The 55,979-nt window shown below is 70.8% G+C and carries 53 protein-coding genes and 3 pseudogenes (1 of these 56 running past the window's edge); 20 read left to right on the top strand and 36 right to left on the bottom strand.

What is annotated here, in order from left to right:
- Together ACF1B9_RS21385 and ACF1B9_RS21380 are read right to left on the bottom strand one after the other, a co-directional pair.
- Positions 1-420 carry the 5' portion of a DUF5753 domain-containing protein gene (locus ACF1B9_RS21385; RefSeq protein ID WP_391743181.1) on the bottom strand. The gene continues 228 nt to the left of window position 1, outside the view, so 420 of the gene's 648 nt are visible here — the first part of the coding sequence; its start codon is at positions 418-420; its stop codon lies beyond the left edge, outside the window.
- Between the two features lie 9 nt (positions 421-429).
- Positions 430-615 (bottom strand): annotated as a pseudogene (locus tag ACF1B9_RS21380) (helix-turn-helix domain-containing protein); the annotation flags it as partial.
- Positions 616-1,032: 417 nt separating this feature from the next.
- On the opposite strand from ACF1B9_RS21380, the gene ACF1B9_RS21375 reads away from it, so the two are divergent.
- Genes ACF1B9_RS21375 through ACF1B9_RS21365 form a run of 3 tightly spaced genes read left to right on the top strand, consistent with a single transcriptional unit; the run spans position 1,033 to position 2,022 of the window.
- Positions 1,033-1,197, top strand: a complete 165-nt coding sequence (locus tag ACF1B9_RS21375; protein ID WP_391743106.1) for a hypothetical protein — start codon at positions 1,033-1,035, stop codon at positions 1,195-1,197.
- Positions 1,194-1,481 (top strand): hypothetical protein, encoded by a 288-nt coding sequence (locus tag ACF1B9_RS21370; RefSeq protein WP_391743107.1) that lies wholly within the window; start codon positions 1,194-1,196, stop codon positions 1,479-1,481. Before ACF1B9_RS21375 ends, ACF1B9_RS21370 begins: the two co-directional genes overlap by 4 nt.
- A 13-nt stretch (positions 1,482-1,494) precedes the next feature.
- The gene (locus tag ACF1B9_RS21365) at positions 1,495-2,022 is read left to right on the top strand and encodes an ATP-binding protein (RefSeq protein WP_391743108.1); all 528 of its coding nucleotides are present in this window, start codon (positions 1,495-1,497) and stop codon (positions 2,020-2,022) included.
- A 32-nt stretch (positions 2,023-2,054) separates the two neighbouring features.
- On the opposite strand, the gene ACF1B9_RS21360 is transcribed toward ACF1B9_RS21365, so the two are convergent.
- Together ACF1B9_RS21360 and ACF1B9_RS21355 are read right to left on the bottom strand one after the other, a co-directional pair.
- Positions 2,055-2,429: a VOC family protein gene (locus ACF1B9_RS21360; RefSeq protein ID WP_391743109.1), complete on the bottom strand. Its 375-nt coding sequence runs from the start codon at positions 2,427-2,429 to the stop codon at positions 2,055-2,057.
- Positions 2,429-3,226: a trans-aconitate 2-methyltransferase gene (locus tag ACF1B9_RS21355; protein ID WP_391743182.1), complete on the bottom strand. Its 798-nt coding sequence runs from the start codon at positions 3,224-3,226 to the stop codon at positions 2,429-2,431. Before ACF1B9_RS21355 ends, ACF1B9_RS21360 begins: the two co-directional genes overlap by 1 nt.
- An 87-nt stretch (positions 3,227-3,313) precedes the next feature.
- Here ACF1B9_RS21355 and ACF1B9_RS21350 point away from each other — a divergent pair, with 87 nt between their 5' ends.
- Positions 3,314-3,811, top strand: coding sequence for a MarR family winged helix-turn-helix transcriptional regulator (locus ACF1B9_RS21350; protein ID WP_391743183.1), 498 nt, complete (start codon positions 3,314-3,316; stop codon positions 3,809-3,811).
- On the opposite strand, the pseudogene ACF1B9_RS21345 reads toward ACF1B9_RS21350, so the two are convergent.
- The 9 genes and pseudogenes from ACF1B9_RS21345 to ACF1B9_RS21305 form a co-directional block, all read right to left on the bottom strand.
- Positions 3,773-4,602: pseudogene (locus tag ACF1B9_RS21345) on the bottom strand (LuxR C-terminal-related transcriptional regulator); the annotation flags it as partial. The gene ACF1B9_RS21350 and the pseudogene ACF1B9_RS21345 overlap by 39 nt on opposite strands.
- Before the next feature lie 317 nt (positions 4,603-4,919).
- On the bottom strand, positions 4,920-6,086 hold the full coding sequence (galK, locus tag ACF1B9_RS21340) for a galactokinase (protein WP_391743110.1): 1,167 nt from the start codon (positions 6,084-6,086) through the stop codon (positions 4,920-4,922).
- A complete protein-coding gene (gene galE, locus ACF1B9_RS21335) occupies positions 6,083-7,063 on the bottom strand; it encodes a UDP-glucose 4-epimerase GalE (RefSeq protein ID WP_391743111.1) in 981 nt (326 codons plus the stop codon). Before galE ends, galK begins: the two co-directional genes overlap by 4 nt.
- On the bottom strand, positions 7,060-8,103 hold the full coding sequence (gene galT / locus ACF1B9_RS21330; RefSeq protein WP_391743112.1) for a galactose-1-phosphate uridylyltransferase: 1,044 nt from the start codon (positions 8,101-8,103) through the stop codon (positions 7,060-7,062). The genes galE and galT overlap by 4 nt, the downstream gene beginning before the upstream one ends.
- A 391-nt stretch (positions 8,104-8,494) precedes the next feature.
- Complete coding sequence (locus tag ACF1B9_RS21325) at positions 8,495-9,190, bottom strand: LuxR C-terminal-related transcriptional regulator (protein WP_391743113.1); 696 nt, start codon at positions 9,188-9,190, stop codon at positions 8,495-8,497.
- Positions 9,191-9,405: 215 nt separating this feature from the next.
- On the bottom strand, positions 9,406-11,346 hold the full coding sequence (locus tag ACF1B9_RS21320; RefSeq protein WP_391743114.1) for a PQQ-binding-like beta-propeller repeat protein: 1,941 nt from the start codon (positions 11,344-11,346) through the stop codon (positions 9,406-9,408).
- A gap of 130 nt (positions 11,347-11,476) precedes the next feature.
- Positions 11,477-13,327 carry a PQQ-binding-like beta-propeller repeat protein gene (locus tag ACF1B9_RS21315; RefSeq protein WP_391743116.1) on the bottom strand — a complete coding sequence of 617 codons (1,851 nt, stop codon included), beginning with the start codon at positions 13,325-13,327 and terminating at the stop codon, positions 11,477-11,479.
- 246 nt (positions 13,328-13,573) lie between these two features.
- The gene (locus ACF1B9_RS21310; protein ID WP_391743118.1) at positions 13,574-15,316 is read right to left on the bottom strand and encodes a PQQ-binding-like beta-propeller repeat protein; all 1,743 of its coding nucleotides are present in this window, start codon (positions 15,314-15,316) and stop codon (positions 13,574-13,576) included.
- 141 nt (positions 15,317-15,457) lie between these two features.
- Positions 15,458-17,275 carry an ABC-F family ATP-binding cassette domain-containing protein gene (locus tag ACF1B9_RS21305; protein WP_391743119.1) on the bottom strand — a complete coding sequence of 606 codons (1,818 nt, stop codon included), beginning with the start codon at positions 17,273-17,275 and terminating at the stop codon, positions 15,458-15,460.
- Between the two features lie 114 nt (positions 17,276-17,389).
- On the opposite strand from ACF1B9_RS21305, the pseudogene ACF1B9_RS21300 reads away from it, so the two are divergent.
- Positions 17,390-17,527 (top strand): annotated as a pseudogene (locus ACF1B9_RS21300) (Txe/YoeB family addiction module toxin); the annotation flags it as partial.
- Between the two features lie 17 nt (positions 17,528-17,544).
- Here ACF1B9_RS21300 and ACF1B9_RS21295 read toward each other — a convergent pair.
- The 6 genes from ACF1B9_RS21295 to rsmI form a co-directional block, all read right to left on the bottom strand.
- Positions 17,545-18,438 carry a 4-(cytidine 5'-diphospho)-2-C-methyl-D-erythritol kinase gene (locus ACF1B9_RS21295; protein WP_391743121.1) on the bottom strand — a complete coding sequence of 298 codons (894 nt, stop codon included), beginning with the start codon at positions 18,436-18,438 and terminating at the stop codon, positions 17,545-17,547.
- Positions 18,435-19,343 (bottom strand): 16S rRNA (adenine(1518)-N(6)/adenine(1519)-N(6))-dimethyltransferase RsmA, encoded by a 909-nt coding sequence (rsmA, locus tag ACF1B9_RS21290; protein WP_391743122.1) that lies wholly within the window; start codon positions 19,341-19,343, stop codon positions 18,435-18,437. The genes ACF1B9_RS21295 and rsmA overlap by 4 nt, the downstream gene beginning before the upstream one ends.
- Before the next feature lie 157 nt (positions 19,344-19,500).
- Complete coding sequence (locus ACF1B9_RS21285; protein ID WP_391743124.1) at positions 19,501-20,025, bottom strand: ubiquitin-like domain-containing protein; 525 nt, start codon at positions 20,023-20,025, stop codon at positions 19,501-19,503.
- 112 nt (positions 20,026-20,137) lie between these two features.
- Positions 20,138-21,004 (bottom strand): TatD family hydrolase, encoded by an 867-nt coding sequence (locus tag ACF1B9_RS21280; protein WP_391743125.1) that lies wholly within the window; start codon positions 21,002-21,004, stop codon positions 20,138-20,140.
- Between the two features lie 83 nt (positions 21,005-21,087).
- Positions 21,088-21,462 carry a hypothetical protein gene (locus tag ACF1B9_RS21275; protein WP_391743126.1) on the bottom strand — a complete coding sequence of 125 codons (375 nt, stop codon included), beginning with the start codon at positions 21,460-21,462 and terminating at the stop codon, positions 21,088-21,090.
- A 159-nt stretch (positions 21,463-21,621) separates the two neighbouring features.
- Complete coding sequence (rsmI, locus tag ACF1B9_RS21270) at positions 21,622-22,518, bottom strand: 16S rRNA (cytidine(1402)-2'-O)-methyltransferase (RefSeq protein ID WP_391743127.1); 897 nt, start codon at positions 22,516-22,518, stop codon at positions 21,622-21,624.
- A gap of 53 nt (positions 22,519-22,571) precedes the next feature.
- Here rsmI and ACF1B9_RS21265 point away from each other — a divergent pair, with 53 nt between their 5' ends.
- Positions 22,572-24,338: a dolichyl-phosphate-mannose--protein mannosyltransferase gene (locus ACF1B9_RS21265; protein ID WP_391743129.1), complete on the top strand. Its 1,767-nt coding sequence runs from the start codon at positions 22,572-22,574 to the stop codon at positions 24,336-24,338.
- Between the two features lie 136 nt (positions 24,339-24,474).
- On the opposite strand, the gene ACF1B9_RS21260 is transcribed toward ACF1B9_RS21265, so the two are convergent.
- A complete protein-coding gene (locus tag ACF1B9_RS21260; protein WP_391795931.1) occupies positions 24,475-26,001 on the bottom strand; it encodes an alpha/beta hydrolase in 1,527 nt (508 codons plus the stop codon).
- Between the two features lie 193 nt (positions 26,002-26,194).
- On the bottom strand, positions 26,195-26,365 hold the full coding sequence (locus ACF1B9_RS21255) for a hypothetical protein (RefSeq protein WP_391795930.1): 171 nt from the start codon (positions 26,363-26,365) through the stop codon (positions 26,195-26,197).
- A gap of 696 nt (positions 26,366-27,061) precedes the next feature.
- Here ACF1B9_RS21255 and ACF1B9_RS21250 point away from each other — a divergent pair.
- The 3 genes from ACF1B9_RS21250 (at position 27,062) to ACF1B9_RS21240 (ending at position 30,188) form a co-directional block, all read left to right on the top strand.
- Positions 27,062-28,696, top strand: a complete 1,635-nt coding sequence (locus ACF1B9_RS21250) for a penicillin-binding transpeptidase domain-containing protein (protein WP_391743134.1) — start codon at positions 27,062-27,064, stop codon at positions 28,694-28,696.
- 146 nt (positions 28,697-28,842) lie between these two features.
- Positions 28,843-29,340 (top strand): YbaK/EbsC family protein, encoded by a 498-nt coding sequence (locus ACF1B9_RS21245; protein ID WP_391743135.1) that lies wholly within the window; start codon positions 28,843-28,845, stop codon positions 29,338-29,340.
- Entirely contained in the window at positions 29,337-30,188 is an 852-nt protein-coding gene (locus ACF1B9_RS21240; protein ID WP_391743136.1) for an EamA family transporter, read from the top strand. The genes ACF1B9_RS21245 and ACF1B9_RS21240 overlap by 4 nt, the downstream gene beginning before the upstream one ends.
- Positions 30,189-30,218: 30 nt before the next feature.
- Here ACF1B9_RS21240 and ACF1B9_RS21235 read toward each other — a convergent pair whose 3' ends face one another.
- Both ACF1B9_RS21235 and ACF1B9_RS21230 read right to left on the bottom strand, forming a co-directional pair.
- Entirely contained in the window at positions 30,219-30,647 is a 429-nt protein-coding gene (locus ACF1B9_RS21235) for a hypothetical protein (protein WP_391795929.1), read from the bottom strand.
- A complete protein-coding gene (locus ACF1B9_RS21230) occupies positions 30,644-30,883 on the bottom strand; it encodes a hypothetical protein (RefSeq protein ID WP_391743184.1) in 240 nt (79 codons plus the stop codon). The genes ACF1B9_RS21235 and ACF1B9_RS21230 overlap by 4 nt, the downstream gene beginning before the upstream one ends.
- Before the next feature lie 95 nt (positions 30,884-30,978).
- Here ACF1B9_RS21230 and ACF1B9_RS21225 point away from each other — a divergent pair, with 95 nt between their 5' ends.
- A complete protein-coding gene (locus ACF1B9_RS21225) occupies positions 30,979-31,824 on the top strand; it encodes a Scr1 family TA system antitoxin-like transcriptional regulator (RefSeq protein ID WP_391743138.1) in 846 nt (281 codons plus the stop codon).
- Positions 31,825-31,836: 12 nt separating this feature from the next.
- Positions 31,837-32,043, top strand: a complete 207-nt coding sequence (locus tag ACF1B9_RS21220; protein ID WP_391743139.1) for a DUF397 domain-containing protein — start codon at positions 31,837-31,839, stop codon at positions 32,041-32,043.
- Positions 32,044-32,139: 96 nt separating this feature from the next.
- On the opposite strand, the gene ACF1B9_RS21215 is transcribed toward ACF1B9_RS21220, so the two are convergent.
- Positions 32,140-33,687 carry an MFS transporter gene (locus ACF1B9_RS21215; protein WP_391743186.1) on the bottom strand — a complete coding sequence of 516 codons (1,548 nt, stop codon included), beginning with the start codon at positions 33,685-33,687 and terminating at the stop codon, positions 32,140-32,142.
- Between the two features lie 292 nt (positions 33,688-33,979).
- Here ACF1B9_RS21215 and ACF1B9_RS21210 point away from each other — a divergent pair, with 292 nt between their 5' ends.
- Positions 33,980-34,972, top strand: a complete 993-nt coding sequence (locus ACF1B9_RS21210; RefSeq protein WP_391743140.1) for an Lrp/AsnC family transcriptional regulator — start codon at positions 33,980-33,982, stop codon at positions 34,970-34,972.
- Between the two features lie 32 nt (positions 34,973-35,004).
- Here ACF1B9_RS21210 and ACF1B9_RS21205 read toward each other — a convergent pair whose 3' ends face one another.
- The 5 genes from ACF1B9_RS21205 to ACF1B9_RS21185 form a co-directional block, all read right to left on the bottom strand.
- Positions 35,005-35,805: an SDR family NAD(P)-dependent oxidoreductase gene (locus tag ACF1B9_RS21205; protein WP_391743142.1), complete on the bottom strand. Its 801-nt coding sequence runs from the start codon at positions 35,803-35,805 to the stop codon at positions 35,005-35,007.
- The gene (locus ACF1B9_RS21200) at positions 35,802-36,965 is read right to left on the bottom strand and encodes a serine hydrolase domain-containing protein (protein ID WP_391743187.1); all 1,164 of its coding nucleotides are present in this window, start codon (positions 36,963-36,965) and stop codon (positions 35,802-35,804) included. The genes ACF1B9_RS21205 and ACF1B9_RS21200 overlap by 4 nt, the downstream gene beginning before the upstream one ends.
- Positions 36,966-37,062: 97 nt before the next feature.
- Positions 37,063-37,836 carry an energy-coupling factor ABC transporter ATP-binding protein gene (locus ACF1B9_RS21195; RefSeq protein ID WP_391743143.1) on the bottom strand — a complete coding sequence of 258 codons (774 nt, stop codon included), beginning with the start codon at positions 37,834-37,836 and terminating at the stop codon, positions 37,063-37,065.
- A complete protein-coding gene (cbiQ, locus tag ACF1B9_RS21190; protein WP_391743144.1) occupies positions 37,833-38,594 on the bottom strand; it encodes a cobalt ECF transporter T component CbiQ in 762 nt (253 codons plus the stop codon). Before cbiQ ends, ACF1B9_RS21195 begins: the two co-directional genes overlap by 4 nt.
- Before the next feature lies 1 nt (position 38,595).
- The gene (locus tag ACF1B9_RS21185; RefSeq protein WP_391743145.1) at positions 38,596-39,654 is read right to left on the bottom strand and encodes an energy-coupling factor ABC transporter permease; all 1,059 of its coding nucleotides are present in this window, start codon (positions 39,652-39,654) and stop codon (positions 38,596-38,598) included.
- Positions 39,655-39,834: 180 nt separating this feature from the next.
- On the opposite strand from ACF1B9_RS21185, the gene ACF1B9_RS21180 reads away from it, so the two are divergent.
- The gene (locus ACF1B9_RS21180) at positions 39,835-40,200 is read left to right on the top strand and encodes an SsgA family sporulation/cell division regulator (RefSeq protein ID WP_391743146.1); all 366 of its coding nucleotides are present in this window, start codon (positions 39,835-39,837) and stop codon (positions 40,198-40,200) included.
- 257 nt (positions 40,201-40,457) lie between these two features.
- Here ACF1B9_RS21180 and ACF1B9_RS21175 read toward each other — a convergent pair whose 3' ends face one another.
- Together ACF1B9_RS21175 and ACF1B9_RS21170 are read right to left on the bottom strand one after the other, a co-directional pair.
- Positions 40,458-42,704 (bottom strand): MMPL family transporter, encoded by a 2,247-nt coding sequence (locus ACF1B9_RS21175; RefSeq protein WP_391743147.1) that lies wholly within the window; start codon positions 42,702-42,704, stop codon positions 40,458-40,460.
- Positions 42,705-42,858: 154 nt separating this feature from the next.
- Entirely contained in the window at positions 42,859-43,431 is a 573-nt protein-coding gene (locus ACF1B9_RS21170; RefSeq protein ID WP_391743148.1) for a TetR/AcrR family transcriptional regulator, read from the bottom strand.
- A gap of 178 nt (positions 43,432-43,609) precedes the next feature.
- Between ACF1B9_RS21170 and ACF1B9_RS21165 the strand changes: the two genes are divergently transcribed.
- From ACF1B9_RS21165 to ACF1B9_RS21155, 3 genes are all read left to right on the top strand, one after another.
- Entirely contained in the window at positions 43,610-46,900 is a 3,291-nt protein-coding gene (locus ACF1B9_RS21165) for a S41 family peptidase (RefSeq protein ID WP_391743149.1), read from the top strand.
- 166 nt (positions 46,901-47,066) lie between these two features.
- On the top strand, positions 47,067-48,227 hold the full coding sequence (locus ACF1B9_RS21160; RefSeq protein WP_391743188.1) for an NAD(P)/FAD-dependent oxidoreductase: 1,161 nt from the start codon (positions 47,067-47,069) through the stop codon (positions 48,225-48,227).
- Between the two features lie 41 nt (positions 48,228-48,268).
- Complete coding sequence (locus ACF1B9_RS21155; RefSeq protein ID WP_391743151.1) at positions 48,269-49,177, top strand: RNA polymerase sigma-70 factor; 909 nt, start codon at positions 48,269-48,271, stop codon at positions 49,175-49,177.
- A gap of 15 nt (positions 49,178-49,192) precedes the next feature.
- Here the strand turns inward: ACF1B9_RS21155 and ACF1B9_RS21150 are convergent, their stop codons facing one another.
- Positions 49,193-49,672: an ATP-binding protein gene (locus ACF1B9_RS21150; protein WP_391743152.1), complete on the bottom strand. Its 480-nt coding sequence runs from the start codon at positions 49,670-49,672 to the stop codon at positions 49,193-49,195.
- Positions 49,669-49,890, bottom strand: coding sequence for a hypothetical protein (locus tag ACF1B9_RS21145; protein WP_391743153.1), 222 nt, complete (start codon positions 49,888-49,890; stop codon positions 49,669-49,671). Before ACF1B9_RS21145 ends, ACF1B9_RS21150 begins: the two co-directional genes overlap by 4 nt.
- Before the next feature lie 117 nt (positions 49,891-50,007).
- Here ACF1B9_RS21145 and ACF1B9_RS21140 point away from each other — a divergent pair, with 117 nt between their 5' ends.
- The 3 genes from ACF1B9_RS21140 (at position 50,008) to ACF1B9_RS21130 (ending at position 52,234) form a co-directional block, all read left to right on the top strand.
- Positions 50,008-50,859 carry a helix-turn-helix domain-containing protein gene (locus tag ACF1B9_RS21140; RefSeq protein ID WP_391743154.1) on the top strand — a complete coding sequence of 284 codons (852 nt, stop codon included), beginning with the start codon at positions 50,008-50,010 and terminating at the stop codon, positions 50,857-50,859.
- The gene (locus tag ACF1B9_RS21135) at positions 50,840-51,112 is read left to right on the top strand and encodes a DUF397 domain-containing protein (protein WP_391743156.1); all 273 of its coding nucleotides are present in this window, start codon (positions 50,840-50,842) and stop codon (positions 51,110-51,112) included. Before ACF1B9_RS21140 ends, ACF1B9_RS21135 begins: the two co-directional genes overlap by 20 nt.
- A gap of 90 nt (positions 51,113-51,202) precedes the next feature.
- Positions 51,203-52,234, top strand: a complete 1,032-nt coding sequence (locus tag ACF1B9_RS21130; protein WP_391743158.1) for a threonine/serine dehydratase — start codon at positions 51,203-51,205, stop codon at positions 52,232-52,234.
- A gap of 64 nt (positions 52,235-52,298) precedes the next feature.
- Here ACF1B9_RS21130 and ACF1B9_RS21125 read toward each other — a convergent pair whose 3' ends face one another.
- From ACF1B9_RS21125 to ACF1B9_RS21115, 3 genes are all read right to left on the bottom strand, one after another.
- The gene (locus ACF1B9_RS21125; RefSeq protein ID WP_391743159.1) at positions 52,299-52,730 is read right to left on the bottom strand and encodes a PLAT/LH2 domain-containing protein; all 432 of its coding nucleotides are present in this window, start codon (positions 52,728-52,730) and stop codon (positions 52,299-52,301) included.
- A 431-nt stretch (positions 52,731-53,161) separates the two neighbouring features.
- The gene (locus ACF1B9_RS21120; protein ID WP_391743160.1) at positions 53,162-53,962 is read right to left on the bottom strand and encodes a hypothetical protein; all 801 of its coding nucleotides are present in this window, start codon (positions 53,960-53,962) and stop codon (positions 53,162-53,164) included.
- Between the two features lie 251 nt (positions 53,963-54,213).
- Positions 54,214-55,068, bottom strand: coding sequence for a class I SAM-dependent methyltransferase (locus ACF1B9_RS21115; protein WP_391743161.1), 855 nt, complete (start codon positions 55,066-55,068; stop codon positions 54,214-54,216).
- 61 nt (positions 55,069-55,129) lie between these two features.
- On the opposite strand from ACF1B9_RS21115, the gene ACF1B9_RS21110 reads away from it, so the two are divergent.
- Positions 55,130-55,765, top strand: coding sequence for a TetR/AcrR family transcriptional regulator (locus tag ACF1B9_RS21110; protein WP_391743163.1), 636 nt, complete (start codon positions 55,130-55,132; stop codon positions 55,763-55,765).
- The last annotated feature ends 214 nt before the right edge of the window (positions 55,766-55,979 follow it).

The following is a 55,979-nucleotide window of genomic DNA, read 5'->3' as shown; positions in this document are numbered from 1 at the left end:
GGCGTGAGCCCCCGCGGCAAACCTGAGCACCTGGATGTCCACATTGGGACGCTGGCTCATGGCACACAAGTGGTCGATCTGGGAAGACATCACGTCCGGGCCCCCGACAGAACGGCGGAGAACAGCGTCGTCGAGGACGACCCACAGGTGGAGGGCAGGCCAGCGCTCCAAGATTGCCTGTCGCTTGATTCGTGCGTCGACCTTGCTCTCGATCACTTCAGCCTCTGCCCGGACGTCCTGCGCCCGGTGGAGTGCGAGCGCATAGTCAGGCGTCTGGAGCAGCCCGGGAACCAGCGCGTTGGCGTAGACGTGCTCGTACTCGGCCACGTCCTCGAAGGACATCAGCGGGTCCATGACTTCGGGCACTGCCGGGTGGTCCATCCACCAGCCGTTCTGCTGGTTGCGGACGAGCTCGACCAATGCCTCTCGCTCCTGAGATGAGGCACCGCACGTTTCCGCGAGCACACTCACAGTAGGCACTCTGAGCTTGGCGCGGTCCTGCCAGGTCTCGTACCGGTTCACGGTTCCGACGGAGACACCGGCCCGCTTGGCCACCTCTGACTGAGTGAGACCGACTCGCGTGCGGAGCGCCTTCAGCCCACGAGCGATCTGCATCCGGCCAGCCGGCCCTGCCGAGCCTCGCACAGTCAAGTTGCCCCTCCAACGCGGCGGCTCCTGCCACCGGCTCGTCCCGCGATGCAATCACCAAGCCGAGCGTACGCGGCAGTCAGCACTTCGCTCTCACTCCATCGAGGTTCACCCCTCCGGGGGTATTCCCTCCACAGAGGTATCGGTGATTGAAATTCAATGGCACGGTACCTAATGCACACCCGCCGAGCCTCAGTGGTCGCACTTGGCGACCACGAGCCTCCGCCTCGCCGGACTCGCCTGCGCCCGTTGTGGCAGCACCCAATCCCTCCAACCCGGCGGCCACGCGCGCACCCACAGCCCCGATGGCGGACGCCTCGGCTGGGCCGTGAAGGTCTGCGCGAACTGCCCCGTCCGCCCCTCACAGGAAAGCGAGTTGAGGTCATGACCAACCTCGCCACCCGCGTCACCGGCCGGCTGCGAACCCTGTTCGCCCCACACGGTCGGCCCCGCGCCGAACAACGGCAACGGCGCCGCGCGCTCCGGCTCGCGACGTACGGCATCGACGTAGGACCGCACCGCATCCACGACATGGAGGTGGCCCGGTGATCCGACTGCTGCCCTGGGCCGGGGCGGACGGGAAGCCCTGCTACCTCTCCACGGACGGCACCGGCCCGTTGTCCCGGCTCGCCGACCGGATCGAGCACGCGCAGCTCGGCCTCGCCGGCAAGCTCCTCGATCAGGCACAGGCCGCGCTCTCCGACCCCGCCCTGCACGCCTCTGAACTCCGACTCCTGAACGCCAAGTTGACTGACGCGTTGCGCGACACCCTGCTCGTCGCCGAGAGCCGCGGCGCCCGCCTCGCCCCGGCGGACACCGATGAGGACCGGTGAAGGAGGCGCGGTCATGCCGCCGCTCATCGAAATCGTCCACAACACCCTCGTGTACTGCGCCACCGCTCCACAGGCCCTTGGCCTGGTCTCCTTACCCGGTGGAACCCTCGCGTCGGCAGGCGCGGCGCGCTGTTACGTATCGACGACGGCCCGGTGCTGGGGACTGCCGCCGGACGCAGTGGACGCTCTGGAACTGATCACCGGAGAACTCGCCGCCAACGCCCTGGAGCACAGCGCGAGCCGCTCCATCACCGTTGTGCTGTCCCGCGCCGCCCGGATGGCCGTCGTCGGAGTGCTCGACGAAGGGCAGGGCAGTGCGACCGCGGCGGGCGCGCCATCGCCGGACCGGGAGGACGGACGCGGGCTGCTGATCGTCGATGCTCTGGCCACCGACTGGGGCCAGCGGCGCGTATGCGGCGGTCTCCTCGTCTGGGCCGAGGTCGACACCGACCCGGCGTCACTCCTTGTGATGACGCCACTCGATTCCGACCGCTACCGTGAGGGAGCAGGCCCAAAATCCCGTCCCTGGGAGGAATCATGACCGCCGAGCCGATCGCCGGGCACAGCAGCCGCTCAACGATCTGTAGCGCTCACCGGCTCCAGGAACTCCAGCCGATTCCCCACCGGGTCGTGACTGAAGAAGCGCCGGTGCCCCGGCAGGTCGCCGTCCCAGAGCACCTGTGCACCGTGCGCCTCCAGCCGGGCCGCGAACGCCTCGATGTCCGTGACGCGCAGGCCCGGGTGGGCCTTCCTCGCCGGGCGGAAATCGGGCTCGATACCCAGATGGAGCTGGACCGGACCGGCCCTGAACCAGCAGCCGCCGCGGGACGCGAGCGCCGGGGGCTTGGCGGTCTCCGTCATGCCGAGGGTGTCCACGTAGTACGTGCGCAGCAGGCCCTCCGAGCCTTCCGGGGCGGCCAGTTGCACGTGATCGACAGCGGCGATCATCACTTCTCCTTGCGCGCCACGGCGAAGATGCGGCGGAACGGGAAGACGGTGCCGTGCGGGCCCTGGGGGTAGGCGGCGCGCAGCAGGTCGCGGTATTCGGCGAGGAACGCCTCGCGCGCTTCGGGGTCGTCGGCCAGGGCGGTCAGGACGGGGCGCAGGCCGGTGCCCTTCACCCAGTCGAGCACCGGGTCCTCGCCGTGCAGCAGATGCAGATACGTGGTCTCCCAGACGTCCGCGGTGACGCCGGGGGCCGTCAGCGCGTCGAGGTAGGCGGCGGGGGCGAGCACCGCGTCGGCGTGGCGCAGCTCGCCGCCCAGGCGGTCGCGCCAGCGCGGGGAGGCGGCGAGTTCCCGCATCAGTACGTGGCTGGGCTGGTCGAAGTTGCCGGGGACCTGAAAGGCGAACGTCCCGCCGGGGGTGATGGCGTCCAGCCACGCGGGGAAGCGGGCGGTGTGGTCCGGGACCCACTGGAGCAGGGCGTTGGAGACGATCAGGTCGTACGGCTCGGCGGGGGTCCAGGTCGCGGCGTCGGCCTCGGCGAAGTCCAGGAGCGGGCCCGCGTGCTCCCGGGCCCGCTCCAGCATCTGCGGGGAGTTGTCGTATCCGGTGATCCGGGCGTTCGGCCAGCGGTCGGCGAGGAGGAGGGTGACGTTTCCCGCTCCGCAGCCGAGGTCGGCGATGCGGGGCGCGGGGGCGGACGGGAGTCCGGGGATGCGGGCGAGGAGGTCGAGGAAGGGGCGGGTGCGGTGGTCGGCGTGGCGCAGGTACTGCTGCGGATCCCAGGTGGGTGAGGTCATGGAAGCAGGATCAAGGAGGGATATCTCGATGTCAAGATACTTGAGTCCAAGAGACTTCATGTCGACAGACCCTCTACACTGATCCACATGGAGGACGAGGTCGACCGACTGGTCGCTGCATGGCGCCGCGAGCGCCCCGACCTCGACGTGGAACCACTCGAGGTGCTCAGCCGCGTCTCCCGCCTGGCCCGCCATCTGGACCGGGCCCGCCGGATCGCCTTCTCGGAGCACGATCTGGAGCCGTGGGAGTTCGACGTACTGACCTCCCTGCGTCGCGCGGGCGCCCCCTACCAGCTCTCCCCGGGCCAGTTGCTGACCCAGACCCTGGTCACCTCCGGCACCATGACCAACCGCATCGACCGGCTGACCAAGAAGAACCTCGTCGAGCGGCTCCCCGACCCCAGCGACCGCCGCGGTGTGCTCGTCCGGCTCACCGCCGAGGGCCGCGACAAGGCCGACCAGTCGCTGGCCGGCCTGCTCGCCCAGGAACGCGCCATCCTGAGCCGGCTCTCCACCCAGCAGCGCACCGAACTGGCCGGACTGCTCCGCGAGTTGACCGCCCCGTTCGACAACATCCCCGGCTAGCCGGCCAGGGTCCTGGGTCCCGGTCAGGGACGGACGGACCCCAGAAGCACCGGTTCCAGGTCGACCGGGCCGACACCCGCGCGCCGGGCCAGCGCGACCGCCGCCAGGGTGGAGTGCACGCCCAGCTTCCCCAGCACGTTCTGCATGTGTGTGCGCACCGTGTGCGGGGAGAGGAAGAGCCGCTCCGCCACCGCCTTGCGGCCCAGACCCGCCACCATGCAGCGCAGCACCTCGCGCTCGCGCGGGGTCAGCGACTCGACCAGCTGTTCGCTCTCGGTGCGGTGCTTGCGCGCCGCCGTCAGCTCCCGCAGCACGCCTGTGAGCAGGGCCGGGGGCAGATGCGTCTCGTCGCGCAGTACCCCCCGGACGACCGTGAGCAGCCGTTGCAGCGAGCAGTCCTTGGCGACCCAGCCCGAGGCCCCGGCCTGCAGCGCCAGCGCGGCGCGGACCGGATCGTCCCTCTCGGCGAGCACCACCGTACGCACGGAGGGCCGGCCCGCACGGACCGCGGCGACCAGCGAGATGCCGTCCACCGGACCGTCCTCCCCGCCGCGGGGGGCCGGGACGGGTGCCGGGCGGCCTCTTGTCGAGGCCAGGATGCCCAGTTCGGCGTCGATCAGCATCACGTCGTAGCCGCGCCCCTCGGCGGCGGCCCGTTCCAGACACCGCAGCGCGGCGGGGCCACTGCCGGCCGCCGCCACGTCGACGTCCGGCTCGGCCGCGAGCGCCGCTGCGAGCGACTCGGCGAAAATACGGTGGTCGTCCACCACGAGAACCCGGATACGAACCACAGGCACCCCCATGCCACCTCTGTTGCTGGGCCACCCCCGGCCCGCCGAAGGGACGGAACGGCACGGGTACGGCCGCCCGGATCGGGGAGTTGGACCGCAGCCCCACGGCCGCCGCCGTGTGTGCCGACTGCCACCCGCCCCGGGCGCCGTACCCGGCTGTCTCGTACCCCTGAATCAGCACCGGCCCCCACCGGTGCTGTCCCTCAGCGTACGGCCGGACGGCCGGTGTGGAAGGCGATTCGCAGAACTGGCAGGTCCTGCTCCGCCGGGTGTGGTTCGTGTGCCGTCCTGGGACGGGAGTCACCGCCCAAGGCGCCTCAGGCGAGGCGCCGGGCGCCCGCCGACGGAACGGCGGGGAAGATCCGCGGTGCCGCGTACCCGGCCGCGGCGAACGCCTCCAGGACGGACTTGGCGACCGTGTCCGCCTGCGCCTCGTCCACCAGCACGATCGCCGAGCCGCCGAAGCCGCCGCCGGTCATCCGCGCACCGAGCGCCCCGGCCTCGCCCGCGGCCGACACCACCAGGTCCAGCTCCGGGCAGGAGACCCGCAGATCGTCGCGGAGCGAGGCGTGCCCGGCGTCGAGGATCGGACCGGCTGCCCGGACGTCACCCGCGTCGAGCAGCGCGATGACCCGCTCCACCCGCTCGTTGTCGCTGACCACATGGCGTACATAGCGCACCACGGACTCGTCGGCACCGCTTCGCCCCAGAGTGTCCAGGGCCGCGCCGAGACCGTCGTACGGCAGCTCGCGCAGTGTGCGCAGGCCGAGCGCGGCGGCCCCCGCCTCGCAGCCGGCCCGCCGCTCCGCGTACGCCCCGTCGCCGAGCTCGTGCTTGACCCGGGTGTCGACGACCAGCAGCCGCAGCCCGTGGGCGGCCAGGTCGAACGGGACCTGGCGCTGGGTGAGGTCGCGGGTGTCGAGGTACAGCGCGTGGCCCTCGGTGCAGCAGGCGGAGGCCATCTGGTCCATGACCCCGCACGGCACGCCGACGAACGCGTTCTCGGCCCGCTGACCGATGACCGCCAGCTCCGGGGCACAGAGCCCCAGTTCGAAGAGGTCGTTCAGAGCGAGCGCGGTGACGACTTCGAGCGCCGCGGAGGAGGAGAGCCCGGCGCCGGTGGGGACGGTGGAGGACAGCTGGATGTCCGCCCCGGTGACCGGGTGACCGGCCTCGCGCAGCGCCCAGACGACACCGGCCGGGTACGCGGCCCAGCCGTGCCCCTGGTGCGGGGCCAGTTCGTCCACCCGGAGCCGGACGACTCCGCCGGGCACGTCGGCCGAGTGGAGCCGCAGCTCACCGTCGGCCCGGCGGGCGGCAGCGGCGCGCGCGGTGTGCGGCAGCGCGAGCGGCATCACGAAGCCGTCGTTGAAGTCGGTGTACTCGCCGATCAGGTTGACGCGGCCGGGCGCCGCCCAGACTCCCTCGAGGGTGCTCCCGTACAGCTCGGTGAAGGCGGCGGTCGGCTCACTGTTCTCGGTCATGGGGCGGTGGGTTCCTCTCGGCGGGCGAACGCCCAGGCGTCGGAGACGATTCCGGTCAGGTCCGCGCGCGACGGCGCCCAGCCGAGCCGCTCCCTGGCGGTGGCGGCGGAGGCGACCAGCACCGCGGGGTCACCTGCGCGGCGCGGGGCCGCGGTCTCGGGGACGGGGTGGCCGGTGACCTCGCGGACGGTCTCGATGACCTCGCGGACCGAGAAGCCGTTGCCGTTGCCGAGGTTGCAGATCAGGTGCTCGCCGGCGGTGGCGGCGTCCAGGGCCAGCAGATGGGCCTCGGCGAGATCGGCGACATGGATGTAGTCGCGGACGCAGGTGCCGTCGGGGGTCGGGTAGTCGTCGCCGTAGACGGAGATCGACTCGCGCTGCCCGAGGGCGACCTGGAGGACCAGCGGGATGAGGTGCGACTCGGGGCTGTGCCGCTCCCCGCAACTGCCGTACGCGCCGGCCACGTTGAAGTAGCGCAGCGAGACCGCGGCCAGTCCGTGCGCGGCCGCCTCGCCGGTGATCATGTGGTCGACGGCGAGCTTGGTGGCGCCGTAGGGGTTGGTGGGCGCGGTCGCGTCGGACTCGGTGATGGGGGTGGTGACCGGTTCGCCGTAGGTCGCGGCGGTGGAGGAGAAGACCAGGGTCCGTACCCCGGCGTCCCGCATCGCGGCGAGCAGCGCGACGGAGCCGCCGACGTTGTTCACCCAGTACTTCTCCGGGTCCGCCACGGACTCGCCGACCTGTGAGTACGCGGCGAAGTGCAGCACCCCGTCGTAGGAGGCGTTCAGCCACTTGGCCGCGTCCTGGATGCGCCCCTCGATGAACTCGGCCCCGGCCGGGACGCCCTCCCGGAATCCGGTCGAGAGGTCGTCGAGGACGGTGACCGCGTGACCGGCCTCCAGCAGATGCTGGGCGACCACACTGCCGACGTATCCCGCGCCACCCGTGACCAGGTACTTCTTCTGGGGCTTGCTCACTCGCTCGCTACCTCTCGCAGTCGCTGGGCCGCGGCCTCCGGCGGCACATCGTTGATGAACACGTTCATGCCGGATTCGGAACCCGCGAGGAACTTCAGCTTGCCGGAGGTGCGTCGGATGGTGAAAAGCTCCAGATGGAGCCCGAAGTCCTCCCGTCCGGGGACCCCGAACGGGGCCTGATGCCAGGCCGAGATGTACGGGGTCGGCGGCTCGCCGGGGCCGAAGATCCGGTCGAATCGCCTCAAGAGTTCCAGATAGACCTGTGGGAATTCCATGCGCGCCGCCGCGTCGAGCTCGCGCAGGTCGGGGACGCGGCGGCGGGGGTGGAGATGGACCTCGTACGGCCAGTGCGCCGCGTACGGCACGAAGGCGATCCAGTGCTCGCCGTCGATGACGATCCGCGAGCCGTCCTGCTCCTCGCGGGCCACGACGTCGTCGAAGAGGTTGCGGCCGGTCTCGGCGCGGTGGGCCGCCATCGAGCGGAGCATCAGCTCGGTGCGCGGGGTGACGAAGGGGTATCCGTAGATCTGCCCGTGCGGATGACCGAGCGTGACGCCGATCTCGGCGCCCCGGTTCTCGAAGCAGAACACCTGCTTGACCTGGTCGAGCTCGGCGAGATCGGCGGTGCGGTCGGTCCATGCCTCCAGGACCAGGGCGGCCCGGTCCTCGGTGAGGTCGGCGAACGACGCGTCGTGGTCGGAGGTGAAGCAGACGACCTCGCAGCGGCCGGAGTCACCGGCGAGCGAGGGGAAGCGGTTCTCGAACACGGCGACGTCGTAGTCCGCGTCGGGGATCTCACTCATCCGGCCGTCCCGTGAGGGGCAGAGCGGGCACTCGTCGGCCGGCGGGTGGTAGATGCGGCCCTGGCGGTGCGAGGCGATGGCGACGCTGTCGCCGAGGAACGGGTCGCGGCGGATCTCCGACGAGGTGGAGACGGCGTCGAGGGGGCGCCGGTCGACGGCATCGCGCACGACGTCGTCACGACTGTCGTAATAGAGCAGCTCCCGGCCGTCGGCGAGCGTCGTAACCGTCTTTTTCACCAGGCTCCTCCAAACATAAACAAACACAATGAATCACAAGTCAACAGGTGCGTCAATGAGTCGATCCCGAACTCTGCCCCTGCACCGCTTTCCAGCCCAGCCCAGTACGGCACGGCACGGCACGGCACGGCAGAAGAGCTTCACCGCGAGTCGACCTCAGCAGCGAGGCACTCATATGCGACGGTCAGCGCAATATCGATCAACTGGAATCATGCTGCGGTCAGTCATCGACGGGCGCCCTGCCGTCGATGTCGTGCAGCGCCGCCATGCGTTTCGTCTCGAACCTGGGCCCGGTCAACGCCTCGCGTCACAACGGGCGTTCGGCTGTGCGCGAGAGTTGTCGAAGCGGTTCAGCAGTCGCTGCGGGACCTCGATACGGCGTACCGCGGCATCACGCGGTGCCGTCGGGCCCCTGTTCGCCGAGCGGCACCGCCCGGTCCAGCAGCCCCGTGCGGGCCGCGAGCGCCGCGGCCTCCAGCCGGGAACCGACGCCCAGCTTCATCAGCACCCGCTGCACATGCGTACGCGCGGTGCTGGACGCGATCCGCATCCCGGCCGCGATCAGCCGGGTGTCCTGGCCCTCGGCGACCCGCACCAGGACCTCGACCTCCCGCGGGGTGAGCAGCCGCAGCAGCCGCTGGCCCTCGTCGTCCGGTGCCGCGGCCGGATTGAGCAGTTCGGCGAAGGCGCCCTGGAGCAGTTGCGGCGCCACAGCTGCCTCTCCGGCACGCGCCTTGGCCATCGCCCGTTCGACGCCCTCCATCCGTTCGTCGTGACGGACGTAGCCCGCCGCGCCCGCCGCGAAGGCCGCCGCGATCCCGCGCGGGCTGGGGACCGGCCCGAGCACCACCACGGCCACCTGCGGGCGCTCCCGCCGGATCCGTACGATCGGGTCGAAGGCGCCGGGTTCGGCGGGGGCCGCGGTGCCGAACAGGCAGACCTCCGGGGCCCTGTTGACCACCAGTTCCGCCGCCGCCGTGGTCGGCGCCGCCGCCGCGAGCACCCGGTGGCCCCGCAGCTTCAGCGCCGAGGCGAGCGCCTCGGCGAGCAGTCGGTGATCATCGACCACCATGAGCCGCACGCCCATCGAGCACACCCCCGTAGCACCGGCACCAGGCCCCCCGGCCCGTCCTGACCCGGCAAGCTACACGCTTGTTCGACGTTCCGGACCTGTTACCCGGCAGAAGACCCCCGGAGTGTCGGATTATGTGCCATCCAGGGCTGTCCGGCAGGCGGAAAACGATCGGCCCTGCCGGTCGGATGATCGACCGGCAGGGCCGGGGTGCGGGTACCGCGTGAGGATCAGCCGGTGCCGAAGCCCACGGCCAGGTAGTCCTTGCCGCTCAAGGAGCTTCCGGTCGTCTTGCTGATCATCGTCTGGGAGATGAACAGCCGCCCGGCGGAGTAGAGCATCTCGGAGTAGTCCGAGGAGAAGCTGCTCTCGGCCTCGCGTACGGACGCCTCGCCCGGGTTCTCCATCAACAGGGTCTGCTTGAAGGTGGAGCCGTCGATGGAGACGATCTGTCCGCCCTTGTCGTACGGGGGCGCCTTGTACGCGATGATGTTGCCGCCGTCCATGCGCAGCGGGAACATCGTGTAGCGGTCACCCGCGTCGGCCCGGTCACTGGTCGGCTTGCCGGTGGTGAGGTCGAAGGAGACGATCTCGTTGGTGTCGCCGTAGTCGCCGCCGCCCTCGTGGTCCTCGGTCGGCACGTAGATGCGGTTGTTGCCGACGGCCACCTTCCGGCAGCTCTCGACCTTCGTGGACTGGCAGCGCGCGGCGTACTTCTCGCCGTCCGCCGCGATCCTGGTGAGCAGCTTGCCGGTGGAGGCGTCGATCGAGAAGAAGTCCGAGATGCCGCTGCCGTCACCGGCGGTGTCGCCGACGTCGGCCGCGACGACCAGCGGCTTGGTGGAGACGATGCTCGCGTAGTCGACACCGGGCGGCATCTTGTACGAGGAGAGCGGGGCACCGGTGGTCGGGTTCAGTGCCTGGACGACCAGCTGCGGGTCGTCGTACGTGCCGCACTTGCGGACGACGGCGAGCGCCTCGCCACCTGCGTAACCCATGTCGTAGCAGCCGTCGGCGGAGACCTTGGGCTTCCAGCGCTCGGCGCCGGTGCCGAGGTCGAACGCCACACCGCCCTCGGTTCCGGCCGCGGCGACCGTGGTGCCGCTGAGCGTGATCTCGTCGAACCTGACCGCCGCGTCACCGCTGGTGGCGGCGGTCACCGACTTGGTCCACACCATCTTGCCGGTGTTCAGGTCGATCACGCCGACCTGGTTGCACGGCTGGTACTTCTTGTCCTTGGTCGGTTTGCCCTCCTCGAAGAGGAGGGCCGTCTTGAAGTCCTTGGACATGTGCCGGGAGGCGCCGCAGAGCTGGCCCGCCAGCGGGATGGACCACAGCTTGGTGCCCTTGGTCATGTCGTAGCCGACTATCTCGTTCAGGCCCGTCTTCACATACGCCTTGTCGGTGAGCCACGAACCGTCGACCTTGGTGACGTCGGTGACCTTCGGCTTCGGCAGCTGGAAGGTGACCCTGGACTTCGGGTCCGCCGGTGCCTTCTCCGTGCCGCCGCCGACGGTGCCGCCCTGTCCGCCGCCCTTGCCCTCGGAGGCTCCGCCGCTGGACTGGGACGCCTGGTCCTTCTTGCCGTCATCACCGCCGCTGGAGGCGAACCAGACGCCTCCGGCGACGATCAGGACCACGGCGACGGAGGCGGCGACGATGATCTGCATGCGGGTGGTGAACTTCTTGCCCCCGTTGCCGTTCCCGTTCTGGAGCGGCGGGTACTGCTGCTGCATCGGAGCGGTCGGATAGCCGTAGCCCTGCTGCGGCGGCTGGCCGGGCGGCATGCCTTGCGGGAAGCCGTAGCCCTGCTGCGGCCGGCCGGGCACCGGTGCCTGCGGGTAGCCGTAACCGGGCTGCGGGGGGCCCTGCGGATAGCCGTAGCCCGGCTGCGGGGCCTGCGGGTAGCCGTAACCGGGGCCCGGCTGCTGCGACGGGCCCGCGGGCGGCGGGGTGTCGGCGGGCGGCGGGGTCTGCGGGGCGCCGAATCCGCCCGCCGGCGGGGTGGCCGGCTGCTTGCCGAACGGGTCGGCGGGCGGCGGGGTCGGCGCACCGAACCCGCCCGGCGGGGGGTCCTGCGGGGCGCCGAATCCACCCGGCGGGGGATCCTGCGGGGCGCCGAACCCGCCCTGGGGCGGCTGCTCGTTGGGCGGCTGGGGCGGCTGCGTCATGGCGTACGTACCTCTGGGGGAAGGGAGTCGGTGGGTCGGGGCCGGCAGCGGTCGGGGGTGTTCCGGCCGCTGCCGGTCGTGAGCCGTCGGGCGCCGACGGGCGGGCGCCGTCGAAGGCCTTCGTGAGCCGTCAGTTGCCGAAGGCCATCATGGTCTTCGTCTCCAGCTCTTCCTGGTCGTTCCGCGCGCTGACCCGTCCGCTCAGGATGAAGGAACGGCCGTCCGCGTAGGCGATCCTGGTGTTGTAGAAGGAGTTCTCGATCCCGGACGTCGACACGGGGTGCTTCAGCAGCATCTGTACCGTGCCGCCGGTCGGCGCGAGGGTGGCGATCCCGCCGCCCTTGTTGTATCCGGCCTTCACGTAGAGCAGTACGTTGCCGCCCTCCATGCGCAGCGGCTTCACCACGCGCCCGGCCGGGGCGGCGGCCTTCCACTTGGGCCGACCGGTGTTCAGGTCGAACGCCACGACCTTGTTCGTGTCGGTGCTGCTGCCGGAGTCCGGCGCGGTCGACATGTAGAAGGTGTTGGCGTCGGCGGCGACACCGGTGCAATCGTCCAAGGACTTACCGAAGACGGCGAAGACGTTACCGCAGTCCGGGGCGAACTTGTCGCCCTTGTCGCTGACGACGCCGGACCGGAACGAGCCGTTCTCCTTGAGCGCGAGGATGCTCCACGACTTGTCCTTCTTCAGCGAGACCACCAGCGGGCTCACCGAGTAGACCCGGTCGATCTCCGATCCGCGCTTGATCCGGTACGTCCACCGGGGCTTCCCCGTGACCGGGTCGATCTCCTGGATCTGGTGCTGGGGATTGTCGACGTTGTCGGTGCGGCAGCTGGAGGCGGCGATCAGCTTGGGTCCGCCCGCGAAGGCGAACGGCTGGCAGTCGCCCGGCTGGTTGCCGAACAGTTCCTTGCCGTCGCTGACCCGGAAGCCGTTGGAGTTGCCGGTGCGTCCGACCGCCACGGTGTCGCCGCTGATGGTGAGCGAGATGTCCGACATCATGTCCCAGATGCCGTTCTTCTTGATCGACTTCTTCCAGCCGGCCGTGCCGGTGTTGAGGTCGATCATCTGGAGGTCCGCGCAGTCCGCCTTGTCGGTGGTGCCGTTCTCGACCCCGATGACGATCTTTCCGTCGGCGGTGGCCTGCGAGGGCGCCGCGCACAGGTCGGCGGGCAGCTTCAGCTTCCACTTCAGCTTGCCGTCGGCCACCGAGTAGCCGGCGACGGTGCGGTACATGCCCTTGACGATCGTGTCGCCGACGACCCAGGGGCCGTAGACGTCCGAGCCGTCGCGCGGCAGGTCGACATCGTTCTTCTGCAGCCAGAGAACCTTCGCCTCGCCCTTCTGGCGCCCGGCGTTGAGGTCGTCATCGGTCTGGCGGCCGTCGCCGTTGCCGTCGCCCTCGTTGACGGACGGTGAGCCGCTCGGCTTGGCGTCGCCGCTCTTCTGCGCGACGGGCTTCTTGTCCTCGCCGCCCCCGTTCGTGGCGAGGAAGACTCCGCCGCCTATCACCAGGAGCGCGGCGGCAGCGGCGCCGATCACCAGCGCGGGCTTGCGCTTGAAGAAGTTGCCACCGCCCGGACCGCCGGGGGCCGGTGCGCCGGGAGCCGGTGCGCCGGGGTACTGCTGCTGCGGGTAGCCGTAACCGGGCTGCGTCGGCTGACCGTACGGGCCGGGCTGCTGACCGTACGGACCGGGCTGCTGGGAGTAGGGACCCGGCTGCTGGGCATAGGGACCGGGCTGCTGACCGTACGGGCCGGGCTGCTGGCCCGGCTGCTGGGGGTAGCCGTAACCGGGGGCCTGGCCCGGCGCCTGACCGGGCGTCTGCGGGTGACCGTAACCGGGCTGGGCGGGCGGCGGGGTCTGCGGAGCCGGTGGGGTCTGCGGCGGGCCCTGGGGCGGCTGAGGACTTCCCGGCGGCGGCTCCTGCGGTGCGCCGAAGCCTCCCTGCGGCGGTTGCTGGCTGGGCGGCTGGGTCATCAGCACGTCCCCCTTCGTGCGGTCCGGTGCCCGTTCCGGTCTCCCCCGCGATTCCGCAGGGCTCGAAGGGGCCCGACAAGACCCCCTGAACTCCGCGGAAAGGAGCGAATCGGGCATGGATCCCGCGTGTTACGACAGTCGAGCGGGGCTTCTTTGTACCACCCGCAACTCCCGCCCACCGGGCCGGTCCGCCCCCTGTTCCCAAGGGAGAACCGGCCTGTGATGCCGCCGTTACGCCTCGGACCGTCAGTTGCCGAAGCCCACGATCGACTTCATCGACTTCTCCGCCTCGTCGTCGATCCCGCTGATCCTCGCGTGCACGAGGAAACTGCGCCCGTTCAGATAGGCGACCCGGGAAGCGAAGAAGTCCCTTTCGACCGCGGCGGCCGCCGCCGGGTGCCGCAGCACCATCTGCGGCGTACCGCCCGTCGGCGGGAGGGACGCGATACCGCCGCCCTTGTCCTTCCCCGCCGACAGATACATCAGCAGCCTGCCGCCCTCGACCCGCATCGGCATCAGGGTCTGTCCCGCCGGCGCCGCGGCCTTCCACTTGGTCCGACCCGTGTTCAGGTCGAAGGCCACGACCTTGTTGGTGGGGTTGCGGGCCGTCTTGTCGGGCTTCGTCGCCAGGTAGACCGCCCGGTCGTCGGCCGCCACGCCGAGGCAGTCGTCAAGGCTCTGGCCGTCGGTGAGCAGCTCGTCGTCGCACTCGGTCACGTAGTCCTCGGTGCCACCGACCAGTTGGGAACGGTAGGTGCCGTTCTCGTTGAGCACGGCGATGGCCCACTTGTCGTCCTGCTTCAGCGAGACGACCGGTGGGCTCGCCGAGTAGAACTGCGCGACCTGCCAGCCCTTCTTGACCTTGTACGTCCACTGGACCTTGCCGGTGACCGGGTCGATCCGCTGCACCTGCTGTTCCTTGTGGTCGTCGGCCGCCGTCTGACAGCTGGTGGCGGCGATCCCCTCGGGACCGCTCGCGAAGCCGAACGGCTGGCAGTTCCCCGGCAGTTCGCCCCAGAGCACCTTGCCGTCACTGACCCGGAAGGCATCCGTCCTGCTGGTGCGTCCCACGGTCACGGTGTCGCCGTTGATCGCCATCGCGACGTGGGAGAGCGCGTCCCAGACGCTCTGGCGCCTGTAGGTCTTGTGCCAGCCGGCCTTGCCCGTCCTGAGGTCGACCATCTGGAGCGCGTCGCAGGACGCCTGATCCCCGTGGCCGGACTTGATCCCGAGGACGATCTTGCCGTCGGCGGTGGCCTGCGAGGGCGCCGCGCACAGTTCCGCCGGCATGCGAAGGCTCCACTTCTGGCGACCGTCGGTGACCGAGTATCCGGAGAGCGTGTGGAACATGCCCTTGACGATGGTGTCGCCGACGATCCAGGGGCCGTACACGTCCGAGCCGTTGCGCGGCAGATCGACGCCGCCCTCCTGGAGCCAGAGAACCTTCGCCTCGCCCTTCCGGCGCCCGGCGTTGAGCGCGTCGGCCTCCGCGCGGAGGTCGCGCGGGGCCGGACTCGGCTCCCTGGTCTTGCCGTTGCCCCCGTCGCCGGTGGGGCTCGGTCCGGGATCGGTGCTCGCCTTCGCGGTGGGCTTCGGTTCGTCGCCACCGCTCCTGGCGAACCAGATGCCGCCGCCGGCCAGCAGCACCACCGCGAGCACGCCGCCGATGACCGCCCCGCGCCGGCCCCGGAAGAACCCTCCGCCGCCGGGCTCCGGCTGTGGTTGCGGGCCGAATCCGGACTGCGGCTGCGGCGCTTGGCCGTAGGGGCCGGGCTGCGTGGGGGCGTTGTACGGCCCCGGCTGCGTGGGAGCGTTGTACGGCCCCGGCTGCGTGGGCACGCCGTACGAACCGGGCTGCGGAGCGCCGTACGGCCCCGGAACCTGGCCGGGCGCGCCGTACGGGCCCGGGGCCTGGCCGGGCGTCGGCGGCGGATCGTACGGAGCCCCGAAGCCCCCCTGCGGCGGTTGCTGGCCGGGCGGCTGGGTCATCAGCACGTCCCCCTTCGTGCGGACCGGTCCGGCTTCTGTACCTGCGCCGGGCGAGCGTTCTTTCTATCACCCGCCCCACAGGCCACACCGGTCACACCGGTCACACCGGTCACACCGGTCACACCGAAAGCGCCTCAGCGATCAGGCCTCCTCGGCCAGTTCCAGCCAGCGCATCTCCAACTCGTCGCGCTCCGCGACCAGTTCACGCAGCTCCGCGTCCAGCTTCGCCACCTTCTCGAAGTCCGTGGCGTGCTCCGCGATCTGCGCGTGCAGCGTGGTCTCCCGGGTCGAGATCTTGTCGAGCTGCCGTTCCACCTTCTGGAGTTCCTTCTTCGCCGCACGGGCGGCCTGCGGGGAGACGGCCGTGACCGGCGCGGTCTTCTCCTTGGCCGCAGCGGGTGCGGCGGAGGGGGTCGCCGCCTCCTCCATCCGCTGCCTGCGCTCCAGGTACTCGTCGATCCCGCGCGGCAGCATCCGCAGTGCGCGGTCTCCGAGCAGCGCCATCACCCGGTCCGTGGTCCGCTCGATGAAGAACCGGTCGTGCGAGATCACGATCATCGATCCGGGCCAGCCGTCGAGGAGGTCCTCCAGCTGGGTCAGGGTCTCGATGTCGAGGTCGTTGGTGGGCTCGTCGAGGAAGAGGACGTTCGGCTCGTCCATCAGCAGGCGCAGGATCTGGAGCCTGCGCCGCTCACCGCCGGAGAGGTCGCCCACCGGGGTCCACTGCTTCTCCTTCGAGAAGCCGAACTGCTCGCAGAGCTGCCCCGCGGTCATCTCCCGGCCCTTGCCCAGGTCGACCCTGTCCCGTACCTGCTGAACCGCTTCCAGCACCCGCAGGTTCGGGTCGAGTTCGTGGACCTCCTGGGAGAGGTAGGCCAGCTTGACCGTCTTGCCGACGACGATGTTCCCGGCGGCGGGCTGCGCCTCGCCCTGGGTACGGGCCGCCTCGGCGAGGGCCCGCAGCAGCGAGGTCTTGCCCGCGCCGTTGACCCCGACCAGACCGATCCGGTCACCGGGGCCGAGCTGCCAGGTGAGGTGGGTGAGCAGCGTCTTGGGGCCCGCCTGGACGGTCACGTCCTCCAGGTCGAAGACGGTCTTGCCGAGCCGCGCGTTGGCGAACTTCATCAGCTCGCTGGTGTCGCGCGGCGGCGGCACGTCGGCGATCAGTTCGTTGGCCGCCTCGATGCGGTAGCGCGGCTTGGAGGTACGGGCGGGGGCGCCGCGGCGCAGCCAGGCGAGCTCCTTGCGCATCAGGTTCTGCCGCTTGGACTCCTCGGTCGCGGCGATCCGCTCCCGCTCGGCCCGTGCGAAGACGTAGTCGCTGTAACCGCCCTCGTACTCGTGGACCGTGCCGCGCTGGACGTCCCACATGCGCGTGCAGACCTGGTCGAGGAACCAGCGGTCGTGGGTGACGCAGACGAGCGCCGATCGGCGTACCCGCAGATGGCCGGCCAGCCAGGAGATGCCCTCGACGTCGAGGTGGTTGGTCGGCTCGTCGAGGACGATCAGGTCCTGCTCGGCGATGAGCAGCTTGGCCAGCGCGATCCGGCGCCGCTCGCCGCCGGACAGCGGCGCGATGACGGTGTCCAGGCCGTGCTCGAAGCCCGGCAGGGCCAGCCCGCCGAAGAGTCCGGTGAGCACGTCACGGATCTTGGCGCTGCCCGCCCACTCGTGGTCGGCGAGGTCGCCGATCACCTCGTGGCGGATGGTCGCCTCCGGGTCCAGCGAGTCGTGCTGCGTGAGCACGCCGAGGCGCAGCCCGCCGCTGTGGGTGACCCGGCCGCTGTCCGCCTCCTCCAGCCTGGCGAGCATCCGGATGAGGGTCGTCTTGCCGTCGCCGTTGCGGCCCACGACACCGATCCGGTCCCCCTCGGACACCCCGAGGGACACACCGTCGAGCAGGGCACGGGTGCCGTACACCTTGCTGACCTGCTCGACATTGATCAGATTGACGGCCATTTCGCTCCTGCTCCCGGGGGATCGATCGGCTTCCCAGGGTACGGGGCGACAGGGACGGGACGTCCGCTCGCCCTTGCCGCCCCTCTTCCGCAAGACGTACATTTTTCTGTACGTATGGGCAAACCGGAGCCCCTGAAGCACGGCTTCCAGGGGTTCTGGTCCCGTCGGATCACCGATGAGCACCGGCTCATCTACAAAGTCGTGGACGAAGAGGCCCGCATCGCTGCCTGCCGCTACCACTACGGCCGGTAGCGGCAGGCATGGTCCTGTCAGAGGACCGTGGCGCCCGGCGCCGGGGACATCGCGGCCCGTGCGTTCCGGCAGGTCCCCGAGGTGATCAGCGCCTCGGTCACCTTCCGTGCCGACTCCTCGTCCGCCACCAGGAACGCGGTGGTCGGCCCGGAGCCCGAGACCAGGGCGGCCAGGGCACCGGCCCCGGTGCCCGCGGCGAGGGTGTCGGCCAGGGAGGGGCGCAGCGAGAGCGCGGCGGGCTGGAGGTCGTTGCTCAGGGCGCCCGCGAGCGCGGCGGTGTCTCCGGACCGCAGCGCGTCCAGGAGCGTGGCGGAGGCGGCGGGGTCGGGGACGTCCGTACCGGCCGTGAGCCGGTCGAACTCGCCGTAGACGGCCGGGGTGGAGAGCCCGCCGTCGGCGACCGCGAAGACCCAGTGGAAGGTCCCGCCGACATCGATCGGGGTCAGCCGCTCACCGCGCCCGACGCCGAGGGCCGCGCCGCCGACCAGGCTGAACGGGACGTCACTGCCCAGCTCCGCGCAGATGTCGAGCAGCTCCTGCCGCGTGGCGCCGGTGGACCAGAGGGTGTCGCAGGCCAGCAGTGCGGCCGCACCGTCGGCGCTGCCGCCCGCCATGCCGCCCGCGACGGGGATGTCCTTGGCGATGTGGATGTGCACATCGGGTGCGATGCCGTGCCGCTCGGCCAGTGCGATCGCGGCGCGGGCGGCGAGATTCGTGGCGTCCAGCGGGACCTTCGCGGCGTCCGGGCCGGAGCACGTGACGCGCAACCCGTCGGCGGGGGTGACGGTGACCTCGTCGTACAGGCCGACGGCGAGGAAGACGTTGGCCAGGTCGTGGAAGCCGTCGGGGCGCGGGGCGCCGACCGCGAGTTGGACGTTGACCTTGGCGGGTACGCGGACGGTGACGCTCACTCGCCACTCCCGGAGGGCTGGTTGTCATCGGTCCCGGCGGCCTCGGCGGGCTTGTTCTCGGCGATGGCGGCGAACTCCTCGACCGTCAGGGACTCACCGCGGGCCCGGGGCGAGATCCCGGCCGCGACCAGGGCCGCCTCGGCGGCGGGGGCGGACCCCGCCCAGCCGGCCAGGGCCGCTCGCAGGGTCTTGCGGCGCTGGGCGAAGGCCGCGTCGACGACGGCGAAGACCTCGGTCCTGCTCGCGCTCGTCGTGACCGGTTCGGTGCGCCGGACCAGCGACACCAGACCGGAGTCGACGTTCGGGGCGGGCCAGAAGACGTTGCGGCCGATGGACCCGGCCCGCTTGACGTCCGCGTACCAGTTGGCCTTCACCGACGGCACGCCGTAGACCTTGTTGCCCGGCCTGGCGGCCAGCCGGTCCGCGACCTCCGCCTGGACCATGACGAGGGTCCGCTCGATGGACGGGAAGCGCTCCAGCATGGTCAGCAGGACCGGCACGGCGACGTTGTACGGAAGGTTCGCGACGAGCGCGGTCGGCGCCGGGCCCGGCAGCTCCCGGACCAGCATCGCATCGGAGTGCACCAGGGCGAACCGGTCGGCGCGCCCCGGCATCCGGGCGGCGACCGTGGCCGGCAGCGCGCCCGCCAGCACATCGTCGATCTCGACGGCGACGACCCGGTCCGCCGCCTCCAGCAGCGCCAGGGTCAGCGAACCGAGCCCCGGGCCGACCTCGACGACGACGTCGTCGGGGCGGACCTCCGCCGTGCGCACGATCCGGCGGACCGTATTGGCGTCGATGACGAAGTTCTGACCGCGTTGCTTGGTCGGGCGTACGCCCAGCTCGGCCGCCAGCTCGCGGATGTCTGCGGGGCCCAGGAGGGCGTCGGGCTCAGTGGTGCTCACCCGGTAAGCCTACGGCCGCGGTGCGGCCCGGAGCTCGCCCCGGTCTCGCGAAAGGCCTCTCGCCCGGCGGGCGAGCCCGGCCGACGCGGCGTTCCGCGGCCTGCTCGCCCGCCGGGCCGCGTGTGCGCCCTCCGCTGTCTCCCCGTCCGGACGACGACTACCTGCCCGTCCGGACGACGACCTCGTCACCGTCGGCGAGTGCGCTGCCGGCGGCGGGCGTGACGACGTCGCGGGCGGCGGGCACGACATCCTGGTCGGCGAGGAGTTCGCCGACGTCGTCCGCGAAGGTGTGCAGGGTGCGGGTTCGGCCGTCGATGTCGAGCGTCACCCCCTTGTCGCAGACCATGAACGCCGTGGTGCCACCGGCCAGGAAAGCCAGGACGAGGGCCTGGGGGACGAGACGGCGCAGGTTCTCGGGCCGGAGGGTCGCCTTGCGGTGGTGGGAGGCCCGGCGCGCGGCCGCCCGGTGCGTGGCTGCCCGGCGCGTGGCTGCTTGGCCGCCGGTGGCGCGGGGCACCGACGGCCGGGCGGGCACCACGCGCGGGCCGACGAGCGTCGGAGTGTGGAGCACCCGCACGGCGAGCGTCAGCCGCTCATGGAACGGGACGGGTGCGGGGACGGCGGGCGACACCGTACGCCCTCTGCCACGTGCCGCACGGTGGCTGCCCTTCGAACTGCTCACGACGCTCCCGAGGATCCGATCGGCCGGTCGCCGGATGGCGCCCGGGGACGATAGCGGAGCATCGGTCACTCTTCAAAACGGTGCGACCACGTACCGTCATCGACCCAGGTCGTCAGTAGTCGAAGGCGCGAGCGGTGTTGTCGAAGACGGCTGACGCCAGGGTGTCCTCGTCCACGCCCTTCACCGCTGCCATGGCGCGCAGTGTGACCGGGATGAGATAGGGCGCGTTGGGCCGTCCCCGGTACGGAGCGGGGGTCAGGAACGGTGCGTCCGTCTCCACCAGGACCAGCTCCATCGGCGCTACGGCCAGTGCGTCGCGCAGCGGCTGGGCGTTCTTGAAGGTGACATTGCCCGCGAAGGACATGAAGTACCCGGCGTCCGCACAGATCCGGGCCATGTCGGCGTCGCCGGAGTAGCAGTGGAAGACGGTCCGCTCGGGGGCCCCGGCGTCGGCGAGGACGCGCAGCACGTCCGCGTGCGCCTCGCGGTCGTGGATGACCAGCGCCTTGCCGTGCCGCTTGGCGATCTCGATGTGGGCCCGGAAGGACTCCTCCTGCGCGGCCATGCCTTCGGGGCCGGTACGGAAGTGGTCGAGCCCGGTCTCGCCGACACCGCGTACGTGGTCGAGCGCGGCCAGTGCGTCGATCTCCGCGAGTGCCTCGTGCAGCGCCGCTTCTCCGCCCGCTTCCCGTGCCCCCTGCCGCGATCGGCCCTCAGGGTCTCCGTGCACGATGCGCGGTGCCTCGTTGGGGTGCAGGGCGACCGCCGCGTGCACGTTCGCGTGCGCGGCGGCGGTCTCGGCGGCCCACCGTGAACCGGCCACGTCGCAGCCCACCTGGATCACGGTGGTCACATTGACCGCCGCGGCCCTGGCCAGGCCCTCCTCGACGGTCGCGTCCTGCATGTCGAGGTGGGTGTGCGAATCGGCGACCGGTACCCGGAGGGGTTCGGGCAACGGCGGGGCTTCGGTACGGCTCATGAGGACGATCGTACGAGGACCGCGCCGACACCCCGCCCGCGGTGGGAGCCGGGCACCGCCGCCCGCGGTGGAAGCCGGGCGCCCTACTTGCGGTGGAAGGGATGCAGCAGGTCGGACAGGTGCCAGTGGTGCCCGGCGCCCACGGCCGCGGCCTCGCCCTCCGGGGCGTCGACGCCCTTGCCCGCCGACCGCTTCGGCCGGGGGTCGCGGAGCAGCTTCTGGACGGTCGAGACCCGGCCGGACCGCATGATCCGGACCACGTGTCCGCCGCAGTTCGTGCAGGTCGGCGTGGAAAGGGGTGAGGGCACCCGTTCCCCGTCCGCCTTGTATATGACGAAGCCGTTGTTGGAACCGTCGACGTGGTGCTCTATCTCGAAGGCCTGCTCCCAGCCGTGTCCGCACCTCATGCAGGCGAATGCGTACGCCTCGTGCACCGTGGCCGCTGCGATCTCGCTCATGTCCGCTCCTTCTGTCCGCCGGACGAACACTCCGGGGAGTGCGTCCCCGGTCCAGTGGACTCCCCTGCCGACGGGAGCGCATCGGGCCCTGTCGACTGTTGGAGCGTTTTTGGCCTTCTCGTGGCAGAAAGGTTCGGTGCGCGACTCGCGCTTTGCCTTCTAGGCTCGTCCTTTGCCCTCCGCAGGGCCGTTTCGCGCCGCGTTCTTTGCCGCGACGACCGCGTCGAACACCTCACGTTTGGGCAGCCCCGCGTCGGCGGCCACGGCGGCGATGGCCTCCTTGCGCCGCTCCCCCGCCTCCTCGCGCACCCGCACCCTGCGCACCAGCTCCGCGGCGTCCAGTTCTTCGGGTCCGGAGTCGGCCGCGCCCTCGACGACGACGGTGATCTCGCCGCGCACCCCTTCTGCCGCCCAGGCCGCCAGCTCGCCCAGCGGGCCGCGCTTCACTTCTTCGTACGTCTTGGTCAGCTCCCGGCACACGGCCGCCCGGCGCTCGGCGCCGAAGACCTCGGCCATCGCCGCGAGGGTGTCGTCGAGCCGGTGCGGGGCCTCGAAGAAGACCATGGTGCGGCGCTCGTCGGCGACCTCGCGCAGTCTGCCCAGCCTTTCGCCCGCCTTGCGCGGCAGGAAGCCCTCGAAGCAGAAACGGTCGACCGGCAGCGCGGACAGGGCGAGAGCGGTCAGCACCGCGGACGGGCCGGGGACCGCGGTGACCTTGACGCCCTTCTCCACCGCGGCGGCCACCAGCCGGTAGCCGGGGTCGGAGACGGACGGCATCCCGGCGTCCGTGACCAGCAGCACCCGGGCCCCGCCGGTCAGTGCCTCGACGAGTTCGGGCGTACGGGCCGACTCGTTGCCCTCGAAGTAGGAGACGACCCGCCCCGTGGTGTGGACGCCGAGCGCCTGGGTGAGGCGGCGCAGCCGTCGGGTGTCCTCGGCGGCGACGACATCGGCCGTCTCCAGTTCGGCGGCGAGGCGCGGCGGGGCGTCCGCCACATCGCCGATGGGCGTTCCTGCGAGTACCAGCGTTCCAGTCGTTCCAGTCACAAGAGTCATCCTCCCAGCACGGGCGACAGCGCTCGCACAGATGCGTTCCCTACGATGGCGCGGTGACGAGTACAGCGCCCGAAGCCCGGCAGGGCGAAGACGCCGGGGAACCGCACGGCGAAGAAGCAGCCTCCTGGCAGCAGCGGCTGCGCCGCTTCGGCCATGCGCCCCGGCCCGGGATCGGGCTGCGTGAACGGCTGGTTCCGCCGTACGCCCGGCCCGGCGCCCAGCTGTGGGCGGTACTCGGCATCTCCCCGCCCCTGGCCGCGCGCCTGGTGCGGTGGTCCGCCTGGGGCGGTCCGCTGCTGGTGGCACTGGTCGCCGGGGTGCTGCGGTTCTGGAACCTGGGCAGCCCGCACGCCCTGATATTCGACGAGACGTACTACGCCAAGGACTCCTGGGCGCTGATCAACCAGGGGTACGAGGGCAACTGGCCCAAGGACATCGACAAGCTGATCCTCGCCGATCCGTCGAAGGTGCACGTCCCGGTGGATCCGGGCTATGTGGTGCACCCGCCGGTCGGCAAGTGGATCATCGGCCTCGGTGAGCAGATCTTCGGCTTCACGCCGTTCGGCTGGCGGTTCATGGTGGCGGTGCTCGGCACGCTGTCGGTGCTGATGCTGTGCCGGATCGGGCGGCGCCTGTTCCGCTCGACGTTCCTGGGGTGCCTGGCGGGCGCGCTGCTCACCGTCGACGGTCTGCATTTCGTGATGAGCCGCACCGCGCTGCTCGACCTGGTGCTGATGTTCTTCGTGCTGGCGGCGTTCGGCGCGCTGCTGATCGACCGGGACTGGGCGCGGCGCAGGCTCGCCGCCGCGCTGCCGGTCGACGAGGAGGGGGTGCTGCGCCCCGATGCCGAGGTCGCGGAGAATCTGCGCCTCGGCCTGCGCCCCTGGCGGCTCACCGCCGGTCTGATGCTGGGGCTGGCCTTCGCCACCAAGTGGAACGGTCTGTACATCCTGGCCGGCTTCGGTCTGATGACGGTGCTGTGGGACGTGGGCGCGCGGCGGACGGCGGGGGCCGTCCGTCCGTACACGGCGGTGCTGAAGCGGGATCTGCTGCCGGCGTTCGTCTCGACGGTCCCGGTCGCGATCCTCACGTACCTCGTCTCCTGGACCGGCTGGATCGTCACCGGCAAGGGCTACTACCGCGACTGGGCGCAGACCGAGGGCAGGGGCGGCAACTGGACGTGGCTGCCGGACTGGCTGCGCAGTCTGTGGCACTACGAGTACCAGGTCTACGAATTCCATGTGAATCTGACGTCCGGCCACACGTACCAGTCCAATCCCTGGAGCTGGATCGTGCTCGGCCGGCCCGTCTCGTACTTCTGGGAGGAGCAGCCGGGCTGCGCGGCGTCGGAGACCGGCAAGTGCTCCCGCGAGGTGCTGGCCATCGGAACTCCGCTGCTCTGGTGGGCGGCGTGCTTCGCCCTGGTGTACGTGCTGTGGCGCTGGTTCTTCCGGCGCGACTGGCGGGCGGGGGCCATCGCCTGCGGAGTGGCGGCGGGCTGGCTGCCCTGGTTCTTCTACCAGGAGCGGACGATCTTCCTCTTCTACGCGGTCGTGTTCGTGCCGTTCCTGTGTCTGGCGGTGACGATGATGATCGGCGCCTTGCTGGGTCGGGGGGCGGATACCGGGCCGGTGAGGGAACGCGACCTGATGTCCGGCGATCCGTCCGGGGAGCGGCGGCGGGCGCTGGGGGCGGTCGCGGCGGGCGTGCTGGTGCTGCTGATCATCTGGAACTTCATCTATTTCTGGCCGATCTACACGGGCACGCCCATTCCCGACGGTTCCTGGCGGGACCGGATGTGGCTGGACACCTGGATCTAGCTGGGAAGACGCACCGGTGGGCCGCAGTCGTCGACTGCGGCCCCTCGGTGATTGCCGGTCATCCTCGGTGCCCCGGGACGGACGCCCTCTCGCGATCGCAGCCTGACCAGCCCGGCGAACCGATGCGGTCACGGCACTAGCCGCCGCAGGTCAGGTCCTTGGCGGGCAGCCGGCCCGTGCTCAGGTACCGCATGACGCCGGCGTCCGCACAGGACGGGCCGGCCACCACCACGCCATGGCCCTCACCGCCCGCCACCGTGACCATCCGCGCACCGTGCAGCGCCCGCCGCATGCCCTGCGCCATGGCCAGCGTCGCCTGCGGGTCCCACTGGTTCTGCACGATCAGCGCGTTGACGTCGTTGCTCACCACGGTGGCCGGCTCGCGTCCCGCCGACTTCCAGAACGCGCACGGCTGAATGTTGGCACCCAGGTCACCGGCCAGCGGGTACTTGGCTCGGTCTCGGATCACGTCCCGGCGGTACTGCTCGGGGTTGCTCGGCCAACTGCGGGTATCACCGCAGAAGACGGCCCACACGGCGGCGGACTGGTTGTCCGCCGGAACGTCCGCACCGAACGCCCCCGCGTCGGCGGACCGGACCGGGCCGGAGTCGGACACCGCCGACGCGGTCGGCGTGGCCGGCGCGGGCGGTCCGCCCGCGGCCGCGGCCTTCAACGCGACGATCCACGGGGTGACGGTCGCGACGTGGACGAACGCACCGTACTCGGAACGGATGGCGCCACCGCTGAGCGCCCCGCCCTTCGTCGGGACGGGCGTGCGGTCGGCGCGGGCGATGAGCTCCCCGTACGTCTTGCGGACCTCCGCCGGAGTCGTGCCCAGCCCGTACGTGGCGTTGCGCGCGGCGGCCCACTCGGTCCACCGGGTGAAGGCGAGTTCGGCCCCCGCCGACCACCCCCGGAACATCCCTCGCCACGCGAGCGTCGGATCGAGCGCGCTGTCGAGCACGAACCGGTCCGAACGCTGGGGGAACATCTGCGTGTAGACGGCGCCCAGGTACGTGCCGTACGAGTACCCGAAGTAGGAGATCTTCCTCTCCCCCAGCGCCGCCCGGACGACGTCCATGTCCCGTGCCGTGTTGCGGGTGGTGATGTGCGGCAGCACGTCCCCCGCCTTGGCCCAGCACTTGTCGGCCACCGTCCGGGCCCGGGCCACGTCCTTCGCGAACGTCTTTGCGCTGTAGGGGTGCTGGAAGGTCTGTTCGTCGCCCGTGAGGTCGCAGCCGATCGGCGAACTCTGCCCGACCCCGCGCGGGTCGAAGCCGATCAGGTCGAACCGCTCTCGTACCTCCGCCGACAGCAGCGGCTCCATCTCCTCGGGCATGCTCAGCCCCGGAACTCCCGGGCCCCCGGGATTCATCAGCAGCACGCCGTGCCGCTTCTTCGCACTGCCCGCCTTGATCCGCGATATCGCCAGGTCGATCTTCCGGCCCCCGGGGTGGCTGTAGTCCAGCGGCACCTTGACCTTCGCGCACTCGAACGCCGCCGGCCGGCTCGCATCGCAGCGCTCCCAACGGATTTTCTGCTGCGCGTACTGCTGGAGCGGATCCCCCGCCGCGAAGGCCGTCGCGGGGGTGAGCGCTGCCATCACGGCCGTCGCCGCGCCGACCGTCAGCACGGAAATCGTTCGTCCGCCTCGTAGAGCCATGCCAGTCCTCTGTACAGAATCGGTGTCTCGGATTGCCTCAAGTCTCTGTTCCGCCCCACGCGTACCTGGTACGACGCGGGGATGGGCCCGTGATCCGACTCGTGGTGTACGACGACGCACCGACGTCCTGCTGGAGTCCTGCGCTTGTCGTTCATCAGTCCGGGTCGGTGGCCGATCGGCCGCCTGTCGGCCGTCACGCCGTGGACGCCTGGGCCCGCAGCGCGGCGATGGCACAGGCGGCCGCAGCGCCGACGGCGCGGCCGATCGCTGTCTCGTCGGCGTCCGAGCGGGAGCGGGTGAACACGGTTGCCGCGTTCCGGCATCCGCCGGGGTGGGTGACGACGCCGGCCTTGTTGCGTGCCACGCCGACGGGCAGCCGCACCCCGCGACCGCCCGCACCGGCGGGCGGAGGTCAACGACAAGGCCGCGTCGATCAGTTGACGCCGCACCACCGTCCGCGGCCGCATGCGGGCAGCAAGGGACCGTGTGCAGCATCTCTGCCGTGTTGCGGGCGGTGGTACGGGTGGAGCGGCGCGGGTCGAGCGCCCGACCGGTGGCCAAGTTCTTGTCGGGGGCGCGCTCCTCGGGAGCGGCTGTGGCGGGCCAGGCCGGCGCGTCGGCCCCACTCGGCGCGGCCTCCCTGCCCTCCGGGCTTGTCGGATCGCGCGGATCCCCGCCCCTAGGGGTTAGGCAAGGGTTGTTCGGCGTCGCGCGCGTCCAGCGAGATCTGGAAGAGAGGGCCTGATAGGACCTGATAGGACCCTGTACGGCACCGGCAAGCGCTACCGAGAAGTAGGTCGCCACCCACACGACGGAGGTGAACAGCCGTGAGGCAGCCGAGAGTCGGCCGCGATTGCACGTGCGTGGCGCGACCGGATGTGGCTGGACACCTGGATCTGACGGGAGCGCGTCGTCCGAATGTGTCCGGATCGACGTGCGCACGCCACACATATCGCGTTCCGATAACAACTGTCCCGGCGCTCACCACCGTCCCGTAGGGTGCCCAGCAGCATCCTCTTGAACGCGTTCAAGGGGGCTCCTGGGGAGGGGGACTGCAGGCATGCGCAGTGGAGCGAAGGTCGCGATAGTCGGCGGAGTGTTCGCGGTCGTGGTCGGCGGAGTGGGGTACGGCGCGTACAACGTCCTTGACGGGCTGGGCGGCGGGGGCGGTGGCACGGACACCGAGACCGCCTCCGCGAAGGTGAAGACGGGTCCGGTCACCAAGGCGGAGATCGACGAGGCGTCCAAGAAGTTCCTCAAGGCCTGGGCGAGCGGTGACGCGGCCGTCGCGTCGCAGCTCACCAACAACCCGACCGAGGCCGAACCGGCGCTGACGGACTACCGCGAGAGCGCCCATGTCACGAAGGCGGTGATCACTCCCGGTGCGGCGGTCGGCTCGAAGGTGCCGTACACGGTGAAGGCGACCGTCTCCTTCGAGGGCAGGTCCAAGCCCTTGTCGTACGCCTCCGAACTGACCGTGGTGCGCGGCCTGACCACCGGCAGGCCGCTGGTGGACTGGGCTCCCTCCGTGGTCCATCCGGATCTGACGAAGGGCGCGTCGCTCAAGACGGGCGAGGCGTCGGCTCCGGCGATCGAGGCCGTCGACCACAACGGCAAGGTCCTCACCAAGGAGAAGTACCCCTCCCTGGGGTCGATCCTGGACACCCTGCGCGAGAAGTACGGCGAGAAGGCCGGCGGCACCGCGGGCATCGAGACCTGGATCGAGAGCCCGGACGCGGGCAGCCCCGACAAGACCCTGCTGACCCTCACCAAGGGCAAGCCTGGCAAGCTCCGAACCACGCTGGACGCCGACGCCCAGGCGGCGGCCGAGGTGGCCGTGAAGAAGTTCAACCAGGCCTCGGTGGTCGCGGTCCGGCCGTCCACGGGCGCGATCCGCGCGGTCGCCAACAACCCGGCCACCGGATTCAACGCGGCGATGCAGGGCACGCAGGCGCCCGGTTCGACGATGAAGATCGTCACGGCGGCGATGCTGATCGAGAAGGGCCTCGCCTCGGCCGACCAGAAGATCGAGTGCCCGCCGACCGCGACGTACTACGGCCGCACCTTCAAGAACCTGGACGGCTTCTCCATCCCCGACGGCACCCTGACGACCAGCTTCGCCCGCTCCTGCAACACGGCCTTCATCAAGCTGATCGACGACACGAAGGACGACGCGGCGCTCGCCAAGGAGGCCCGCGACGTCTTCGGCATCGGCCTGGACTGGCAGACCGGCGTCGTCTCCGTCGACGGCAAGGTGCCCGAGGAGACCCAGGGCGAGGCGGCCGCCCAGTACATCGGCCAGGGCACCGTCCAGATGAACGCCCTCAACATGGCGTCCATCACCGCCACCGCGAAGACCGGGACCTTCCGTCAGCCCATCCTCGTGGACCGGGACCTCGACGGCCGGCAGATCGCCACCGCCTCCCGGTCACTGTCCCCGTCCGTGTCCCAGCAGCTCACCAACATGATGCGCCAGACCGCGAGTTGGGGCACCGGCAAGGCCGCGATGGCCTCGGTCGGCGGCGACAAGGGCGCCAAGACGGGCTCGGCGGAGGTGGACGGCCAGGCCACGTCCAACAGCTGGTTCACCGGCTTCAGCAACGACCTGGCCGCCGCCGCCGTGGTCCAGTCCGGCGGCCACGGCGGCGACGCGGCGGGCCCGGTGGTGGCGTCGGTGCTGCGCGCGGGGTCGTGAGAAAGCGAAGGCGAACGGGCCGCCCGCCGCTGCCCGGGGCGAGAACCTGGGCGGCCAGCGCACGGGACAACATCGAGACACACACCGGCCCCGCACGTGCGCAACCCCGTCGCGCGCCCCGTGCCGCGTTCGCTAGCGTGCGGGGCATGAGCACTCCCGATGCCACCGCCGCCGAAGCCCACCCCCGATTCGCCGAGGCCCTGCGGGGACTCGGCCTTCAGGTCGAGATCCGCCGGTTCCCGGAGGCCACCCGTACCGCCGCCGAGGCCGCTGCCGCGATCGGCTGCGAGCTCAGCGAGATCGTCAAGTCGCTGATCTTCGAGGCCGACGGTGTCCCGGTGCTGGTCCTGATGGACGGTTCCTCACGCGTCGATGTGGAGCTCGTACGCGGTGAACTGGGCGCCGGGAAGGTCAAGCGGGCGGGGGCGGACCTGGTCCGGGAGACGACCGGGTACGCCATCGGGGGCGTGCCGCCCTTCGGGCACCGTACGAAGACCCGGGTGCTGGCCGACAGCGGGCTGCTGGACCACGACGTGGTGTGGGCGGCGGCGGGCACCCCGCACACGGTCTTCCCCCTCGACCCCAAGTCGCTGATCGCGCACGCCGGCGGAACCGTGGTGGATGTGCGCGAGCAGTCGGAGTGACGCCGCTGGTCGCCCTCGCCGTCCTGATCGCCGCGGTCACACACGCCAGTTGGAACGCGATCGCGCACGCGATCAAGGATCAGCTCCTCTCCTTCACCCTGATCTCCGGGGGCGGGGTGCTGATCGGTGCGGCCGCCGCCTGCTTCGTCCCCTTCCCCGCCGCCGGGGCCTGGCCGTATCTCCTCGTCTCGGCCGCACTGCACGTGACGTACATGATGCTGCTGATGCGCTCGTTCACCCTGGGCGACTTCGGCCAGATGTATCCGATCGCCCGGGGCACCGCGCCGCTGGTGGTGACCGTTCTCGCCGCCGTCTTCGTCGGTGAACACCCCGACGGCTGGGCCACCGCGGGCGTCGCGGTGGCCTCGGCGGGGCTGGTCGGGCTGGCCCTCTGGGGCATCCGCGGCTCCGGCAGCCGCCCGGACTGGCCGGCGCTGCTGGCCGCCGTCGCGACCGGCCTGGCCATCGCCGGATACACCACGGTGGACGGCGTCGGGGTACGCGCCTCCGGCACCCCGCTCGGTTACATCGCCTGGCTGATGATCCTGGAGGGACTGGCCATCCCGGCCTACGCGCTGTACCGTCGCCGCGCCGAACTCCTGCCCGCCCTACGCCCGTTCGCCGTGCGCGGTCTGCTGGGCGCGGCCCTGTCGGTGACGGCGTACGGCCTCGTCCTGTGGGCCCAGACGCGGGCCGCCCTGGCCCCGATCGCGGCGCTGCGCGAGTCGTCGATCATCGTCGGAGCGGCCATCGGAACGCTGTTCTTCAAGGAGCGGTTCGGCGCACCGCGGATCGCGGCGGCGGGGCTGATGGTGGTCGGCATCGGGCTGATGCTGCACACGAGTTGAGCACGACGACCCTGCGGCTTTGCCCCTTGCTCAATCAGGGTGCACGGAGAGGGTGTACGTGAAGTCGGTGGCGGGGACGACGACGAGGAACGGGTTGCCGCCCTTGATGTGTGCCTGGGCCGCGCGCTGGCCCTGCCGGTCCGCGTGCCAGGCACGGAGCTCGGCGGGGCGGTCGGGCGTGGAGCCGACCGGCAGCCGCTGCAAGGGCTGCACCCACGCCGAACGCTCCAGGTCCGATCGCGGGCCGAAGCCGGAGTCGGCGTCGGGATCGGCGTCGGGATCGGCCTCGATCCAGTCCGCGATCCACAACGCCTGACCGCCCAGCCACCGCAGCGCCAGCACCGGGGAGATGGTCCGGAACGTGCCCAGCACGTGTCTCTCCATCTTCCCCATGCCCCCGAAGCACTCCATGGCCAGCGCCTCGCACCGGTAACCCTCCGGCACCGCCGCCCCGTTCACAGCCCACCTCGGCTGCTCCGCAGATTCCGCAACGCATTCTCCACGCTCAGCCTCTCGGCCGGAGTCAGCGCCCGGACCCACTCGGGTTCCGCCTCCCATTCCACACCGCCACCGACCGGCCGCAATGACCAGTACGGACCGGCAACCCCGCGGAACTCACCCACCCGGTCGCCATGGCCGGTATCCCGGAAAAGCGTTCCGGGCGAGGGGACTTGAGGTGGGTCGTGATGAGTCAGGGCACTGTCGTCGTCTTCGGGCACGTCAACTCCGCTCCGTAGTCATCCCACTACCAGGAGGCTTCAGCGTGGCCTAGAGTCGAGATGTCATCAACATGGCCGAGAAGGAGGACACATTGGTAAACCGCAAGGAGTTGAACCCTGAAGCAAGCCCTCAAGCAGCTTTCGGCGCACGTTTACGCAGGCTGCGCGAAGAGCGCGGCTGGACCCAGGATCACGTCGGTGCGCTGGTCGGCTGCACGGGCAGGCATATCTCGGCACTCGAAACTGGTCGTAAATCACCGACTCTGCCGTTCTCACGCCGCGTCGACGTGGCATTGGATACGACCAACACCGCCGATTCGTTCGAGCGCGAATGGCGCGAGATCAAGCACGGCAACCTACTGGAGGGCTTCCCGGAGTACGTCGGATACGAAGGCCGGGCAACGGAGATCCGACTGTTCCAGATCGGGATCATCCCCGGGCTGCTACAGACCCGGGAGTACGCAAGAGCGCTGGCGAACGGCGACGTGTGGCGCGGCTCCATCACACCCGAACAGGCGGAGGAGCGCGTCTCGTTCCTGGCTCAACGACAGGCTGCGCTAGCGAGGGCGCGTCCACCCATGCTCATCGTGGTGATGGACGAAAGCTGCATCCGCCGCCCGATCGGCGGTCCCGAGGTCATGGAGTCGCAGATCCAGAAGCTGGCCGATTTCGCCGCTCTTCCCAACACGGCCCTCCAAGTGGCACCTTTCGGCATAGGGGAGCGTCGCCCCTTCAACCTGCCGGTCAACTTGCTCACTCTTCCCGACCGGTCCATGGTCTCGTACGCCGAATCCCACTCACAGGGGCACGTGGACCGCGAGAGCACTTCCGTTCTGCCTCTGCTGACGGCCTACCATCAGCTACAGGCCGAAGCGCTCTCCCAAGCGGCATCCGTGGCGATGATCAAGCAGGCATGAAAGGGAAGACCCGTGACTAACGAGCCCCGCTGGTTCAAGTCTTCGTACAGCTCCAACGGCGGCGACTGCGTGGAGGCTGCCATCAACCTCGCCGCCTCGCGCGGCATCGTCCCCGTCCGCGACTCCAAGAACCCGGGCGGCCCCGTGCTGCGCACCTCCCCCGCCTCCTTCGCCAGCTTCGTTGCGGGCGTCAAGGCCGGGGAGTTCGGCGCCGTCTGACCTGAACCGCCCCCGCACCGCCCGCCCCGCCCCGCCGTGCCACGCATGGCGGGGCGGTCGGGTGTCCGGAAGCCGGTGCTTCGGGTCCCGCCGCGCTCAGCTCGCCGGGACCGACGCCAGGCGGGCCGGCGGTTCCTCGGCGGCCGGGGCCGTCGGGACAGCCGGGGCCGCCGGCTCGGCGGCCGGGCGCAGGAGCACGGCGCAGGCGAGGGCGGCCAGCAGGGCCAGCGATGCCGAGACGGTCAAACACAGCCGCATGCCGTCGAGGAAGGAGTCGCCCAGGGCGGACAGGGCCGGTCCGGTGGCGGCGTCCAGGTCGAGCCCGGCCACGGCGCCGAGTCCCTGCTCGCGGGCAGTGTCGAGGACGCGGTCGCGGGCCTCGGCGGGCACCCCCGCGTAGGCGAGGCGGCCGGGCAGCGCGTCCAGGGCTCGGGTGGTCAGCAGGGCGCCGAGCACGGCGGGGCCGAGGGCGCCACCGAGCTGGCGGAAGGCGTTGTTCCCGGCGGCGGCCATCCCGGCCAGGTGGTACGGGACGGAGGACACCGCGGAGGCGGTCATCGGGGTGAGCACGGCGCCCATGCCGAGGCCCAGCAGGGCCAGCCGCCAGACGATCGAGCCGTAGGAGGTGTGGGCGTCGACGCCGGTCAGCGAGAGCATCGCGCCCGCCGCGACGACCAGGCCCGTGGTGATCAGGACCCGGGCGGAGACCCGGTGCGTCAGGCGTCCGACGGGCGCGCCGACGACGAGGGACACACCGGACACCATCACCATCCGCAGCGCCGCCTCGATCGTGGTCAGGTGCTGAACCATGCCGAAGTAGAGACTCAGCACGAAGAAGAAGCCGATCAGCCCGAGGAAGCTGATCATGGCGACCAGGGCGGTGGCGGTGAAGGCCGGGCTGCGGAACAGCGCCAGGTCGAGCATCGGGCTCGCGCTGCGGCGCTCCACGGCGACGAACACGGCGGCGGCGACCGCGCCGAGCACCAGGGCCGTCACCACGGCGGGCTCGCCGAAGCCGCCCGCTCCGCCCTCGATGACGCCGTAGACGACCGCGGTGACCGCGACGGCCGCACTGATCTGTCCGGGCCAGTCGAGCCGGCGGCCGTGCGGGGCGCGCGAGTCGGGCAGCAGGAACGCCGCGACGACCAGCACGATCAGGGAGACCGGCACGGGCAGGAGGAAGATCCAGCGCCACGCGACATGCTCCAGCAGCACACCCGCGATCAGCGGGCCCACGGCGAGCGAAGCCATCAGGGACATCGCCCACAGGCCGATGAACCTGCCCCGCTCCCGGTGGTCGGGGACCGCGTGACTGATCAGGGCCAGCGTCGTGGGCAGCAGCGCCGCCGCCCCCAGCCCGGAGGCGGCCTGCCCGGCCCACAGGGCCTGCACCGAGTCCGAGGACAGCGAGATCGCCGCGCCCAGCGCACAGAGGGCCATGCCCGCCTGGAAGACCCGCTTGCGGCCGTGGACGTCGCCCCACACCCCGGTGGCCAGGATCAGCGCGGCCATCGGCAGCACGAAGGCGTCCGAGACCCAGGACAGCTGGGACGTGGAGGCGCCCAGGGCCCGCTGGACGGCCGGCAGGCTCACCGACACGGTGGTCACGGGGAGGTAGGCGACGAAGACGCCCAGGCAAGCCATGCCGAGCGTGACGCCCCGCCCTGATCTGTCCTGTGTCGTTGCGGAATTCACGAAGAGGTTCCTTCTGCTGCGGGGGTGGGTGCCGCGCGGGCACCGGCTGCGATGTGAGCACCGCCGTCCGGCGCGCGCCCGCTCCCGGGCGCACCGGCGTACCACCGCGTTCCGCGCGGTCCGCCGGATCACCCGCAAAGCCGCCGACCAGCTTCGCCCCGACCGTCGATGAACCCCCAAGCGATCCCGGCATACGTCATAGAACCTCTGGATACGGCGGTACTCATGTGACTATTCATCCATGCCTGACGATCTGGACCGCAAAATCATCCATGGGCTGAACTGCTCGCCGCGGGTCTCCTTCCGCCGCCTCGGCGAGGTCGTCGGGGTGTCCGAGCAGACCGTGGCGCGCCGCTACAACGCCCTGCGCCGCAGCGGCGTCGTCCGCGTCGTCGGGCTGAGCAGCCCCGCCGCCCACGGCCGGTCCGAGTGGATCGCGCGGCTGCGCTGCCGCCCGGACGCCGTGGGCCCCCTGGCGGATTCCCTGGCCCGCAGGCCGGAGGTCGCGTACACGAGCATCGCGTCCGGCGGTTCGGAGATCATCTGCATCATCCGTTCGCCCGCCGGGACCGCCCACGACGACGTGCTGCTGCGGCAGCTTCCCCGGGCCGCCTCGGTCCTGGACCTGAACGTCGACCTGCTCGTGCACGCCTTCGGCTCCCCGGACACGGCCGGCTGGACCGGGCGGGAGGGCTCGCTCACCGACGAGCAGGTGCGGCTGCTGACCGCGGAGCTCCCCACCCCGACCGGGCCCCCGCTCACCCCGACCGAGGAGGACCGTCCGCTCCTGGAAGCGCTGGCGGAGGACGGCCGCACCTCCCACACCCGCCTCGCGGAAGTCACCGGCTGGTCCAAGCCGCGCGTGGCCCGCCGGCTGGAGGCCCTCGAAGCGACCGGCTCGCTGGTCTACGACATCGACACCGTGCCCGAACGCCTCGGCTACGGGCTCAACGCCACTCTCTGGCTCCAGGTCGACCTGCCCCGGCTTCAGCAGATCGGCGAGGAGCTCAGCGGGCACGACGAGTGCGCCTTCGCCGCGGCCATCAGCGGCAGGCACAACATCATGGCCGTGGTCATCTGCAAGGACGCCCCGGACTTCTACCGCTACCTCAGCGGCCGCTTCGCCCGCACCGAAGGCATCAGGGGTTACGAGATCAGTGTGCGGGTGCGCCGCCTCAAGCAGGCCGCCTCCCTCATCCTCAACGGGCGGCTCATCCACCCCGCGCTCGCCTGACACGGGCGCGGGGCGGACCGGGCCCGCATCGGTCAGGTCCCCGAAACCGCCTGCCGGAACCCGTAGTTCGTCACCGTCAGCCCGCCGTCCACGCGCAGCGTCGTCCCCGTGATCCAGGCCGCGTCACGCGAGGCGAGGAAGGCGACAGCGGACGCGATGTCGTCCGGCTCGCCGACCCGGCCGAGCGGGTAGAGGCCGCTCACCCGGGACAGTTCGGCGTCACGGCCCGACCAGGCGTCCGTGCGGATCGTGCCGGGCGCGACCATGTTGACGCGTACGCCGCGCGGTCCCGCGTGGCCCGCGAGAGTACGGGTGAGGCTGCCCAGGCCGGCCTTGGCGGCGCTGTAGCCGTGGTTGCCGAAGTCCTGCTCGCCGTTGACCGAGCCGATGTTGACGATCGCGCCCCGGCCGGAGGCCACCAGGTGCGGCAGGGCGGCGCGGGCGCAGCGGTAGGGGCCGGTGAGCGTGATGTCCAGGTCGCGCTGCCACGCCTCGTCGGGCTCGTCCTCGAAGAGCGGTGCGTCGGCGGCGCAGGCGTACGCGTTGTTGACCAGCACGTCGAGGGAGCCGAAGGCGGCGACGGCGTGGGCCACCGCGGCCTCGACCGCGGCCCGGTCGCCCACGTCGCAGGGCAGCGACTCGGCGGTCGCGCCCGTCTCGCGTATCTCCGCGGCGGCGCGTCCGGCGCGGTCGCCGTCCAGGTCGGTGACCAGGACGCGCGCGCCCTCCGAGGCCAGTCGGCGGGCCGTGGCGGCGCCGATGCCCTGGCCCGCTCCGGTGATGAGAACGCCGTATCCGTCGAACCGTGAACCCGCAGGGTGAGGAGGAGTCATAGCGCCGACCGTACTGCCCTGACCAGGGCCTGGGCACGGGGATCGGCGGTAACTCCTTTTTGCAGACCGTTCGTCACATAGCCCAGCGCGATGCCGGATTCGGGATCGGCGAAGCCGAGCGAGCCGCCCCGGCCGGGGTGGCCGAAGGAGCCGGGGGCCAGCAGCGGGGCCGCCGGGCCGTGCAGCATGTAGCCGAGGCCGAAACGGGTGTTGACGACCAGGACCCGGTCCGGGCCCGCCGATTCCTCGGTGCGGGCGAGGGTGAGCGTGGCGGGGGCGAACAGGCGGTGGCCGTCGACCGGGCCGATCATCGCCGCGTAGCAGCGGGCCAGGGCTCGGGCGGTGGCGATGCCGTTGGAGGCGGGGAGTTCGGCCGTCCGGTAGGCGGGGTCGTTCTCGTCGGGCAGGGGGTCGATGGCCCCGAAGGCGCGGCGGGTGAGGGATTCCGGGTCGCGGTACGCCTCGACGACGGACCGCTTGGGGCGTACCCGCAGGGCGCCGCCGTTGCCCGCGGCGGCCGGGGGTTCGACGGGTCCGATGCGGCCCACCCGGTGCGCCTCGTCGGCCGGGAGGCCGAACCAGAAGTCCAGGCCGAGCGGGCGGGCGATCTCCTCGGCGATCCAGCGGCCCACGGTGCGGCCGGTGACCCGGCGTACCAGTTCACCGATCAGCCAGCTGTAGGTCTGGGCGTGGTAGCCGTGGTCGGTGCCGGGTTCCCACTGGGGGCGCTGGGCCGCGACGGTCTGCGGACCGGAGATCCCGTCGGCGGCCTCAAAGGGCGTCAACGGGCAGTCGAGGGCGGGGATTCCGGCCCGGTGGGCGAGGAGGTCGCGGACGAGCACACGTTCCTTGCCGGCGGCCTTGAACTCCGGCCAGTACGTGCCGACCGGGGCGTCCAGATCGACCTGGCCGCGCTGGTGCAGCAGCAGCGGTACGGCGGCGGCTATGCCCTTGCCCGCCGAGCGGACGATCTGCACGGTGTCGACGGCCCATGGTTCGGCTCCGTCGACGTCTCTCGTGCCGGCCCACAGATCGACGACCTTGCGGCCGTCCCGGTAGACCGCGACGGCCGCTCCGCGTTCGCCGCGCTGCTCGAAGTTACGGACGAAGGCGTCCCTGACCGGTTCGAATCCGGCCGCCACCGTGCCCCGTACGTCCACGCCTGCTCCTGCGCTCCCGCTCATCCCCCCATGGTGCATCCCGTCGCAGGTCGGACGCGGGGCGGGTCACCGTTCCTAGCCAGTGTGCATGAGTGAGTCACAACCCCATGTTCACCGTCACGGAACGCGGGTCGAACCCGAAGGGCAGCTCCAGACGGTGGGTGCGCATCAGTTCCTCGTCGCAGAGCAGGTCCTGGGTGCGGTCGTCGGCGGCGATGACGCCCTCGCTCAGGACGACCGCGCGCGGGCAGAGCTCCAGGGCGTACGGCAGGTCGTGCGTGACCATGAGCACGGTGACGTCCAGGGAGCGCAGGATGTCGGCGAGCTCGCGGCGCGAGGCCGGGTCCAGGTTGGAGGACGGCTCGTCCAGGACGAGGATCTCCGGCCGCATGGCGAGGACGGTGGCGACGGCGACGCGGCGACGCTGGCCGAAGGAGAGGTGGTGCGGCGGGCGGTCCGCGTACTCCTCCATGCCGACCTGCCGCAGCGCGTCGGTGACGCGTTCCTCCAGTGCGGCGCCGCGCAGCCCGGAGGCGGCGGGCCCGAAGGCGACGTCCTCGCGGACGGTGGGCATGAAGAGCTGGTCGTCGGGATCCTGGAAGACGATGCCGACGCGGCGGCGGATCTCGGCGAGGTTGCGCTTGTCCACCGGGAGACCGGCGACGTGGACGGTGCCCGCGCCGGCGTCGAGGATGCCGTTGAGATGGAGGACGAGAGTGGTCTTGCCGGCTCCGTTCGGGCCGAGCAGGGCGACGCGTTCGCCTCGGGCGACCGTCAGGTTCACCCCGAAGAGCGCCTGATGGCCGTCGGGGTAGGCGTAGGCGAGTCCGCTGACTTCCAGGGACGGTGCGGGGGCGGTGGGCATGCTCATACGGTCCATCCCAACAGACAGATGACGAGGGCGAGGGCGGGGAGTGCCGCGGCGTGCGCCCACTGGGTCCGGGAGGCCGTCACCTCGTCGATCACCGGCATGGAACCCGCGTAGCCGCGGCTGACCATCGCGAGGTGGACGCGTTCGCCGCGCTCGTACGACCTGATGAAGAGCGCGCCGGCCGATTTGGCCAGCACACCCCACTGCCGTATCCCGCGCGCCTCGAAGCCGCGGGAGCGGCGGGCGATCGACATCCGGCGCATCTCGTCGGTGATCACGTCGCCGTACCGGATCATGAAGGAGGCGATCTGGACGAGCAGCGACGGCAGCCTGAGCCTTTGGAGGCCGAGCAGCAACGAGCGCAGTTCGGTGGTGGAGGCGAGGAGTACGGAGGCGGCGACGCCGAGGGTGCCCTTGGCGAGGACGTTCCAGGCGCCCCAGAGGCCGGGGACGCTGACGGAGAGACCGAGGACATGGATCTGCTCGCCGGGCACCACGAACGGCATGAGCAGCGCGAATGCCACGAACGGCACCTCGATGAGCAGCCGCTTGAGCAGGTAGAGCGCGGGGATGCGGGCCAGCGCGGTGACGGCGCCGATCAGTACCGCGTACAGCGCGAACGCCCACATCGCCTCGCGCGGTGTCGAGACGACGACCACGACGAAGAGGAAGGCGGCGGCGAGCTTGCAGTGCGGGGGCAGGTCGTGGACCGGCGAGTGCCCGTGCCGGTAGAGCCTGTGTGCGTGTCCGGCGCCCATGTCAGACCGTTTCCCCGGTGCGCGGCGTTCCGACGGTCGCCTCCGTGGCGCGGCGGCGACGGATCACGTAGAAGACCCCGCTGCCGACCACGATCGTGGCACCGACGCCGATCACTCCGGCGAGACCGCCGGAGACGCGGGTGTTCTTGATGTCCTTGACGCCGTAGTCGGCGAGCGGGGAGTCCTTGGCCGCGTGCTCCTCGGTCTTCTTGTCGATGCCCTGGTCCGCGGCGACCTTCTCCAGGCCGTCGGGGCTGGCGGAGGCGTAGAAGGAGACGAAGCCCGCCAGGACGACGGCGGTGATCAGACCGGTGCCCCAGACGCCCTTGGTGGAGCGGGCGGCGACGGGGGCGACGGGCTGCCGGGCGGGGGCGTCGACGAGTTCGCCCTCGACCCGGAGCTTGAGCGGGGCGGTGAGTCCGCGGGCGCCGTGGACCAGGTCGGGGCGTACGGCGATGACGGCGCCGACGGTCAGCGCGGTGATCACGGCCTCGCCGATACCGATCAGGACATGGACGCCGACCATCGCGGTGAAGACCTTGCCGATCGGGATGTCGGTGGTGCCGCCGATCCAGTAGATCAGCGTGAAGACGCAGGCCGCGGCCGGTACGGAGACCAGGGCGGCGACGAAGGACGCGACCGTCACGGAGCGCCGGGTGCGCGGCAGCACGCCGACCAGACCGCGGAAGAGGGCGTACGCGACGACGGTGGTCGTGATGCCCATGTCGAGCACGTTCACACCGAGCGCGGTGAGCCCGCCGTCGGCGAACAGGACGCCCTGCATGAGCAGGACGACGGATATGCAGAGCACCCCGGTGTACGGCCCGACCAGGATGGCGGCGAGCGCCCCGCCCAGCAGATGCCCGCTGGTGCCCGCCGCGACCGGGAAGTTCAGCATCTGCACGGCGAAGATGAACGCGGCGACGAGACCGGCGAGCGGCGCGGTGCGCTCGTCCAGCTCCCGGCGGGCGCCCCGCAGACTGACGGCGACCGCACCCGCGGCGACGACCCCGGCGGCGGCGGAGACGGGCGCGTTGATGAATCCGTCGGGTACATGCACGGAGGGGCTCCGCTTCCTGCGATGCCGCGTTGCTGCGGGCGGTGTCGTGAACCGCTCAATGATAGGGCCTTGTTGCAAACGCTTCGCAAGAGCGGGTACGTCACAGCTGGCCTCGCCGCGCCGTTTGGGGAAAATATGCAACATTGGAGAGCGAAGGTGGACAGAAGGAGGAGTCGGCCCATGCCCCCCGTGATCCACGAGCAGGCCGAAGCCTGGCTCGTCAATGACACCCCCGACCTCCCAGCGGTGCCGGTCGACCTGCTGTACGACGCCGACAAGGACCCGCGTACCGTCCATGTCGCCTTCCCCGGCGGCATCGACTGGTCGTTCAGCCGCGATCTGCTGGAGCGCGGCCTGCTCGCCCCCGCCGAACGCGGCGGGATCCGGGTGTGGCCGTGCGGACGGACCCAGCTGGTCGTGGAGATCCGCTCGAAGGAGGGCGTGGAGGTGGTGCAGTTCGACAACGCGCCGCTGATCCGGTTCCTGCACCGTACGCACGACGAGAACGTCGACGACGAGGGCGTCGGTACCCACGCGCCCGCGTGATCCGGAGCAGACGCGACACGCGCCTGACGGTCACACACCCACACCCACGCACACGCATGGCAGAAGCCCCCGTGCCGCTCGCACGGGGGCTTCCGTCATTGCCCCGGTCCCCCGTCCCCACAGGTAACCGGCGCGTCCGGGGCCGCGCTCCGCTCAGACGCGGACCCCGGAGGCTCTACGGACCGGCCCCGGACCCCGAAGGCTCCGCGCGCCGACCGCGCCGTCCCGGACCGCACGTCCGGGACGACGGACCCGGCTCAGACGAGGGCCGGCTCACGCTCGCCCTCGGCGTCGGGCTTCTCGCCGAGCTGCTCGCGCAGCCCCTCGCCCTCCACGTCCACGTTCGGCAGGAGCCGGTCCAGCCAGCGCGGCAGCCACCAGGCGCGCCTGCCGAGCAGGGCGAGGACCGCGGGCACGATCGCCATCCGGACCACGAACGCGTCGAAGAAGACGGCGATGGCGAGCGAGAAGCCGATCATCTTGATCATCTGCTCGCTGGAGCCGATGAAGCCGGCGAAGACCGCCATCATGATCACGGCCGCGGCCGTGACGACCCGGGCGCCGTGCTTGAAGCCGGTGACGATCGCCTGGCCGGGCTTCTCGCCGTGGACGTACGCCTCACGCATCCGGGTCACGAGGAAGACCTCGTAGTCCATCGCCAGACCGAAGACCACACCGACCATGAAGATCGGCATCATGGACATGATCGGGCCGGTCTGCTCGACACCGAAGAGCGAGCCGAGCCAGCCCCACTGGAAGACCGCGACAACCGCGCCCAGCGCCGCCACGACCGAGAGCAGGAAGCCGAGGGCCGCCTTCAGCGGCACCAGCACCGACCGGAAGACGAGCATCAGCAGCAGGAACGCCAGGCCGACGACGAGCGCCAGATACGGCAGCAGCGCGTCGTTCATCTTCTGCGAGAAGTCGATGTTCATCGCCGTGGAACCGGTGACCAGGACCTCGGCGCCGGTGTCGGACTTGATGTCCTTGCCCGCGTCACGGATGGCGTGGACCACGTTCTCGGTCTCGGTGGAGCTCGGCCGGTCCTTCGGGACGACGGTGATCATCGCGGTGTCGCCGGCCTTGTTGAACTGGGCCGGGGTGACGGCGACGACGCCCTTCATGCCGGAGATCTCGTCGGAGACCTGCTTGGCGGCGGTCTTGCCGTCGGAGCTGTGCGCGGTGTCGACGACCACCATCAGCGGCCCGTTGAAGCCGGGGCCGAAGCCGTCGGAGAGCAGGTCGTAGGCGCGTCGCTGGGTGGTGCTGGTGGGCTGGGAGCCGTCGTCGGGCAGGCCCATCTCCAGGGACGCGGCCGGTACGGCGATCGCGCCGAGGCCGAGGACGCCGACCAGCAGCACCCACACCGGCCTGCGCAGCACGAACCGCGCCCAGCGGGTGCCCATGTTCGGCTTCGCCTCGGGCCGGTTCGAAGCCTCGGGCCGGTTCGAAGCCTCGGACCCGCTCTCCGCCTCGGCGGCCTTGCGCGCCTTGCGTCCCATGACCCGCTTGCCCGCGAAGCCCATCAGGGCCGGGACCAGGGTGAGCGCGATGAGGACGGCGATCGCGACCGTACCGGCCGCGGCGAAGCCCATCTTCGAGAGCATCGGGATGTTGACGACGGCGAGGCCGACCAGCGCGATGACGACGGTGAGACCGGCGAAGACGACCGCGGAACCGGCCGTGCCGACGGCCCGCCCGGCCGCTTCCTCGCGCTCCCGGCCCTCGGCCAGTTCGGCGCGGTAGCGGGAGACGATGAACAGCGCGTAGTCGATGCCGACCGCGAGGCCGATCATCATCGCGAGGGTGGAGGTGGTGGAGCCCAGGTCGAGCACGTTCGCGAGTGCCGTGATCGTCGAGACCCCGATGCCGACCCCGATCAGGGCGGTGAGCAGCGGCAGTCCGGCGGCGATCAGCGAGCCGAAGGTGATGACCAGCACCACCGCGGCGATCGCGACACCGATGATCTCGGTGACCCCGGTCTCCGGCATCGCCTGGAGCGCGTCACCGCCGATCTCCACGGTCATCCCGCTCTTCTGCGCCGCGTGGCCCGCGTCCTCCAGAGCGCTGCGCGTCCCGTCGGTCAGCTCCATGGAGTTGACCTTGTAGGACACGGAGACGTACGCCGTGGACCCGTTCTTGCTGACGGCGTTCCCGGTGTACGGGTCGGTGACCGAGGCGATCTGGTCCGAGCCGGACTTCAGCTCGCCGGCGATCTTGTTCACCTCGGCCTTGTTCGCCGGGTCCGTCATCTTCTGGCCGTCGGGGGCCTTGAAGACGACCCGCGCGGTCGCACCGTCGGCGCTGGCACCGGGGAAGCGCTGTTCCAGCAGGTCGAAGGCCTTCTGCGCCTCCGTACCCGGGATGGAGAAGGAGCTGGAGGTGGCGGTGGACGCGGAGGCCGCGCCGAATCCGGCGAGGGCCAGCAGTGCCACCCAGATCAGGGCGACATAGCGGCGGCGCCGGAAGGCGAGCCGTCCGAGCTTGTAGAGGAATGTGGCCACGGAGGCGTACTCCCGGTCAGGTCGTGTGAGTGGAAAAGGGCGTGTGGAACCAGCCCGACGACGAGAGCGGCGTGTCAGGTGGGGCTTGGGGAGGGGGCCGTGCGAAGGGGACGGGTCGCGCGAAGGGGACGGGTCGCGCGAAGGGGACTGGGGGTCAGACTCCGAGCGCGGGGAGCATCACGGAGTCGACGTAGTCGATGAGGAACGCCTGGTCGACGGGGCGGTCCTCGACCAGCTGCCGGGCGGCGAAGGCGCCGACCAGCATGTGCGGTACGTATTTCAGCGCCGGGTTGTCCGGACGCAGTTCACCCCGTTCCACGGCTCGGCGCAGCAGCGTGTCGAGGCCGGTCACTTCCGGCTCGATCAGCAGGTCGCGCAGGGCCTGGAGCAGATCGGGATTGTCGTGGACGGCATGGCTCAGGCCCCGCATCAGCGCGGAGTTCTTCTCCATCTGGCAGTCGTCACTGCGGCTCAGCGCGGCGTGGAAGTCGCCGCGCAGCGAGCCGGTGTCGATCTCCGCGAGGGACATCGGCTTGTTGTGCCGCAGGGCGGTCACGACCAGCTCGGGCTTGCTCCCCCACTGGCGGTAGAGGGTGGCCTTGCTGGAACGGGTACGGGCGGCGACGGCGTCCATGGTCAGGGCGTCGTAGCCGACCTCGCGGAGCAGGTCGAGCACGGCGGCGTACAGCTCGCTCTCACGCTCCGGCGTGAGCCTGGTGCGCGCCATGTGCCGACCTCTCGTTCCCGCTTCTCGTTCCCGCTTCTCAGTCTCGTACATCAGTCAATCGAACGAAACTGTTTCGTACACATCGACGGTACCCCGTCCGCCCAGCGAAACGAAATCGTTTCGCTTGTGTTCCGCACCACAAGTTGCCGGGGCCCCCGCACGCGGAAAGCATTGAAGGGTGAGTGACGATGTCGCGTATCTCCGTTTCCCGCACCTCCACGACGATCTGCTCTGCTTCGCGGCAGAGGACGACCTCTGGGTCGCTCCCCTCGCCCCGGAGGGGCAGCGGCCCGGCCGCGCCTGGCGGGTGACCGTCGACCGGACCAGGGTCAGTCATCCACGGTTCTCGCCCGACGGGACCAAGATCGCCTACACGACCTGGCGCAGCCTCGACCCCGAGATCCATCTCGCGCCGGTCGAGGGCGGCCCGGCGCGCCGGCTCACCTACTGGGGGTCCACGGACGCCCGGGTGTGCGGCTGGACCCCCGACCCCGGGGACGCCTCGCACATCCTCGCCGTGTCCTCGCACAACCAGCCGTTCTCCCACGTCTCCTGGGCCTACGCCGTCCCCACCGACGGCAGCCCCGGCGGCAAGCTGCCCTGGGGGCCCGTCTCCGACATCGCCGTCGCCGACATCGACGGCGAGCGGCGCACCCTGCTGCTGACCGGCAAGCCACCGCACGAACCGGCCTCCTGGAAGCGGTACCGGGGCGGCGCCATGGGCCGGCTGTGGCTGCACGGCAAGCGGCTGCTCCCGGACATCGGCGGGCACCTCGACTCGCCCATGTTCGTCGGCGGCCGGATCGCGTTCCTTTCCGACCACGAGGGTGTCGGCAACCTGTACTCCTGCCGGCCCGACGGCAGCGATCTGCGCCGCCACACGGACCACGACGCCTTCTACGCCCGGCACGCTTCCAGCGACGGCCACCGGGTCGTCTACCAGTGCGCGGGCGACGTGTGGCTGGTGGACGACCTGGCCTCGCCCGACGCGGTGCCGCGCAAGCTGGAGGTACGGCTCGGCGGGCCGCGCGCCGGACGGCGTACGTACCAGGTGCCGGCCGCCACCAACGTCGACTCGCTGTCCGTGGACGAGACGGGCCGGGCCAGCGCCGTCTGCGTACGCGGCAGCCTGTACTGGCTCACCCACCGCGACGGCCCCGCCCGGACGATCGCCGGCACCCCGGGGGTCCGGGTCCGGCTGCCCGAGATGCTCGGCAGCGGCGGCCAGGTCGCCTACGTCACGGACGCGGAGGGCGAGGACGCGATCGAGATCGCGTACCTGCCGCGCGCCAGCGGCGACCGCGAGCCGCGCCGGCTGGCCTCCGGGCAGGTCGGCAGGGTCCAGGAACTGATCGCCGACCCGGACGGCGAACGCCTGGCCATCGCCACGAACGACGGACGGCTGCTGCTCCTGGACACCGACGAGGAGACATCCACGGGCGAGCCCGTGGAACTGATCCGCTCCGTCAACGGCCCCGTCCGCGACATGGCGTTCTCCCCGGACGGCGCCTGGCTGACCTGGTCCCACCCGGGGATCGGCCGTTCGCTGCGCCAGATCAAACTGGCCCGCATCCTGGGGACGGGATCACCGGTGATCGTCGATGTCACCAACGGCCGCTTCGAGGACGAGAATCCCGTCTTCACCGGTGACGGCCGATACCTCGCCTTCCTCTCCTGGCGGGGCTTCGACCCGGTGTACGACGTGCACACCGGGGACCTCTCCTTTCCGCTGGGCTGCCGCCCCTACCTGGTGCCGCTCTCCTCGGCGACCCCCTCCCCGTTCGCCCTGTCCCCGGAGGGGCGCCCGGCGGCGGGCGGTCTCGACCCTGCCGACGACGTCGTCGACGCCGTTACGGGCGAGGGGCCGTCCACGGTCACGGTGGAGTTCGAGGGTCTGGAGAACCGCGTGACGCCGTTCCCGGTCTCCGCGTCGAAGTACTCGGCCCTGCATCCGGTGAGCGGCGGCGGACTCGTCTGGCTGCGCTGGCCGATCTCGGGCGCGCTCGGCGAGACGTTCGCCAACCCGGCGGACATGTCGGGCCGTCCCACGCTCGAACACTTCAACATCTCCAAGGCCAGGAAGACCGAACTCGTCGGACATCTGGACTCGTTCGCGGTCAGCGGCGACGCGACCCGGCTGGTCGTGATGGACGAGGGCGAGCTGCGCGCCGTCCCCGCCACCGAGATCGCCGACAGCGACACGACGGTCTACATCGACGCGCGCCGCATCCTGCACGACGTCGACCCCCCGGCGGAGTGGCGGCAGGCCTACGCGGAGGCCGGCCGCATCATCCGCGCGTACTTCTGGGAACCGGACATGTGCGGCATCGACTGGGACGGCGTGCTCGACCAGTACCGCCCGCTGGTCGAACGGGTCGCCTCCCCCGACGAGTTCGCCGATCTGATGCGCGAGGTCCTGGGCGAACTGGGCACCTCGCACGCGTACGTCTCACCGGCCCGCCGCAACGAGGGCCCGCCGCACTACCAGCGCGCGATCGGGCTGCTCGGCGCGAACCTGGTGTGCCGGGACGGCGACTGGACGATCCGGCGCATCCTGCCCGGCGACTCCTCCGACTCCAAGGCCCGTTCCCCGCTGGCCGGTACGGGCATCCGGGAGGGCGCGGTCCTCACCCATGTCGACGGCCGCCCGGTCGACCCGGTGGCCGGCCCGTACCCGCTGCTCGCCGCGGCGGGCGGCACCACGGTCGAACTCACCTTCCGGCCCGCCGACGGCGCAGGCCCCTCGCGCCGGGTCGCGATCGTCCCGCTGGTCGACGAACGCCCCCTGCGGTACCAGGACTGGGTGGCCAAACGCCGTGAGGTCGTACGGGAACTGAGCGGCGGCAAGTGCGGGTATCTGCACATCCCCGACATGGGCGGCTCGGGCTGGGCCCAGTTCAACCGGGACCTGCGCATGGAGGTCTCCCGCCCGGCCCTGATCGTCGACGTGCGCGGCAACGCGGGCGGTCACATCAGCGAGTTGGTGGTGGAGAAGCTCACCCGCACGATCCTGGGCTGGGACCTGACCCGCAACGCCCAGCCGGTCAGTTACGCCTCCAACGCACCCCGTGGCCCGGTGGTCGCCCTGGCCGACGAGGCGACGTCCTCCGACGGCGACATGATCACCGCCGTGTTCCGGCTGCTGAAGCTCGGCCCGGTGGTGGGCCAGCGGACATGGGGCGGCGTGGTCGGCATGACCGGGCGGCACCGGCTGGGCGACGGCACGGTGATCACCGTGCCGATGAACGCGGCCTGGTTCGACACGTACGGCTGGTCGATCGAGAACTACGGTGTCGAACCGGACCTGGAGGCGCTGCGCACCCCGCTCGACTGGGCCGAGGGAAGGTACGCGGTACTGGACGACGGAGTACGGGTGGCGCTGGACCTGCTCGCCGCGCATCCGGCGGCGACCCCGCCGACGTACGACAACGTCCCGGACCGGCGGCGCCCGCCCCTGCCGCCGCGATAGAGAACCGCCCACAGCGGGGAAGGACGAAGCGGCCACCCCGCGCCGGCCCCCGCTCCCGTGCCCGTTCCCACGCGAGTGATCTGTCTCACGCCATGTCACAGCGGTCCTCCGTCCGGTGTCTTGATGCCGAAACCGGGCAACGGACGGAGACACCATGAACAAGAACATGGACAAGAACACCGACGTGGTCGTGATCGGCGGAGGTTACGCGGGTGTCACCGCGGCCAACCGCCTGGCACACCGCGACAACGTGTCCGTGACGCTGATCAACCCGCGCCCCGACTTCGTCGAACGCATCCGCCTCCACCAACTGGTCGGCGGCACCCATGACGCGGTCGTCGACTACGGGGAAGTCCTGGCCGAGAACATCCGGCTGATGGTCGACAGCGTGGCGACGATCGACGCGGCCGGTCGCAGCGTGGCACTGACGACCGGTGGCACGGTCGGCTACGACTACCTGATCTACGCGGTGGGCAGCGGCAGCGCCGAACCGGACGTGCCCGGCGCGGCGGAGTTCGCCCACCCGATCGCCACCCTGGAAGAAGCGCGGCGGCTGCGGCCGGTCGTCGACGCCGCGCCCGCGTCGGCCCCGGTGACCGTGGTCGGATCCGGTCCGACCGGCATCGAGACCGCCGCCGAACTGGCGGAGGAGGGCCGCGCCGTGACCCTGGTCTGCGGCCAGGTGCTCGGCCCGTATCTGCACCCCCGGGGCCGGCGCTCGGTCGCCCGGACCCTCGCCGAACTCGGTGTGACCGTGCTCGAAGGCCCCGGCGCGAGGGTGGCGGCCGTGACCCGCGATGCCGTACGGCTCGACGACGGCCGCGAGCTCCCCAGCCGGGTCACCGTCTGGGCCACCGGATTCGGCGTGCCGGACCTGGCTGCCCGCAGCGGGCTGAGCACCGACGCCGTGGGCCGCCTGCTCACGGACGAGACGTTGACGAGCGTGGACGACGCGCGCATCGTCGCGGCCGGGGACGCGGCGGCACCGGCGGACACACCGTTCCGGATGAGCTGCCAGGCCGCGGGCCAGCTGGGCACGCGCGCCGCCCGCACGGTGCTCAGCCGGATCGCGGGCGAGCGTCCCGCGCCCCTCACCGTGCGGTTCGCCGGGCAGTGCATCAGCCTGGGCCGTCGCACCGGGATCTTCCAGTTCGCCTCCCTGGACGACCACGCGAACTGGTTCTACCTGGGCGGCCGCCCCGGTGCGAAGCTCAAGGAGTTCATCTGCAAGTCCACCGTCAAGCAGCTGGTGAACGAGGCGCGCAAGAGCGCTCCGCGGCCCGATCGCGGCAAGGCGGCACCGGCCACCGTCGGACGGGCGGCCTGAGAGCCGAGAGCCGGTAGCCGAGAGCTGAAGAGAGGCGAGACGTGAACGACGACCGCGACGACCACGCCACCGACCCGGCGACGGAGGCTTTCGTCGCCCACCGCAACCTGCTCTTCACCGTCGCCTACGAGATGCTCGGATCGGCGGCCGACGCGGAGGACGTCCTCCAGGAGACCTGGCTGCGGTGGGTCGGGGTCGCCCCGGGGCAGGTACGCGACCAGCGCGCGTACCTGGTCCGGATCACCACCCGCCAGTCGCTCAACCGCCTGCGCGCGCTGTCACGCCGCAAGGAGACGTACGTCGGCCCCTGGCTTCCCGAACCGGTGCTCACCGCGCCGGACGTGGCCGAGGACGTCGAGCTCGCCGAGAGCGTGTCGATGGCCCTGATGCTCGTCCTCGAAACCCTGTCGCCGACGGAACGCGCCGTCTTCGTGCTGCGCGAGGTCTTCGACGTCGACTACGACGAGATCGCCGCCGCCGTCGACAAGAGTCCCGCGGCCGTCCGCCAGATCGCGCACCGCGCCCGCCGTCACGTCGACGCCCGCCGCCCCCGCGCGGCGGTCTCGGCGAGCGAGACCCGGGCGGCACTGGAGTCGTTCCGGCGCGCGCTCGAAACCGGGGACCTGCAAGGCCTCCTCGACGTGCTCGCCCCCGAGGTGGTCCTGATGAGTGACGGCGGCGGCGTCAAGCAGGCCGCGCGGCGGCCGGTCATCGGCGCCGACACGGTGGCCCGCTTCATCGTCGGCGGCTCGGGCAAGGCCACAGGCGTACTCACCGTCGGCCCCACCGTGGTCAACGGCCACCCCGCACTCGTGCTGCGCCTGGACGGCGAGATCGACGGCGTCCTGGCACCCCTGGTCGAGAACGCCCGCATCACCGGCCTCTACTACGTACGCAACCCCGCGAAGCTGACCCACGTCGAATCCGAGACCCTGCTCACCCTTCGGTGAACACCCTTCGCCCCCTCACCCGTCCGCGCGATCCCGGGCCGGCGCGGACGGGCCGCCCCCCGCTCCCGGCCCGCCGGAACTGACGGCAACCGGCTCATCCACCGCCCGGTCCCACCCGGTGGGCGCCGCCAGCTCGCACCAGACCGTCTTGCCCCGCATCCCTCGGTCCACCCCCCACCGCAGCGCCAACGCGTCCACGAGCGCCAGCCCCCGCCCCGACTCGTCACCGCCCGCCGCGCTCCGCATCGTCGGCCAGGCACACGGTTCGGGATCGCTCAGCTCGACGCGGACACGACCGGTGCACGTGCCGCTGACCCGGAGCGTGACCGGCGTTCCCTCGCCGAGATGCACGATCACATTGGTCAGCAACTCACTGACGCAGAGCAGCAGATCGGGCCAATCCGCACCCGCGCACCGCTCCCGCAGGGTGTGCCGCACTTCAGGCACGGCCTTCGGCACCGCGAGCAGGTCCACCGCGATCGGCAACGGGCTCATCCACCGGCCGCCGTACGCAGCACCTCGGCCAGCCGACGCGCGGTGGCCGCATTGCAGTTGCCGAGCGCGACGAGCGGCGGCCGGGGCGCCCACCAGGCGAGCGTCAACGGGTCGACGCCCAGCGAGGGCAGGGTGATGCCGTGCGCCGTGAGCGCGGCGCGGAGCGCGTCGACCGCCGAGCCGATGTCGTGGTCGGGGGTGTCCTGCGAGTCGTCCATGAGGGGGCGTCCACCTTTCGTTGCACACTGTGACGAACCCCTCACACGCTGCCGCACGGAGCTCTACCTTGAAAGGGTTTCCCGCTCCACAACGCACAGCGCGAAAGGTGGTCAAGAGTGGCTACGCGCAAGGAGATCGACGGCTCGGCGGGCGTCCCGCAGTTCTACGGAAAGGAACTCCGCTTCAAACGAGAGGAGGCGGGCCTGACCCTGGAGAAGCTGGTGGACGGCAGCTTCTACGGCATCACGTACCTGAGCGAGATCGAGCACGGCCATCGCCGGATGCCGGTGGATCTGGCACAGCATGTGGACCGGGTTCTGGGCACGGACGGGTTCTTCCAACGGCGGTGCGAGGACGTACGGAAGGCCAAACAGGGGGCGCACGCCGCGTACTTCGCCGGGGTCGCGGAGGCTGAGACCCGGGCCAGGTCCATCGGAGTGTGGTCCAACACTCTGTTCCCGGGACTACTCCAGACCAGGGCGTACGCGCACGCGATCAACCGCTCCGCGCACCCGTTGGACACGCTGGAGGAAGTTGAAGCCAAGATCGATGCCCGGATGCAACGGGCTCGGCTCTTTGACGATCCCAAGAAGCCCGAATACTGGGCTGTCCTGCACGAGTCCCTCGTGCGCCACCCCATCGTCCCGCCTGCGCAGATGGCCGAACAACTGGACCATATCGCTGCCCTGGTACGGCGCTGCCGCATCGTTGTACAAGTCCTTCCGTGGAACGGTCCCACCCGCCCTCTCGCCGAGCTGCCGCTCTTCCTCATGGACTTCGACGACGAACCACCACTGCTCTACACCGAGGGGCCGTACCACGGCCAGACCATCGACGATCCGTCCATCGTGGTGAAGTACCACAAGGCATACGATCGGCTGAGGGCCGCCGCCTTGCCGCCAGAGGTGTCCCTCGCCCTGATCGAGAAGGCGGCTGAGGAGTACCGGCATGGCCAGCATCGACCTTGACCTCAGCATCGCCACCTGGCGCAAGAGCAGCCACAGCAACGGCGACGGTGGCGAGTGCCTTGAAGTCGCTGAGGGGTTCGCCACCTGGCGTAAGAGCAGTCACAGCAACGGCAGCGGCGGCGACTGCCTCGAAGTCGCCGACGGTCACCCCGGCGTCGTCCCCGTCCGCGATTCCAAGCGCCCCGAAGGACCGGCCCTTGTCATCGCCGCGTCCGCCTGGACGCCGTTCGTCGAGGCCGTCAAGGCACCCTGAGCGCGCACCGTTCCGGGTCCGGAGGCCCGACCCGTTCCACCGGCCGACTCGTCACCCGGCCGCGATCCTCTCTCGGCAGGAGCAAACGACGTGCACCAGCTCAGGTACGACGACATCAAGGCCGCCACCGACCGGATCGCCGGGCACGTCCGCCCGGTCGCCGTCGCCCCCGTCGACCCGGGAACGATCCGCACAGCTCAGGGCGGCCACCTCGGCGCCCGGTCCGAGGAGCCCTGCGAGGTCTGGTTCGCGCTGGAGTTCATGCAGCACACCGGCTCCTTCAAGGCGCGCGGCGCGCAGAACTTCATCCAGGCCCACCGCGAAGCCGGCACCCTGCCGGACACGGGCGTGACCATCGCCTCCGGCGGCAACGCCGGCCTCGCCTGCGCATGGGCGGCCCGGCAGCAGGGCGTGCGGGCCACGGTGTTCCTGCCGACCGTCGCCCCGGCGGTGAAGGTGGCCCGGCTCCGCGACCTCGGGGCGGACGTGCGGGTGGTCGGCGCTGAGTATGCCGAAGCCCTGGAAGCATGTGGGGAGTTCGCCACCTCCTCCGGCGCGCTCGCCGCCCACGCGTACGACCACCCGCTGATCGCCGCCGGGGCCGGCACTCTGCTGGAAGAGATCCACGCCCGGATCCCCGGTCTGGACACCGTGGTGGTCTCGGTCGGTGGGGGCGGGCTGTTCGCCGGTGTCGCCACCGCCGCTCAGCACCACGGAATCCGAACGGTCGCCGTCGAGCCGGAGAACTGCCGGGCGCTGAACGCCGCCATCGAGGCCGGTCGCCCGGTCGACGTCTCCGTCGACTCGGTCGCCATCGACGCCCTCGGCGCCCGCCGCGCCACCGCCTTGGCCCTGCACGCCGCCCGCCAGGACGACGTCCGCTCCGTCCTGGTACCGGACGGCGAAATCGTCCGCGCCCGCCAGGCATTGTGGGACCACCGCCGCGTCGCCGTCGAGCACGCCGCCGCCACCGCACTGGCCGCGCTCACCGCTCCGGACCTTGCGAACGGGCCGACGGCGCCGAGCCGCGGCTACCGGCCGCGCGAGGGCGAGCGAGTCGCCGTGGTGCTGTGCGGGGCGAACACCGACCCGAGCGACCTGGTACGCCCGGCCGAGAACTGACGCGTTCGGCGTTCCTCCGCCAGTTGACAGAGGAACGCCGACGCCTCACCTGCGGGGTTGCCTGTCAGATGCGTCGCAGGTAGACGACTTCGCCGAAGCGCTTGCCGAGCCAGATCTTCTGGTCGGCAGCGGTTCCGGCGAGGCGCGGGTTGTCGTAGGTGCTGGTGCTGGTGCCGCCGGGGTTGACGGTGACGGTCACGCGCTCCACGCACCAGTCGTCGTCGTTGTCGACGCCTTCGAAGCGGAGGTAGACGGGGTACCGGTCGAGGTCGTCGGTGTCGAGGCGGGGCAGGCGCGGATCGTTGCGTACGGCGTCGAGCACGTTGGTGCCGTCGCCGAAGATGTAGGTGTAGTTGTCGCCGGGTTCGAAGTCGTTGCGGGGGGAGTCCACGTGGAACTCCCGGCCGGCGATTCCGACGTACACGAAGCCGTTGGTGCCGGCCCCCGCGTCGGTCGCCGTGGACAGCTGGACACTGAGCTTGGTGATGTCTGCCATCTGTTTCCTCCATCAGCAGACACGACCCACCCTCACGCACACGGCAGCGCCCAGCAGCGGATCCCTTGGCAAGCAGCCGGGACGCTCAAGACGCGCAATGTACATGTCCGACGAGTCTGTTCGGCGGCGCAGCCAACTGACTGCGCTCACCGTAAGTGTTCAGCTGATTGCAGTAAGACATCAAGGCTTCCCTGGCCGCGGGTGCAGCGCACCGCAGCGTAAACCGGGACGCAGACGCAAAGGCGCTCTGGCAGGCACCCCCGAGCCCACGAGCGACACCCCCGAGCACATGAGCGAACAGGGCGCATGTCAGTCATCTCATAGCAACAAGTCAGAGGAGCCCAAACGGTCGCCCCGCCCCGCCTCTCCGCCCGCGCCCGGCGCGCCGCCCCGGGGCTACCGGGTCGGCTCGGTCCGGGGAAAGGAGACCGTCACTTGACGTCGACGTAGTCGCCGGCCGCGGTCGCGCCGCCGGTCGTGTTCGTCTCACCGAAGGTCCAGCGCCAGTAGCCGTCGACGGAGGCGGTGACCGTGGTCTTCAGGGCACCGGTCGAGCTCGCCTTCACGATCTTGACCGTGTTGTACGTGCTGGTACCGGCCTTGCGGAACTGGAGCTTGGCCGCCTTGCCACCGAAGCCGGTGTACGTGTGCTTCACCCAGTCCGCGCGGGTGATCTTGCCGGTGACGGTGAGCTTGCCGCCCTTGGCGACGGGCTCGGGCGAGGCGTCGACGGTGACCTTCGCCGCACGCTTGACCCGCACGGTGGGCGAGAGAGGCAGATACTCCTCGCTCTTGAGCCCGCCCTTCGCGTTCCAGATACGTACCCAGACGGCGCTCTTCCAGGTCGTGGCGTCGTTGTTCGAGTCGAGGGTGTATCGCGGGTCGATGTACAGCGTGCCCTCGCAGTCGGCTGCCACGGAGCCGGTCCCACAGGCGGTGAGGCCCATGTAGATGGCCCCACGCTCCGAGGCCTTGGCGGGGGTGGTGTCGTGGTACAGGTACAGGGAGGTGTTCACGTCGGACTGCTTGAGACCGGACGGCCACGACACGTGGTACGTGAATGTGGGGGTGACCTCTGCGGACGTACCCACGATGATGGACTTGCCCTTGTTCAGGACCAGGTTCGACACCTTGACGCCGGTGTCCGCCGCCTGCGCGGACGGCGCGGTGAATGCCCCCAGAGCGAGCGTTCCCGCGACCATGACCGCGAAGCCGGATCTGCCTGCGCGCATGCGCAACCTCTTGTTGGTGAGGGACTGGTATGAGTCCGGTAAAGGAAGAATGGATCGCCGCAGGTTAACAGCCCCCGAACGAGGTCCGGTTCGAGAGGACCAGGCTCGAATCACCGGCCCGAAGCCTCGTAACGGGCGAAGCCGAGGCGGATGACCTGCTCGGGGTCAAGCCCCTGCAGGGTGCCGCCCAAGACGGTGCGCAGGGCTCTTCGCCCGCCGGGCCCCCTGCTGATCACGTCTGGAACAATGCGTCACTTGCTCGACGCGATGCGGTCCCGAGTCGCCGTGACGATCCAGACCGCACCGGGGATGCAGACACCGTCCGCGGTCTCGAACTCCGCAAGTGCGTCAAGCACTTCGGCACGGATACGCGTGATGGTTGCCGGGTCGACATCGCGCAGGTTGTAGCGCGTCGGGCCCATGGAGAAGAGGAAGTCGGCGGCTTCGCCCGCGTTGGCGCCGAAGGTCATGGGCGCCTCGAACGGAGCCACCTCAATGTCGGTGAACCCGCTGGCGGCGAGCACTTGGCGGATGCGCGCGGGGTCGAGGAGCGACCCCATACCCCTGGAAGCGGGGGATGCCTCGCGCAGGAACGGTGAGAGTGCGGCGGTCGCACGGGCGTAGCTGCTGTCCGGGCCCGCGGGCTGCGGGCCGAGGAACGCGACGCGGCCGGCCGGCACGAGCGCACGCCCAAGATGGGTGAAGGCTGCGACGTGGTCGGCGAAGAACATGACACCACCGCGGCTGATGAGGACATCGAATCCGCGGTCGGGGAACGAATGTACCTGTGCGTCGCCCTGCTCGAAGGTGACGTTGCCAAGACCTTCCGTGGCTGCGTCACGGCGGGCGCGTTCCAGCATCGGCGCGGACAGGTCGATTCCCACGACGTTCCCGTTGTATGCCCGTTGCCCCGCAAGGCGCGTCGTCTGGCCGGTGCCGCAGCCGACGTCGAGGACCCGGTCCCGGGCCTCGATGCCTGCGGCGGCGAACAGGGGTGCGTTAAACGCACCCATCATCCCGTTATAACGCTCGGGGTGCTCGGCCCAGTGGATGCCCTCCCAGTCGTTCCATGCCTCTGCCTGCTGCCGGTTGGCGATGGTGTGCACGGCACTTCCTCCCTGACTAGAGTCCGACTCTAGAGTTCAACTCTAGATATAGACTCCAGTCATGCGTGAGGGCAAGGGGAAGCAGGGCAGCAAAGCCCAGGAGACGCGGCGACGGATCATCGAGGCGGCCGGCGCACTCTTCGTCGAGCAGGGCTACGGGGCGACCAAGCTGCAGGAGATCGCCGACCGGGCAGGCGTGGCGGTGCAGACGATCTACTTCGTCTTTCGGAACAAGCCCTCGCTGCTCAAGGAACTTGTCGACGTCGCGATCGCGGGCGACGACGAACCCGTGTCGACGATGGACCGGCCCTGGTTCGCGGAAGTCATGACGGCGCCTGCCGCCGAGTCCGCACTGGCCGCACTGGTCGCCGGCACCCGCGGAACACTCGAACGCGTCGCGCCCATCGACGAGATGGTCCGCGCCGCGACAGCGACCAACCCGGAGATCCGAGAGTTGTGGCCGGATCAGGCGGACCCGCGGTACACAGTGATCTCCACCGCGGCGAAGTCCCTGACGAAGAAGCCAGGCGCCCGCCCCGACATCCCCGCCGCCGAGGCGGCGGACATCATCTACGCCGTCCTCAGCCCGGAGCTCTTCCTGCTCCTCACCCGCGACCGCGCGTGGCCACCGGCCAAGTGGGAGCAATGGGCGTACCACACCCTCAGCTCTCAGCTGTTGCTCGCCAAAGGGCCCTGATCAACCCGGCCGTTGAGGGCAACACGGTCCGCAGTCAACCGGCGCCGATGCATCAAGGGCCCTGATCGTGGCCGAGGAGACAACCGTTCCTAATCAGTGAGCAGGAGTGAGTCTTGGACCCACTGCCCGGCACTGCGCGTATCCCGAACGGTTTTGGATGCGCTGGTCTCCCGCGTTCCGTGTTGTGTCCCTGTTCGGGCGCGTGCATCGTGTG

The organism is Streptomyces sp. NPDC014727 (assembly GCF_043083485.1).
Classification (GTDB): Bacteria; Actinomycetota; Actinomycetes; order Streptomycetales; family Streptomycetaceae; genus Streptomyces.
This window is presented reverse-complemented; position numbering and strand designations above follow the sequence as displayed.

Bases quoted from the DNA above. Each gene is read 5' to 3' on its own strand.
- galK (WP_391743110.1), bottom strand. From the start codon at position 6,086: ATGACCGAGAACAGTGAGCCGACCGCCGCCTTCACCGAGCTGTACGGG.
- ACF1B9_RS21160 (WP_391743188.1), top strand. From the start codon at position 47,067: ATGGACAAGAACACCGACGTGGTCGTGATCGGCGGAGGTTACGCGGGT.
- ACF1B9_RS21275 (WP_391743126.1), bottom strand. From the start codon at position 21,462: ATGAGCGAGATCGCAGCGGCCACGGTGCACGAGGCGTACGCATTCGCC.
- ACF1B9_RS21125 (WP_391743159.1), bottom strand. From the start codon at position 52,730: ATGGCAGACATCACCAAGCTCAGTGTCCAGCTGTCCACGGCGACCGAC.
- ACF1B9_RS21250 (WP_391743134.1), top strand. From the start codon at position 27,062: ATGCGCAGTGGAGCGAAGGTCGCGATAGTCGGCGGAGTGTTCGCGGTC.
- ACF1B9_RS21360 (WP_391743109.1), bottom strand. From the start codon at position 2,429: ATGATCGCCGCTGTCGATCACGTGCAACTGGCCGCCCCGGAAGGCTCG.
- ACF1B9_RS21150 (WP_391743152.1), bottom strand. From the start codon at position 49,672: ATGAGCCCGTTGCCGATCGCGGTGGACCTGCTCGCGGTGCCGAAGGCC.
- ACF1B9_RS21245 (WP_391743135.1), top strand. From the start codon at position 28,843: ATGAGCACTCCCGATGCCACCGCCGCCGAAGCCCACCCCCGATTCGCC.
- ACF1B9_RS21225 (WP_391743138.1), top strand. From the start codon at position 30,979: ATGGCCGAGAAGGAGGACACATTGGTAAACCGCAAGGAGTTGAACCCT.
- ACF1B9_RS21205 (WP_391743142.1), bottom strand. From the start codon at position 35,805: ATGACTCCTCCTCACCCTGCGGGTTCACGGTTCGACGGATACGGCGTT.
- ACF1B9_RS21320 (WP_391743114.1), bottom strand. From the start codon at position 11,346: ATGACGCAGCCGCCCCAGCCGCCCAACGAGCAGCCGCCCCAGGGCGGG.
- ACF1B9_RS21120 (WP_391743160.1), bottom strand. From the start codon at position 53,962: ATGCGCGCAGGCAGATCCGGCTTCGCGGTCATGGTCGCGGGAACGCTC.
- ACF1B9_RS21110 (WP_391743163.1), top strand. From the start codon at position 55,130: ATGCGTGAGGGCAAGGGGAAGCAGGGCAGCAAAGCCCAGGAGACGCGG.
- ACF1B9_RS21145 (WP_391743153.1), bottom strand. From the start codon at position 49,890: ATGGACGACTCGCAGGACACCCCCGACCACGACATCGGCTCGGCGGTC.
- rsmI (WP_391743127.1), bottom strand. From the start codon at position 22,518: ATGACTCTTGTGACTGGAACGACTGGAACGCTGGTACTCGCAGGAACG.
- ACF1B9_RS21215 (WP_391743186.1), bottom strand. From the start codon at position 33,687: ATGGCTTGCCTGGGCGTCTTCGTCGCCTACCTCCCCGTGACCACCGTG.
- ACF1B9_RS21170 (WP_391743148.1), bottom strand. From the start codon at position 43,431: ATGGCGCGCACCAGGCTCACGCCGGAGCGTGAGAGCGAGCTGTACGCC.
- ACF1B9_RS21280 (WP_391743125.1), bottom strand. From the start codon at position 21,004: ATGAGCCGTACCGAAGCCCCGCCGTTGCCCGAACCCCTCCGGGTACCG.
- ACF1B9_RS21315 (WP_391743116.1), bottom strand. From the start codon at position 13,327: ATGACCCAGCCGCCCAGCCAGCAACCGCCGCAGGGAGGCTTCGGCGCA.
- ACF1B9_RS21260 (WP_391795931.1), bottom strand. From the start codon at position 26,001: ATGGCTCTACGAGGCGGACGAACGATTTCCGTGCTGACGGTCGGCGCG.
- ACF1B9_RS21135 (WP_391743156.1), top strand. From the start codon at position 50,840: ATGGCCAGCATCGACCTTGACCTCAGCATCGCCACCTGGCGCAAGAGC.
- cbiQ (WP_391743144.1), bottom strand. From the start codon at position 38,594: ATGGGCGCCGGACACGCACACAGGCTCTACCGGCACGGGCACTCGCCG.
- ACF1B9_RS21195 (WP_391743143.1), bottom strand. From the start codon at position 37,836: ATGAGCATGCCCACCGCCCCCGCACCGTCCCTGGAAGTCAGCGGACTC.
- ACF1B9_RS21325 (WP_391743113.1), bottom strand. From the start codon at position 9,190: ATGGGCGTGCGGCTCATGGTGGTCGATGATCACCGACTGCTCGCCGAG.
- ACF1B9_RS21365 (WP_391743108.1), top strand. From the start codon at position 1,495: ATGCCGCCGCTCATCGAAATCGTCCACAACACCCTCGTGTACTGCGCC.
- ACF1B9_RS21305 (WP_391743119.1), bottom strand. From the start codon at position 17,275: ATGGCCGTCAATCTGATCAATGTCGAGCAGGTCAGCAAGGTGTACGGC.
- ACF1B9_RS21355 (WP_391743182.1), bottom strand. From the start codon at position 3,226: ATGACCTCACCCACCTGGGATCCGCAGCAGTACCTGCGCCACGCCGAC.
- ACF1B9_RS21180 (WP_391743146.1), top strand. From the start codon at position 39,835: ATGCCCCCCGTGATCCACGAGCAGGCCGAAGCCTGGCTCGTCAATGAC.
- ACF1B9_RS21210 (WP_391743140.1), top strand. From the start codon at position 33,980: ATGCCTGACGATCTGGACCGCAAAATCATCCATGGGCTGAACTGCTCG.
- ACF1B9_RS21350 (WP_391743183.1), top strand. From the start codon at position 3,314: ATGGAGGACGAGGTCGACCGACTGGTCGCTGCATGGCGCCGCGAGCGC.
- ACF1B9_RS21310 (WP_391743118.1), bottom strand. From the start codon at position 15,316: ATGACCCAGCCGCCCGGCCAGCAACCGCCGCAGGGGGGCTTCGGGGCT.
- ACF1B9_RS21375 (WP_391743106.1), top strand. From the start codon at position 1,033: ATGACCAACCTCGCCACCCGCGTCACCGGCCGGCTGCGAACCCTGTTC.